Raw genomic sequence first — 47,273 nt, 5'->3', positions numbered from 1 at the left:
GAAGACCGCGCCAACCAGTAATCCAGTCATTCTCTGCATGACGTCATTGAAGTCCTCGCCGCACCCCGCCTGCATGGGGGCTGGGGCGAGGACGATGTCGGGCAGCAGACCGTAACCCGTGATGTCGCCGGCGAACGCGCGCAGGTCACGCGCCTTGCTCACCGCCGCGAACCCCAGCACCGCCACCAGCGCCACGTACGCCGACGCCGTCACCACCACAGGACCTCCTCCCGGCCGGCCGGCGTCGGCAGGGGCACAGGGCCGTCTTCCGGAAGGAGCGCGGTCACGTGACCGCCTCCCGGTAGGCCGACGCCTGGAGGCTGTAGAGGTCGGCGTAGAGGCCGTCGCGCTCCATGAGCTCGGCGTGCGTGCCCTGCTCGGCGACCCGGCCGTGGTCCAGGACGTAGATGCGGTCGGCGAGCCGGACACTGGCCAGCCGGTGCGTGATGAGGACGATCGACCGGCCGTCGGCGTGCCGGCGGATGCGCTCGAACAGCGCGTGCTCGGCCCGCGCGTCCAGGGCCGAGGTGGGCTCGTCGAAGATGACCAGCGCCGCGTCGCGGTAGAACCCGCGCGCCACGGCGATGCGCTGCCACTGCCCGCCCGACAGGTCGTGCCCGCCGCGGAAGCGCCGGTCGAGCAGCGAGTCGTACCCCTGGGAAAGCTCGGCGACCACCTCGACGGCTCCGGCGGCGGCCGCCGCGTCGGCCAGCCGCTCCTCGTCGAGGGGGCGTCCCATGAGGATGTTCTCGCGGACGGTGAGCGGCCACCGGGTGTGGTCCTGCGCGATCACTGAGACGAGCCTGCGCAGGTCCAGGTCGGCGAGGTCGGCGCCGTCCCAGCGGATCGTCCCCGACTGCGGCCGGTACAGGCCGGCGAGCAGCTTGGCGAGCGTGGTCTTGCCCGACCCGTTCTCGCCGACCAGCGCGATCACCTCCCCCCGGTTCACGGTGACGCTGACGCCGTTCAGCGCCGGACGGCTCGCCCCCGGGTAGGTGAAGGTCACCTCGTCGGCGGACAGGCGGGCGAAGGCGGTCACGGCCTTGCCGGCGGTCGGCTGGACCCGCGTCGCGGCCAGCTCCTGGAAGGCCAGGTAGTCGCCGAAGTAGAGTCCGGCCTCGTACAGCCGGTTCATGGTCTGCACCAGCGCGGTGAGCGACGTCTGCCCGGCTCTGATGGCCAGCACGGCGGCTCCCGCCACCGCGAGCGGGACGACGCCGACCGCGAGCAGCGCGCCGAGCGCGACGTAGACGGCGACGGTGGCCACGCCGGTCAGCAGGTCGCCGGTCGCCTTGGTGACGGTCTTGCGGCGCGCGACGTCGAGCTGGACGTCCTGCTCCAGGTCGGCGACCTTGCCGTACTGGCCGAGCAGGAAGTCGCGCAGCGCGAACGCCCGCACCTCGGCGGCGGGCAGCCGCTCCGCCATCAGGTCCGACAGCATGAACTTGCGCCGCCGCGCGGCCGACAGCCGGTAGAAGGCCTGGTAGCCGAGCCGCGCGGTACGCACCGCGGCCCAGCCCGCGGGCACCGCCGTGACCAGCAGCAACGGCATGAGCACCGGGTGCAGGACGCCGAGCGCCACCGCGGAGGCGAGCACGCCGACGGTCCCGGTGAGCACGGCGATGGTGGACTCGACCACGGTGGCGGTGTCGGGCACGCCGTTGTCGCGGGCCCGCCGCATCGCGTTGTGGAACTCGTCGTCGTCGAACGCCGCCAGCTCCACCCGGGTGGTCAGCTCGAACAGCCGCGTTTCGGCCAGCCGTTCGACCTGCGGCTTCAGCCGTGCCTGAGCCCAGCCGGCGGCGGTCAGCAGCGCGCCGCGCAGCCCGGCGGCTCCCGCGACGAGCGCCAGGGACGGCAGCGCGGCCCGTACGCGTTCCGGGGTGGGGCCGGCGTCGAACAGCGAGGCGAGCACGTCGGAGGTGGCCACCAGTCCGTAGACGGTGAAGACGCCGGCGGCGAGGTTGCCAGCCAGGGCGATCACGGTGTCGCGCGGCCCGGCCTGCCACGCCATCCGCAGCGCGGACGCCACCAGGTACGGCAGCCGACGGGCGATCCTGCCAAGGCTCGCCGTCAGGAGTTCCTCGTCGTGACTCTGCCAGTACGCGACGGCCAGCCCTGAACTGTCCGCCGGAACGCTCGGGGGCCGCTTCGGCCAAAGCCTCATGTGGGGGGCGGGATGGGCCGGATCACCCAGCCAATCTAAGCGACCGATGTTTTCCTGTAAAGGACGATGTAAACGGATTTGTCAGCGTTCCTGGCGGCTACTTCGGTGGGCGCCGACAGGTCACAGATCGCCTATGGACACGGTGAAGGCGATATGCACATAATGCGACCGTTTGAACCACGACAAGGCATTCTCGTCGTGGTCAGGGCGCGGGTAACGGCGCTTATCAGCGCTGTCCCAGGCTCAAGTCCCCCCGTGCGGCCGTCCACAGACGGTCCAGGAAGGAGCCCTCATGTCCGTGCTTGCGCTGGAGCCCCGTGACGCCGGTGTGCTCGAGTTCGAGGACCTCGTCGTCGACTTCGAAGGTGAACTGTCCGCGCTGCTCCACGGCCCGCAGGCCTGCGTCAACACCTGCAAGCGCACTGTCTGCAGCAGCTTCCCCTGCTGCCCCTCCATCGTCTGACTCTCGCTGACGCGCGCGTGATGCGCGCGGCGGAAAGGCCATCGGTGCGCGTTCCGGTGGCCTTTTCTTGAAACGCCTGTTCGTCCGGGTCAGAGGGGTCGTTTTCGTTGGACGTGAATGTGCTCGACAGTCTTACCCGATTTGCCGAGTCGAATAGTAGGGAAATCTACGAGGACGACACCTGGATCAGCGTTCACGATCCGCGTTTCGAAATCCCCAACCAAGGCTGGAAACTGCACGTCTCCGCCCGTCCGGGAACGCTGGCGGACACCCTCGACCGCGTCCTGCCGTTGCTGGCCGCCGCCACCTGCGACTTCAAGGTGGCCAGTTCGCCCAAGATGCTCGCCGAGCTCAACTCGGGCGACCTCGACGCGGGAGCCGTGGGCAAGGCCATCACCGTCTACCCGCCGCAGGACGCCATCGTCCAGCTCGGCCACGCGCTGGCCGACGCGCTGAAGGGGCTGGCCGCGCCGCGGATCGTCAGCGACCGCCGAGTGCGCCATGACGCGCCCGTCTACTACAGGTACGCCCCCTTCGCCCCCCAGTACCGCGTCGACGACAACGGCGACTTCGAACTCGTCCTGATCGGCCCCGACGGGGAGCACCTGCCCGGCGCGGCGGGCCCCGAGTACACCTGCCCGCCCTGGGCCGAGGACCCCTTCCGCCCCGCCGCCCCGACGCCCGTCCAGACGGAGACGGGGACGGCGTCGGGGGAGGAGCCGCCCGCACGGCTGATCGGCAACCGCTATCGGGTGACGTCCGGTGTCGTGCGCGGCCCGCGCGGCAACGTCTACCGGGGCACCGACGCCACCGGCAGGCAGGTGGTGGTCAAGGAGGCCCGCGCGTACGTGGGCGAGCAGGCCGAGGGCTGGGACCTGCGCATGTATCTCCGCAACGAGCTGCGCATCCTGCGCGCGCTCGACGGCGTCGAGGGCGTCCCCGTCCCGGTCGACCACTTCAGGCACGGCGAGGACGAGTTCCTCGTCATGACCGACGCCGGAAGCCTCGACCTCAACAGGTACGTCGGCGAGCAGGGCCTGTTCACCGACGGGGGAGCCGAGCGGAACCTCGCCACCCTCGCGAACGGCGTCCTGGACGTGCTGGACGCCGTGCACGCGCGCGGCGTCGTCGTGCGGGACCTGTCGCCCAAGAACGTCGTGCTCGGCGAGGACGGCCGCTGTACCCTCATCGACTTCGGCAACAGCAGGTACGACGGCCTGCAACTGCCCGGCTGGACCCGCGGTTACAGTGTCCCCGACCAGCAGACGGGACGGCCCTCGGAGCCCGCCGACGACTACTTCTCGCTGGGCGCCACCCTGTTCTTCGCGGTCGCCGGGATGAACCCGATCATGATCGACCCGGACCCCTTCCGCAACCTCGAGCTCACGCTGCTCTGCCTGGCACGGAGGTTTCCCGGCGTCACCACGGGCATCCGGGGCCTGCTGCCGCGCCTGCTCAGCCTGGACCCCGAGGAACGCGCCGACGCCGTCGCCGACATCCGAACCGGGCGGCAGGGCCGTCCGTCGCCGGCCCCGTCCGGCGTGCGGTTCACCGGTGACCTGCTCTCCCGCGTCCTCGACCACACCACCCGCCAGTGCGTCCGCTTCGCCGAGGGCCTGATGGACGGCCCCGCCGACGCCCGCCGATCGAGCCCGCCCGTGACCAACGTCTACGGCGGCTCGGCCGGGGTGGGCATGGAGTTGCTGCACCACCCCGAGGCCAAGGCGGTCGCCGCCGACCTCGCGCGCTGGACCGCCCGGGTCATGCCGCCCACCAAACTGCCCCCCGCGCTCTACTTCGGCCGCACGGGCACGGCGCTCTTCCTCGCCGCCGCCAGGCTGACCGCCGTCCCGGAACTGGAGGCCCAGCAGCCGATCACCCTGGACGGCCGGCAGCGCGCCGACCAGGCGCACGGAGTCGCCGGGATCGGCTCGGGGCACCTGGCGCTGGCGGCCCTGGAACAGGACCCGCGCCATCTCCAGATGGCCGCCGAGTGCGCCAGACTGCTCGTCGCCGGGGACGTCACCGACTCCGAGGACGCGGTGGCGCCCGCCCAGCCCGGCTCCGGCGTGTCCGTCGAGGCGGGCTACGCCCACGGCGCGTCGGGCTGCGCGGACTTCCTGCTCTCCTACCACGAGGTCACCGGCGACCAGGAGGCGGGACAGGCGGCCAGGGAGCGCTTCGAGTCGCTCGCCACCGAAGCCGAAACCATGATCAGTGACCTGGCGGGGCCCGACGCCCGGCCGATGGGCGCGTCCTGGTGCCAGGGACTGTCCGGCATGGTGAGCGCGTTCGCCCATGCCGCGCGGGCTTACGGCGACGAGCGCTACCTGAACCTGGCGGAGCGCGGCGCCCGCGCCGGCCTGGCCATCGCCCCGCAGGCGTGGGTGGTCTCGCAGTGCTGCGGGCTGGCGGGCATCGGCGAGGCGTTGATAGACCTGGGCATGATGACGGGGGACGACGTCCACTGGCGCGGCGCCGAGGAGGTCGCCGAACTCATGCTGATACGCAGCGGCGGAACGCCCTCCGCGCCCCTCTTCCCCGGGAACGACCTCACTGAGGCCGGTTTCACGTGGAGCACGGGCGCGTCGGGGGTGCTGTCGTTCCTGCGGCGGCTCGACCGCCGCTCCGGCGCCCGAATGTGGACGGCGGGCTGGCGGCTGCCCGGATAGCGCCCGATCTACCTGGCCTGAGCCGCTCAGCGGCCGGACTGCTCGTCACAGCGGGGAAAGCGGCCGTCAACCGCAACCGGTTCGGCCACGCCTTCCTTCTGATGGCGGCCGAACTCGCTTTCAACAGGCGTTATCGAATCCAGCCACCAGCGGTTCAAAAGGTGATATAGGCGATAAAACTGGTCAGGCTTGCGTGCGGCCTCAACGGCCTCTTCGTACTCGGCGAGAAAAAGCGGTCGCCGTTCTTTCGGGAGTGCTTGGAGGATGGCCTGCGGGTCGAAGCGGGGGTAATCGACAGGCTTGTTCGTCACGCCGCCACTGTACTCGCGCGACATCGCCCCGCCACCCGGATCCGGGCTACCCGCTGGCACTTTTCCCGTCACCCGAGGTGAAGCGCCGCTTCTGTGGGGATTTCGGCATATTGCCGACTGCGAGGAGGTCGTTTCGCGATTTTTCAGGCTTGATGCAGGGATGGCGCGATTTGTCGTGTCGTTTCGGTATTGATCGGCGTCCTGTCGGACCGGTGGTCGCCATGCGGCTGATTCCCCGTCCTCGCGCCGTCTAATCCCCATGCGGACGTGTGCGATATTCCCAGACCTCCGCGTTCCCGCTTTCAGCGGTTTGCCGCGGGAGTAATCTCCCCCTTGCGATCAGTCGCTGCCGGGCGGGCGTGCACGGCACGGCGCTCGGCAAAGTCCCCAGACCAGAGTTCAGTCGAGGAGACGGCGCAATGGCGACAGACAACTCCACCGCTGCCCGGCAGCCGCTGACCGGCGATCACCTCGACCGGTTCCTGCGCGCGCTGGCCGACACCGCGGAGCAGGCCCTGGCCGCGCAGGCCGACGCCGCGCAGAACTACCGCGAGCTGGCGGCGGCCGAGCAGCGCAACCGCGCGACGCAGGGCGGCACGCCCGAGGGGCTGCGGCTCGACCCGCTGGCCTCGCTCACCACCCAGCGGGTCCTGCTCGCCGAACGGCTCGTCGACCAGCACGAGACGACGGCCAGGGCGTTCGTCGCGTGGTGGGCCGACGTGGCGGTCTGCGCGGTGGAGGCCGTCCTCACCGGAACGCCGCTGAGCCGGGGCCGGGCCGCGGCGGCCGACCCGTCCTCGTGCATGGAACCCGACGTCCTCGCCTGCCTTCCGCCCGTCCCCGACCACGATCGCCGCCTCGCCGAACTGGCGCTGCGCATGGAGGAGGACCGGATGCGCCAGGACGGCCTGCCTCCCACGGGGGCGCGGGAGCACGCCGCCGACATCGGCCTGACCACCCGCCCCGCCCCCGGAGGCGGCTACGCCCTGGTCGAGGACGGAACCCCGGAGGCCCGCCGCCGACGCCTGTGGGGCCCGATGTGGCGGGAGCACAGCATGCCGGCACTCCCGCAGACCGACGACCTGCTCCGCGCCCTGACCGCCGTCGGCGCGCCCCCGTCGGTCGTCGCCGCCGTCAGGGAGGCGTCCGAGGCGGTCGACACCGCCCTGGCCGCGAAGGCCCGCGCCATCATGCTCAACGACCAGCTGGAGGACGAGCCGCCGGACGACACCGTGCGCTACGACGACCTCATCGAAGCCCTGTGGAAGCAGGCGGACGAGCTCCCCACCCTCCTCACCGCCTACGCCCGCGTCCTGACCACCCACCTCCACACGTTGCGTCCCCCGCGCTGACGGGCTCGGCCGGCGCGCCGGCCGTCGGCGCGAACAGGTTCGTCGCGGTCGGCAGCACGCGCGGGCGTGGGGCGTGATAGCGCGGGCACCCGCTCCTGGTGGGCGCCGGTACCGGCGCGAAGCTCACCCTCGTCTTCGGCAGGCTCGCGGACCCGGGGCGGCAGCTCGAAGACGATCACCGTACGGCTCGCCTAGCAAAGGCGGCGATGGTTCGATGAAGCACGAAATATCAACGCGATACCGTCAGCTCCATGCAACAGGTCGTGGAGTCGCGGATGGACAGGCGGGCGCTCGCCGCCGCCGGCGTGACGGTCGTGCTGTGGGCGTCGGCCTTCGTGGCCATCCGCAGCGCCGTGGAGTTCTACTCTCCCGGCGCGCTGGCTCTGGGGCGGCTGCTGGTCGGCGCGCTGACGCTCGGTGTCATCCTCGTCGCGCGAGGCGAGGGCTGGCCCGCGCGTAAGGCGTGGCCCGGGATCGTCGTGTCGGGAGTGTTGTGGTTCGGCGTCTACATGGTCGCTCTCAACTGGGGCGAGCAGGAGGTCGAAGCGGGCACCGCCGCGATGATCGTCAACATCGGGCCGCTGTTGATCGCGTTGCTGGCCGGCTGGTTCCTGCACGAGGGATTCCCGCGCAAGCTGCTGGCCGGCATGGCCGTCTCGTTCGCCGGCGCGGTGGTCGTGGGGATCTCCAAGTCCGGGGGCGGCGCCTCCTCGATCCTGGGCGTGGCCCTCTGCGTGCTGGCGGCCCTGTCCTGGGCGGTGGCGATCCTGGCCCAGAAGCCCGCGCTGCGGCACGCTTCCGCGTTGCAGGTGACGACCTTCGGCTGCGCGATCGGGGCGATCGCCTGCCTGCCGTTCGCCGGGCAACTGGTGAGCCAGGTGGCCCAGGCGCCGCCGGCGGCGACGCTGAACGTCGTCTTCCTCGGGGTCTTCCCCACCGCGCTGGCCTTCACCACCTGGGCCTACGCCCTGGCCAGGACGACGGCGGGCAACATGGGCGCCACCACGTACCTCGTCCCCGTGCTGGTGGTGCTGATGTCGTGGGCGCTGCTCGGCGAGATTCCCGGCTGGCTCACCTTCGCCGGAGGCGCCCTCTGCCTGGTCGGAGTCGCCATTTCCAGGCGCAAGTGACACCGGACGGGCCCGTGACAGCACCAGGCACGGGCCCGGCCCCTGACGCGCCGAGCCCATGGACCGAGTTATACGGTGAGTCACCTCTCTTTACTCAACGTGATGTAACGTGAATATGTGATCGTGGGCTCGCAGGTCGGCAGCCTGGCACTTCATCGCCGGGTTCCGGGGGCGTTGCTGGCCCTGTTCGCACTGATCACGATTCACTTCGGGCTGTGGGCTCCCGACTGGCGTGGCGGAAGCCCCTCGGCGGGCGGCGCGGTCGCCGTCCATGTGGCGTCGCAGCCGAACGTCCTGCCCCTCGCCCTTGTGCCGGAGGCGGCCGCGAGCAGGTGCTCGGCGCTGCCGGCGGGGCACAGTCACCCGCTCGCACCCGGCACCAGTCACGCCTGCCGGAACCTCGGCGCCCGTCCCTCCAAGCCGCTGGCCGGGAGGAGCGGGCTGGTCGGGTGCCTGCTCGTGCTGCTCTGGCTGGTGGCGGCCTGCCCGCTTCCCGCGCGTCGGCGCGCGGGTGTTCTGGCCGCCGTCCCCGCCGGAACGCCGCTGCTCAGCCGTCTCTGCGTCTGCCGCATCTAGGACGACCCGGCGTCGAGCCGGTGCCTGGCCGAGTGCGTCAACTCGCTCGGCCATCCTGGTCACTTGGGCGTAACCGCCCGTGAACGGAGCTGTCCGGCCACGCCTTCTGCGATCTGTTGATCACGTCATGGATCCAGGAGCGAAGTCCCATGCGCGAGATGCACATCTTCACCGAGACGTGGGTGTTCCGGTGCCTCTGCTGCCGCGAGACCTGGCAGGACGCCTACGAGGCGCACGACGGCGGCAACGTCGTCGTCTGGCTCCGCGGCGGCGTCCCCGCCATGCCGCCGTGGAGCGAGCCGTCCTGCCACCAGTGCCGCAGCCTGTCCGTCCAGGCGATGCTGGGTGTCACCCGCCCGGCTGACGGCCCGCCGAGCCCGCGTCCCGCCTGCGAAGCGGCCGAGGACTGACGCCGTGCGCATCCCCTCCTGCTTGACGGTGACCGTATTGATCCACTTATGCTCCAAATGTGAAGAGTTCTTCAGATAGCCAGGTGGCGTCGATCGACGGATGCGCGGTCCGAGTGGTGAACGCCGAGCGGGTCGCGGCAGTGCGCACGCGCATGCCCGCCGAAACCGATGTGGTCGACACCGCGGACGTGTTCGGGCTGCTGTCCGACCCGGGCCGGCTCCGCGTGCTGATGGCGCTGCTCGAGGGCGAGCTGTGCGTGTGCGACCTGGCGGTGGTCAGCGGGCTGAGCGAGTCGGCGACCTCGCACGCGCTGCGGCTGCTGCGCGCGCATCGGGTGGTCTCGGTCCGTCGCGACGGGCGGATGGCTTACTACCGGCTCAACGACGCGCACGTACGGATGCTCCTCGACCTGGCTATCGCGCACACCGAGCACACCGACGCCATCCACCCGGAAAGAGGCCAGGAGCCAACCCCGTAGGGGCGCCGCCGGCCGGGACGCGTGTCGCGAACCTCCTGCCCACGCCGGATGTCGAGCAAGATTATGTACATTTGTACATGTACATCAGTACTACCGAAGGGGTCGACTCATGCCGTACGTGTTACTCGGCCTCGCCATCGTGGCCGAGGTGCTGGGCACCAGCCTGCTCAAGAGCACCGACGGGTTCACCCGGCTGTGGCCGACGATGGCCTGCCTGGCGGCCTACGCCGGCGCCTTCTTCGCGCTGGCGCTGGCGATCCAGCAGGGGCTGAAGGTCGGCGTCGGGTACGCCGTGTGGTCCGGCCTCGGCACCACCCTGATCGTCGTGATCGGAGCCCTGTTCCTCGGCGAGTCGATCACCGTGACGAAGGCCGTCGGCGTGGCCCTGGTCATCGCGGGTGTGGTGGTGCTCAACCTCGGCGGTGCCCATTGAGCGGCCGGCGCGACCCAGAAGGACGACGCCGCAGCATCGTCGACGCCGCCTGCCGCCTGATAGCCGAGGTGGGCGTCGGCGGCCTGACCCATCGCCTGGTCGCCGCCCGTGCCGGGGTCCCCCTGGGGGCGACCACGTACTACTTCAAGACCCTCGACGACCTGGGCGAGGCAGCTCTCGAGTACGCGGCCCAGGCGTCGGCCGAGGAGCTGGACGCCTGGGAACAGGCCCTGCGCGCCGGCACGGACGTCCCGAAGACCCTGGCCTCGCTGACCGTCGACTACCTCGCCGACCGCCCCCGGGCCCTGGTCGAGACCGAGCTCTACATCGCCGCAGCCCACCGGCCGGAACTGCGCCCCCTGGCGCACGTCTGGTTCGACGGCCTGGTCGAGATCCTCAGCGCCCACGCCTCCCCGGACGCCGCCCGGGCCGCCACGATCTTCATCGACGGCGCGCTGCTGTTCGCCCTCACCCACGACCAGCCTCTCGACGCGGCCGCGCTCGCCACCTCGCTGGCCGCCCTCCTCAACCCGCCCGGCTGAAGACCCGAAAGGGTTTATTCATCTCCGCTGCGAGTATGGGGTCGGCAGGGGGTGATGGCGAGATGCACTTCGACGTCGTCGTGGAGACACCGCGGGGGTCACGGAACAAGTACGAGATGGACGTCGCCCGGCAGCGGATCCATCTGGACCGGCTGCTGTTCACCGCCACCGCCTACCCCTACGACTACGGCTTCGTGCCCGACACCCTGGCCGAGGACGGCGACCCGCTGGACGCGCTGGTGATGGGCGAGGTGCCGACGTTCCCCGGCTGCCTGATCAGGTCTCGTCCGGTCGCGGTGTTCTGGATGCGCGACGAGCAGGGCCCGGACGCCAAAGTCCTCTGCGTGCCTGCGGACGATCCCCGCTTCGACCAGTATCAGGACATCGAAGACGTGCCGTTCTACATCCTGGGAGAGATCGGGCACTTCTTCGACGTCTACAAGGACCTGGAGCCGGGAAAGACCGCCGACGCACGCGAGTGGGAGACCCGCGAGTGCGCCGAGCGCCTGGTCGAAGAGGCCGTCCTGCGGTATCGCTCGGCAGGCTGACAGCTTCACCGCGCCGCCGACATACCCCGGATCGTCGGGGTATGTCGGCAGCCTCGTTGGTCAGTCGGTGCCGGACTCCATCGCGGCGTGATCGAGCAGCTCGTCGTCCTCGGGGACCTCGCCGCGGGAGGCGATCGCCTCGGCGCCGCCCTCGGGCATCGCGCCGATCAGCCCGGTCGAGGCCGCCTGTGCGGCGCCGATCAACGCCGGGTGCGAGCTGCCGACCATGCCGAGCCGGGCGTACTGCTCGAGCTTGGCGCGAGAGTCGGCGATGTCGAGGTTGCGCATGGTCAGCTGGCCGATGCGGTCGACCGGCCCGAAGGCGGAGTCCTCGGTCCGTTCCATGGAGAGCTTGTCGGGGTGGTAGCTGAACGCCGGCCCGGACGTGTCGAGGATGGAGTAGTCGTCGCCGCGACGCAGCCGCAGGGTCACCTGGCCGGTGACCGCCATCCCGACCCAGCGCTGGAGCGACTCGCGCAGCATCAGCGCCTGCGGGTCCAGCCAGCGGCCCTCGTACATCAGCCGGCCCAGTCGCCGCCCCTCGTTGTGGTAGCTGGCGAGGGTGTCCTCGTTGTGGATCGCGTTGACCAGCCGCTCGTACGCCGCGTGCAGCAACGCCATTCCTGGCGCCTCGTAGACGCCGCGGCTCTTGGCCTCGATGACCCGGTTCTCGATCTGGTCGGACATGCCCATGCCGTGCCGGCCGCCGATGGCGTTGGCCTCCAGCACCAGGTCGACGGCGGAGGCGAACTCCTTGCCGTTGATCGTCACCGGACGCCCCTGCTCGAAGCCGATCGTGACGTCCTCGGTGGCGATCTCGACGGCAGGGTCCCAGAACCGCACGCCCATGATCGGGTCGACGATCTCGATGCCCGCGTCGAGGTGCTCAAGCGCCTTGGCCTCGTGGGTCGCGCCCCAGATGTTGGCGTCGGTGGAGTAGGCCTTCTCGGTGCTGTCGCGGTAGGGCAGGCCGTGGGCGAGCAGCCACTCGGACATCTCCTTGCGGCCGCCGAGCTCGCTGACGAAGTCGGCGTCGAGCCACGGCTTGTAGATCCGCAGGGAGGGGTTGGCGAGCAGGCCGTAACGGTAGAACCGCTCGATGTCGTTGCCCTTGAAGGTGGAGCCGTCGCCCCAGATCTGGACGTCGTCCTCGAGCATCGCGCGCACCAGCAGGGTGCCCGTGACAGCCCGACCGAGCGGGGTGGTGTTGAAGTAGACGCGGCCACCGGACCGGATGTGGAACGCCCCGCAGGCCAGGGCTGCGAGCCCCTCCTCCACGAGGGCCGCCCGACAGTCGACGAGCCGGGCGATCTCCGCGCCGTAGAGCGTGGCGCGCCCGGGGACCGAGGCGATGTCGGGCTCGTCGTACTGACCGATGTCGGCGGTGTAGGTGCACGGCACTGCACCCTTCTCGCGCATCCACGCGACCGCTACCGAGGTGTCGAGGCCGCCGGAGAAGGCGATCCCGACACGTTCGCTGACAGGCAGGGAGGTGAGTACCTTGGACACGAGTAGAAGTATATACATAGCAATGCATGGCCATGCAAGACGCCGGGCCCGCAAGGTTCTGTGTCGGTCGGCTCGCCCGGCTGCTCCTCCCCGCCACCCGGCCGCTCAGATCGCCGACCGTGATCGCGCGGCATTGCGCCGGATTTGCGCACGCGGCAATCCGGTTGACCGATGGGGTGGTTTTGCGCACGTCCCGCTCATGGGGAGGGGTGACAATTCGCGGTCGTGATGTTTACGTTTACTCAGCTCAACGTACGGCGGGTGACCGCCTGGTCGGCCCGCCGATATGGGCCGATGCCGGCGGTCGCGAGTTCCTACGGTTTGTCCGCGACGTGTCCTTTCACTGTGAGGAGAACATCATGACCGACCCGCGCGTGGTGTCCCGTGAAGAATGGCTGGCGGCCCGGCTGAAGCTGCTCGCACAGGAGAAGGAAGTCACGCGAATGCAGGACGCGGTCACCGCGCAGCGCCGCGAACTGCCGATGGTCCGGATCGACAAGGAGTACATGTTCGAAGGACCGGCGGGCAGCGCGCGTCTGGTCGATCTGTTCGAGGGCCGTCGCCAGCTCATCGTCTACCACTTCATGTTCGATCCGAGCTGGGAGGAGGGCTGCCCGAGCTGCTCGTTCGCGGTCGACAACATCGGTCGTCTGGGTCACCTGCACGCCAGTGACACCGCGTTCGTGATCGTATCCCGCGCGCCGTCGCCGAAGATCGAGAAGTTCCGGGCGCGGATGGGGTGGACGATCCCGTGGTACTCCTCGGCCGGAACCGACTTCAACTACGACTTCCACGTCACCAATGACGAGTCCGTCGCACCCGTCGAGTACAACTACAAGGACAAGGCGACGCTGGAACGCGAGGGAATCGCTTACTTGGGGGCGGGCGAAGCGCACGGCCTGAGCGTCTTCTTCCGGGAGGACGACGCCGTCTTTCACACCTATTCGACGTACGGACGCGGCCCCGAATTCTTGTTGAGCACGTACCACTATCTGGACCTGACACCGCTCGGCCGGCAGCGCTATGTCAACGAGTTCCCCTACTACGACACGTACAGCGATGAAGCTGGCCATTCGCACCATGAGCCCGGCTGTCACTGAGTGATCGAGCCGATCCCGTCACGGCGCACCGACCCGAGCCCCGTGACCGGATCCCATCGACCAGCCGCCGGTCGCCCCCGTCAACGGGCGACCGGCTTCTCACCCACAGGCGGCAGGAACCGCCCCTCACCGTCAGGACGGCCGCCGATCTCGGCGAACGGCGAGACGGGCACGGCCTCGCTCATAGTGCCCAGGATCCGGTAGGCGATCGCGAACAGCAGCGGCTCGGGGAACCACGGCCCGGGTCACGCCAACTCTTCCTTGAAGCCCTGCCGCCACGAGGGGTAGCGCAGCTCCCAGCCGAACTCCCGCTTGGCCTTGGCGTTGGAGAAGCCGCGCCCCTCGGTCATCATCGTCACCGCCACCTCCCCGGCCAGCGGCCGGGCCAGCCAGGTGGGGAACCGCATCGGCCGCTTCGCTCCCGCGCACGCGGCCAGGTAGGGCAGCCACTCGCTGGCCGGGGCCGGCTCGTCGTCGACGATGTTGAACACCCCCCTCGCCCTCTGCTCCACAGCCAGGACCGTAGCGCTCGCCGCGTCGTCCAGATGCACCCACGAGCAGTAGCCGGCGCCGCCCCCGACCACCGGGAACTGCCGCTTGCGCACGGGCTCGACCAGGTCGTCGGTGGCGCCCGGCCCATAGAACCAGCCGTATCGCAGGACCGCGCCGCCGGCCTTGACGACCACGTCCTCGACGTGGCCGATCGCCGTCATCCCAGGCTGCGCCGGCGTCCCCGTCATCGGGTCCACCGGGTCCTGCTCGGTCTTCACCCAGCCGCCCTTACGGATGCCGTTCCAGGCGGCGTAGCCCTGCGCGATGAAGTTGGTCACGCCGGTCGCCTCCGCGGCGGCCAGCAGGTGATCCGTCCCCTCGGTACGCAGCCGGTTGGTGCCGGCGAACCACTGATCCATGTGCTTCATATCGGGCTTGCCGGCGTGCGCCACGGAGATCGCGGTCATCTGGTGCACGATCACCTCCGGCTGGGCCTTGGCCACCGCCTCACCTACCGACACCGCGTCCAGCCCGTCCATCACGACCGCCTCGGCGCCCAACTGCTCCAGCAAACGCACCTTGGCCGCGCTCGTCGTCGTAGCCGTCACCTGGTGACCCCGGGCCACCAACTGCGGCACCAGCCGGCGCCCCAGAACCCCGCTCCCACCAGCCACGAACACCCGCATGACCATCACCTTTCCGATCCCGGAAACTGTCTTCGAAACCCGAGACGAGACAGCCCGCCCATCTGTGACATGCGGCCGGAAAGCAGCTGGGAGAGGATCGTCGGCAGCGCCACCTGGGACGAACCCGCGACAAGTCCGGCTACTGGGTCGCCGGGCTCAGCGGCTCACAGTGATCTCCCGCTCCATGTGTGACAGCTTCTCGGGATTGCGCACGGCGTAGAGCCCGGCGATGAGGCCGTCCTCGATGCGCACCGCCACGACGGTGTCGACCTCGCCGTTGAGCTGGAGGATCAGCGCCGGGTAGCCATTGACCTGCGCTGGCCGCAGCGACGTCGGGTCGGTGATGTTGCCCAGCAGGTCGGCCACCCTGTCAGCTCCCACGATGGGCACCAGCGCGGCCTGCTTGATTCCGCCACCGTCAGTCAGCAGGACGACATCGGGCGCGAGAATGTCGAGCAGGCGTTGCAGGTCGCCCGTCTCGATCGCTCGTTGGAAAGCCTGGAGCGCGGCCCGGGTCTCGGCCGGGGAGACGGTGCCGCGTGGCCGGCGCGCCGCGACGTGCGCCCGCGCCCGGTGGGCGATCTGGCGGACCGCGGCCGGGCTCTTGTCGACGGCTTCGGCGATCTCGTCGTAGTCCAGATCGAACACCTCGCGCAGCACGAACACCGCCCGCTCGGTCGGCGCGAGCGTCTCCAGCACCAGCAGCATCGCCATCGAGACGCTGTCGGCCAGCTCGACGTCCTCGGCCACGTCGGGCGTGGTCAGTAGCGGCTCGGGCAACCAGGGGCCGACGTAGGACTCCTTGCGCCGGCCGAGAGTCCGCAGCCGGGCGAGCGCCTGACGGGTGGTGATCCGGACCAGGTAGGCACGCTGATCCCGCACGGTGTCGAGGTCGACGCCCACCCACCGTAGCCAGGTCTCCTGCAGGACGTCCTCGGCGTCGGCGGCCGAGCCGAGCATCTCGTAGGCGACGGTGAAAAGCAGGTTGCGGTGGACGAGGAACGCCTCGGTGGCGGGGTTCGGGCGGTCACTCTGTCTCATGTCGTCGCCGCGATCTTCGGGCGCTGTCTGCGGCGTGCCGGCCATGGGTGGCTCCTGTTCGCTCTCAACTGTCACACCCACCAGACGACGGGACCCGGCGTTTTGTGACACCGAGACGGTAGCCGTCCTTGTTGTCCGCTGCCGAATGACGTGACGCCGAGGCAGCGTCGCGAGTCACCTGTATGTGGCGCACGTCACGTCACGGCGCTGTCACAAGGATCGGGTCGTCGGCATCTTGTGTTCATTCAGCGCAACACGCAACGACACGAGGGACCGCATCATGGAACCCCGCTTGAACCTCTCCGGCAGCCCGCTCGCAGCCAAGTCCCTGAAGTACCTGGCCTCGGCCGGCAGGGTGATCGCCGAGGAGTCGACGCTGCCGACCGCGACCCAGGGCCTGGTGACGCTCCGGGCCAGTCAGATCAACGGCTGCGGCTTCTGCATCGACATGCACACCAAGGACCTCGCGCACGCCGGGGAGACCTCGGTGCGCATCAACCTGGTCGCGGCCTGGCGGGAGGCCACGGTGTTCACCGACGCCGAGCGCGCCGCCCTGGAGCTGACGGAGCAGGGCACCCGCATCGCCGACGCGGCCGGTGGTGTCACGGACGAGGCCTGGGCGAACGCCGCCAAGCACTACGACGAAGAGCAGTTCGCTGCCCTGGTGTCGCTCATCGCTCTCATCAACGCCTTCAACCGCCTGAACGTCATCGTCCGGCAGCCCGCCGGCGACTACCAGCCCGGCCAGTTCGGATAACCCAGGACTCTCCCACGTGGAAGGAACGTCATGAACTCAGCGCTTGAAACCCTTCGCCGTGACTTCGGCGGCGACATCATCGAACCGGGCGGAGCGGAGTACGAATCGGCCAGCCGCTCGGTGTTGGCTGCGGGTAGTCCGGCCTATGTGCTGCGGCCCAAGAGCGTCGCGGACGTGCAAGCAGGTGTCAGATTCGCTGCCGACGCAGGGCTTCTGCTGTCCGTGCGAGGCGGCGGCCATGGCTTCGCGGGCTTCGGCACCAACGACGACGGCGTCGTGATCGACCTCAGCAACCTCGCGAACGTGCAGATCGTCGACGACGAACGTCACCTTGTGCGGATCGGCGGCGGCGCCAACTGGGGTCAGGTCGCGGCCGTCCTGGCCCCGCGTGGCCTGGCGATCTCCTCCGGCGACACCAAGAGCGTCGGTGTCGGTGGGCTGACGTTGACCGGTGGCATCGGCTGGAAGGTCAGGAAGTACGGCCTGGCCCTGGACAGCGTGGTCGCGGCCGAGGTGGTCACGGCCGACGGAGAGGTCGTGCCTGCGAGCGCGGAGGAGAACCCGGAGCTGTTCTGGGCGATTCGCGGTGGCGGCGGCAACTTCGGGATCGTGACCGCCTTCGAGTTCGAGGCACACCCGACGACAGACATCTTCTACGGCAAGATCGCCTTCCCGGCGTCGGAGACGGCCAGCGTGCTCCAGGGCTGGGCGGACTACCTCCGCACCGCCCCCGAAGAGCTCACCTCCATCGCGAACTTCGCCAATCCCTTCGCCGGCGGGCCCGAGGCGCCGGTGGAGATCCAGGTCGCCTTTGACGGCGACGACCCGGAGCTCGCCGCGGCGGCGATCGACCCGATCCGCCGGCTCGGCACGGTGATCGACGACGATGTCGCGCTGAAGCCCTATGCGGACACGCTCGTGGACGGCGTGACCCCGCCGCCTGGCATCCAACTTGTCACCCGAAGCGCATTTGTCGACAAGGAATCGGTGTCCGAGGTCCTTCAGATCCTTGCTGAGGTCGGGGCATCGGAGCGGTCGCCGTTCATCGCCGTTCGCAGCGTCGGCGGTGCGGTATCCCGAGTCCCCGACGACGCCACCGCCTACGCGCATCGCCCAGCGGAGTTGATGTTCGTGACCACCACCGCGGGTCCAGGGCCGGTCGTCGAGGCCGCTCGTCCAGCTCTGGACGCGATCTGGCAGAGACTCGCACCTCACGTCGACGGCGCCTACGCCAACTTCCTCGCTTCCGCCACCGAGGAGGACGTCGCCGCGATCTATCCAAGGCAGACCTACAAGCGGCTCGCGGCGGTCAAGCGTCAGTACGACCCCGGCAATCTGTTCGCCCACAACCACAACGTCCGGCCTCAGTAGGCCACGCGGACGAGCAAAGCCGTCCGAGGCGCCCCGGCCAGTTCGGCCCTCTATCCCTCACCACAGGAAGAACGGAAAGACATCATGAGCAAGGTCTGGTTCGTCACTGGCTCGTCCCGCGGCTTGGGCCGCAGCTTCGTCGAGGCCGCCCTGTCGCGCGGCGACAAGGTGGCCGCGACCGCCCGGAACACCGAAAGCCTTGACGAGCTGGTCGCCGCATACGGCGACGCGGTGCTTCCGCTCGCGCTGGACGTGACCGACAGGGCCGCCGTCTTCGAGAGCGTGACGCGGGCCAAGGAGCACTTCGGCCGTCTCGACGTCATCGTGAACAACGCGGGCTACGGCCTGCTCGGCGCTGTCGAGGAGCTGTCCGAGCGGGAACTGCGCGACCAGCTGGAGACCAACCTGTTCGGCGTGGTGTGGGTCGTCCAGGCCGCGCTGCCCCACCTGCGCGAGCAGGGCGGAGGGCACATCATCCAGATCTCCTCAGCCGGTGGCCTCTTCGCGATGCCGCTCGGCGGCGGATACCACGCCTCCAAGTGGGCCCTCGAAGGCCTGAGCGAATCCCTCGCCCAGGAGGTCGCCGCCTTCGGTATCAAGGTGACCCTGGTCGAGCCCGGCTCCTACGCCACCGACGGGGCCGCCGGCGCCGTCCATGCCCAGGCCGACCCGCTCTACGACGGTTTCCGCGAGAGCTTCGCAGCGTTCGCGACGACGCTCGACTCCGGCGACCCGGCCGCCGCGGGCCGGGCGCTCCTCAAGATCGTTGACGTCGACAACCCGCCCCTGCGGGTGTTCTTCGGCACCCAGGGCCACCAGATGATCCCGCAGATCTACGCCGACCGGCTCAAGACCTGGGCCGACTGGCAGGACCTTTCGATGGAGGCCCACGGACACACCCCCGCAGCTCCGGCGGTCTGACCCGGCGACCCGGCCTGCGGGAAAGCGCAGAACACCCGCGGAAACCCCGTCCAGCAGGGCGACGGCCCCGCCCCACCCCCGAGCGCGCGTACGCCTCGGCGGGCGCAGCCACGTCCTCGGCGGCTGCGCCAGGGGCGGCCACACGCAGGAACGCCAAGTGACCAGAAGAACCAGCTCGTACAGGACAGAAAGGGAGTCGTCATGCAAGACACAACCGGTGGCCGCCGTGCACTGGTGGTCGGGCTCGGGATCGCGGGAATCGCCACCGCGCTACGGCTACGGCAGGTCGGCTGGGAGCCGGTGCTGGTCGAGCGGGCGCCCGCGCGCCGCTCGGGAGGGTACTTCGTCATGCTGTTCGGCACCGGCGTCGCCTCCGCTCGGCGCATGGGCGTGCTGGACGCCATCGGAGACCGCGGCAGCCCCCGGCTCACCTCCTATGAGGTGAACCGGGCCGGACGCCGTACCCCGGGGATGAACCCGGCGAGCCTGCCCGGCAGACCCCGGCAACTGCTGCGCGGCGACGTGGAACGGGGGTTGTTCTCCGCGCTGCCGGACGATGTCGAGATCCGGTACTCCACCGTGCCCACTCGCATCACCCAGGACGACTCCGCCGCCGAGGTCACCCTGCACGACACCGCCTCGGGCACCGTCGTCACCGAGCGCTTCGATCTGGTGGTGGGCGCCGACGGTCTACGCTCCACCGTACGCAAGCTGGTCTTCGGCCCGCAGGACTACCTGCACCCGCTGAACTACATGATCGCCGTCACTCTGCTCGACGAGCCGATCGAGGGCTTCGGCCTGCACAAGGGCCTGATCCTGGCCGAACCGGGACGCTCGGCATGGACCTTCCCCTTCCACAACCACCCGCCGAGCCTGCTGTTCTCCTACCGCACCGGCGACATCGACGCCGAGTTCGCCCGCCCGCCGATCGAGTCGATCCGCGCCGCCTTCGGCCCGCAGCCCGCGGGCCCCCTGCTGGAGAGCTTGTTCACGCGGTTCGAGCAGGCCCCGGAGTTTCTGTTCGACTCCGTACAGCAGGTCAAGATGCCGCGCTGGCACCGGGGCAGGGTCGTCCTGGTCGGCGACGCCGCCTGGTGCGTGACCCTGTACGCGGGCATGGGCGCCTCCAGCGGCATCGCCGGAGGCGAACTGCTGGGCACCATGCTGCAACGCCACCCCGACGACCTGCCCGGCGCGCTGCGGGCGTGGGAGGCCCGGATGCGGCCGTTCATCCACACCGAGCAAGGCTCCGCGCTGACCATGCGCAGGCTCTTCACGCCCCACGACCGCAAGGAACAGATCATGCGCACCGCGATGCTGCGTCTCATGCGCGCGCCGGTCATCGGCCAGACGGTGGGCAAGATGATGAACGGCGCCGACATGGAGCACAAACAGCTCGACATCGCCGCCGTGTGACTCGACTCCAGCGCGAAAGAACAGGACAGCCCAGGTGAGCCAGCTGATCGAACACCACTCGCGGCACCTGCGTCCGAGGGGGGATTTGAACTCTCGGCACCCGGGGGACCTTGAAGGACATCCGGATACCTAGAAACTTGCCGTGAGCTTGGCAGCCGGGGCGATACAGTCCACACGTGCGTTGATCTTCAGGGCGGCGGCTGAGTGCCGCCGCAGGCGGTGCGGGCGACCCTGACAGATGGAGCCGCCTCGAACAGGCATAGCCGTCACATCCCACCGGAGATCACACGATGCCCGCTCAGCAGCCCCTCACTTACCACGCGTTCGTTGAACTCGCCGCCGCCGACCCCGCCGTCGTCGGACTCGTCCTCAAGGGCTCTCACGCCCACGACATGATCACCGAGCACTCGGACCACGACCTGTACGTCGTCCTCGCCGACGGCGTGACAACGGATCTCACTCGGTTCATGGGCCACCGCACTCCCGAACTCGACCTCGTCATCATCTCTCTCGCCGAGTTCCGCGCGGCCGGAATGCCCGGCTTCGAGCGCTACGCCCTTGCCCGCGCCAGGATCATGCTCGACCGGCTCGACGGAGGCATCGCCCAGATCCTGGCCGCCAAGGCACGGCTCGACGCCGATGAAGCATTCAGGGACTGCGGTGAATGGCTCGACGCCTATGCCAACTCCCTCTACCGCTCCGTCAAGAACGACCGTGACGGACATTCGCTCGCCGCCCGCCTCGACGCCGCCGACAGCATCCGGTTCCTGCTGGAGTTGCTCTTCGCTCTCGACCGTCGCCCCCGCCCCTACAACAAGTACCTGGAGTGGGAACTCGCCCGATACCCGCTGCCCGGCTGGGACACCGGCATGCTGCTGGACGCCGTGGATCGCATCTCACGAATGGGAGACGTGCTCATGCAACGGCGCCTCTTCGCCCTTGTCGAGGCAGCCGCCCGGCACGCCGGCCACGGCGCAGTGCTGGACGCGTGGGGCGAGGACCTCGACCTGATGCGACCGCAATAGGGGATATCGCGAAGGCCCCGCGCAAATGCGGCACCGCCAGAGATTTTCGTGACAGGTCCTTCGTCGTCAGCCATCCACGGCTTGGATCGCCTTGGTGATCAAAGCGCGGGCGGCTTTGCCGTACACCGCCAGGGCGGCCAGTTCGGCGAACGCCCCGGCGTACAGGGCGATCTCGTGGGGCTGTGTGACCGTCAGATGGCCGGAGACGAGCGGTAGGCGGAGACTCCTCAATGACCGCCCTGCAACGATCAGCGGACATCGCTGCCGCGAGCCTCGCGCTGGTGCGGGTCCGTACGTCATCGCGTGGTCTGGCGAAGCCATCGAACACCATCAGTATCACGGCTCGTTCTGGTGGCGAAAAAGCAAAAGCCCCGAGCCTGTGACCTGCACAAACTCGGGGTCTCCTGGGTGTCCGAGGGGGGACTTGAACCCCCATGCCCCGCAAAGGGCACTAGCACCTCAAGCTAGCGCGTCTGCCTATTCCGCCACCCGGACTTGGTGCCTGCACGCGGGACCGTCATCCCGCGTCGGCTCCGTAAGGTTAGCAAACTCTGAGGGGTGCGTCATACCTGTAATCCGGGAGGGGAGGATGAGGGCAGGCCGTACCCGAGCTAAGGAGCCGTCATGGACGAGGTTGTCGACCTGTGCCGCGATCTGATCCGCATCGATTCGACCAACGCGGGCGACAACGCGGGCCCGGGTGAGAGGGCGGCGGCCGAGTACGTGGCGGAGAAGCTGGCCGAGGTCGGGCTGGAGGCGACGATCCTCGAGAGCGATGACCGCCGGGCGAACGTGATCGCCCGGATCGAGGGCGCCGACCCGGGGCGTGACGCGCTGCTGCTGCACGGGCACCTCGACGTGGTCCCGTTCGACGCCTCCGACTGGAAGCACCACCCGCTGGAGGGCGAGGTCTCCGAGGGGTGCGTGTGGGGGCGCGGCGCGGTCGACATGAAGGACATGGACGCGATGATCCTGGCCGTCGCCCGCCAGAGGTTGCGGGAGGGCCGCCGTCCGAGCAGGGACGTCGTCCTGATGTTCACCGCCGACGAGGAGGCCGGCGGGGTGTACGGGGCGAACTTCCTGGTTGACGAGCACCGGGGGCTGTTCGAGGGCGTCACCGAGGCGATCGGGGAGGTCGGCGGGTTCAGCGTGTCGGTGGGCGAGGACCGCAGGCTGTACCTGATCGAGGCGGCCGAGAAGGGCATGGCGTGGATGCGGCTGACCGCCACGGGCCGCGCCGGACACGGGTCGATGCTCAACTCGGACAACGCCGTGACCGAGCTGGCCGAGGCCGTCGGGCGGTTGGGGCGCTACGAGTGGCCGGTGCGGCTGACGCCCACCATGCGGATGTTCCTGGAGGAGGTGGGCGGTGAGGAGGCGGTGTCGGGGCTGGGCCCGCTGTCGCGGATGATCGGCGCCGCCCTGCGCAACACCGTCAACCCCACCATGCTGGACGCGGGCTACAAGTCGAACGTCATCCCGCAGACCGCGTCGGCGGTGATCGACGGGCGGTTCCTGCCGGGCTTCGAGGACGAGTTCTTCGCCACGGTCGACGAACTGCTCGGGCCGAACGTCACTAGGGAGTTCGTGCAGCACCAGGTGGCGTTGGAGTTCGGCTTCGAGGGGCCGCTGGTGCGGGCCATGACCGAGGCGCTGCAGGCGGAGGACCCCGACGGGCGGGCGGTCCCGTACACGATGTCGGGCGGCACGGACCTGAAGGCGTTCAGCAGGCTGGGCATCAAGGGCTACGGCTTCGCGCCGCTCAAGCTGCCCGCCGAGCTGGACTTCTCAGGGATGTTCCATGGGGTGGACGAGCGTGTCCCGGTCGATTCGCTCCAGTTTGGGGTACGAGTGCTTGACCGATTCCTGGATCTCTGCTGAAAACCCCTTGCGGCCACCTTGAGTGCTGCTACGGTTACGGACCGTTGAGGGGTGGTCCGCAGACCGGCCTCACACTCTGAGGCCGGTTCTGGAGGAGGTCACGTGGCACGATCGACGCGGCGACAGAGGGATACGTCCCTCGCCGCGTGGTGCGTGCCCGTGACCGACTCGACAGAGCACACGATCATCGAACGGCCACGCCGGATGGCGCGGTTCGCGGCCGGTGCCCGCCAGGCACTGGCGCGAGCGGCCGCGCTGGGAGCCCTGGTGGCCGCCGGGTGGTTGCTCGCCGTTCTCTTCGGGATGATCTCCTCCTCTCCGGCCGCCGCGGAGTCCACCGCGGCGACAGAAACGCCCCATGCCGTCACCGGGCCCATCACGGGCGATTTCCCCACGGCAGGCGGCAAGGTTTCGGCGTCCGACAACGCCGAGGCGATGGCGGGGCTGACGGTCGACGGGCTGACCAGCCAGTCCGACCCCGGCCTGCCACAACCTTCCACCGCGAGCAAGATGTTGGGCACCAACGGTTTGGCACCCAACGGCGGTGGCAGCGGCCCCTTCGGGCCGGGTATGGGGGACATTGCGAGGTCCTTCGTTAATCCGCGTCTCGCTGCCACGCCCGCCCCTCTGGCGTGCGTGCTTCCCCCCGTCGTCCGCACAGCGGCTGACGACCCTTCTTTCTCACCTGACTGATCCCCGCCAGGACATTCCGGCTGTTCACCAGCCGACGGTGGAGCGTGGCCATATCCCCTCCGCCAGCGGGTGACACATCAGTCACCGATTCACGACCCCGAGGTCTCCGCTGTGCGCGGCGCATCCTGCGCCCCCGCATGTCCTCGGGCTGCCCGTGAACCGTCAGGTAATCCCCCCAAGAGCATCAAGGAGCGTTCATTATGCGTACGTGGGCGAAGGCTTCTGCCCCGGTGGCCCTGCTGGCCGTGGCGGCCATGTCTTTCGGCGGTGGCACCGCCATGGCCGACACCTCCGGTGACTCCTCTGTCGGCGGCGGCAACCAGATCAACCTGCCCATCTCCCTGCCGATCGACATCAGCGGCAACGCCGTCGGTGTCGCCGGCGAGTCCCACGCCTCCTCCCAGGGGGGCGCGAGCGTCACCAACACCGGTAGGGGCGGCATCCCCAACAGGACGTCCGGCGACCACAGCGTGCTCGGCGGCAACCAGGTCAACGCCCCGATCAGCGCGCCGATCAACGCCTGCGGCAACGCGGTCTCGCTCTTCGGCAGCTCCGACGCGGGCTGCAAGGGCGGCGCCGCGGTCCACAACTCGGGCAAGGGCGGCGCGGGCGGCAACCGCACGTCCGGCGACCACAGCGTGCTCGGCGGCAACCAGGTCATCGCGCCGATCACCGCCCCGATCAACGCCTGCGGCAACGCCGTGGCGATCTTCGGTGAGGCGACCGCGGGCTGCAAGGGCGGCGCCGAGGTCAAGAACTCCGGGGTCGGCTCTGGCGGCAACCGCACGTCCGGCCGTGACTCGGTTCTCGGCGGCAACCAGGTCATCGCGCCTATCAGCGCCCCGATCAACATCTGCGGCAACTCCGTCGCGGTCCTCGGCGAGGCGTTCTCGGGCTGCAAGGGCGGCTCGTCCGTGCACAACGGCGGCAGGCCGCCGCACGGCTACCAGGGCGGCCACGGGTGGGGCCGCTCGACGGGCAACGACACCGACGGACGCTTCGGCGTGGGCAGCGGCAACCAGGTCATCGCCCCGATCAGCCTGCCGATCACGGCCTGCGGCAACGCGGTCGGCAACGGGCAGGCCGGGTGCCAGGGCGGCGTGAGCGTCGAGCGCGGCGCCGGAGGGCCGGGCGCGGGCGGCAACCGCACGTCCGGCCGTGACTCGGTTCTCGGCGGCAACCAGGTGGTCGCGCCGATCACGGCGCCGATCAACGTCTGCGGCAACTCCGTCGCGCTGATCGGCGAGGCCTTCTCCGGGTGCCGGGGCGGCGCGTCCGTGCGCGACGGCGGCCGGGGCGCGGGCGGCAACCGCACGTCCGGCCGTGACTCGGTGCTCGGCGGCAACCAGGTGGTCGCGCCGATCACCGCCCCGATCAACGCCTGCGGCAACGCGGTGGCCGCGCTCGGCCTGGCCGAGGCCCACTGCAAGGGCGGGGCCAGTGTCTCGCAGAACGGCGGCGTCGGCGCGGGCGGCAACCGCACGTCCGGCGAGCACAGCGTGCTCGGCGGCAACCAGGTGGTCGCGCCGATCACCGCGCCGATCAACGTCTGCGGCAACGCGGTGGCCGTCCTGGGCGACGCCGCCGCCGGGTGCCTCGGCGGCGCCCACGTCGGCAGGCCGGGTCACGACGGTCACGACGGCTACACACAGTGGATGCGTGAGAGCGGCAAGCTCGCGGCGTCCAAGACCAGTGGGCTGCTGCCCGCCGTCCCGGGGCTGCCGGGCAACGTCGCCCAGCAGAAGGGCGGCTCGGGCCTGCCGGCCCTGCCCGTCGTCGGCGACGTCCAGGACTCCTTCGGCCTGCCCGAACTGCCAGGGCTCCCCGGCCTGCCCGGCCTGCCCGGCCAGCCCGGCCAGCCCGCCGCTCCTGCCAAGCCTGCCAAGCACGGCAAGGCTCCGGTCACCAATGTCGCGGGCGTCAACGGCCCGGCGTCGGCCCTCGCCCCGGCGACCTCGCTGGTCAAGTCCACCCCCGTGGGCGGCGCGGTGACGTCCGCCGCCGGTGGGCTGCCCGTCGGCGACCTGGGCCTGATGAGCGCCGCTCAGCCCGCGGGCGTGACCGGCATGAACTCGAGCTCCCTGTTCGCGCTGGTGATCGGCGGCATGCTCGCCGCCTCCGCGACGCTGTTCGCGACCACCCGCCGGTTCCGGCTCGGCCGGAAGTAGCCAGGACTGCGGGCGCTCACAGCCTGTGAGCCGCCTGCGCCAGACGCTTTGCCCGTTCCGGGGGCGCGGCCCGGGGCGGGCAAAGCCATGCCAGGGGTCACAGCGTGCTGCGCACCCGTATGATCTTGCGGCGCAGCCGTACGTACCGGCTACCGTCGGGGTGCAGCCGCACGCGTGAAAGCTCCCACTGGCCGTACTCTGCGTGTTCGGTCAGCAGCTGACGTGCTGCTTCACGCGTCGTGTCGCGCGGTATGAAGATATCCATGTAGGAGTAGTCGTGCACAACGATTAGTCTCCAGGGTGAGTCAGGGCGCCATGCCGCTCGTTGGGGCTTATTCTGCGTGCTTGTGGGTGGACCCGAAAGGCAGTGGGTAGCCCCGGGGGAAGGAAATTTGCGCGAGTCGGGTTACCTTTCAGATCGGTGCCGGCTCCCGGCAGGGGGAATAGCAAGCGAACAGCGAGGTAGGAAGCAGCGTGCCAGCCAAGAACGGCAGCGCCGGCGGAACACGCCTGGTCATCGTCGAGTCGCCCGCCAAGGCGAAGACGATCGCCGGGTACCTCGGCCGCGGCTACATCGTCGAATCGAGCATCGGCCACATCCGTGACCTGCCGGAGAAGGCCGACGACATCCCCGAGAAGTTCAAGGGGGAGGCGTGGGCACGCCTCGGGGTGAACGTCGAGCACGAGTTCGAGCCGCTGTACGTCGTCAACCCCGACAAGAGGTCGCAGGTCAGCAAGCTGAAGCAGCTGCTCAAGGACGCCGACGAACTCTACCTGGCCACTGACGAGGACCGCGAGGGCGAGGCCATCGCGTGGCACCTGCGCGAGGTGCTCAAGCCGAAGGTGCCCGTCCACCGGATGGTGTTCCACGAGATCACTCCGCAGGCCATCCGCGACGCCGTGTCCAACCCGCGTGACCTGAATCTGCGTCTGGTCGACGCCCAGGAGACCCGGCGCATCCTCGACCGGCTCTACGGCTACGAGGTCAGCCCGGTCCTGTGGAAGAAGGTCAAGCCGCGGCTGTCGGCGGGGCGCGTGCAGTCGGTGGCGACCAGGCTGGTCGTGGAGCGCGAGCGGGAGCGCCTGGCGTTCACGACCGCCCATTACTGGGACCTTCAGGCGCTCTTCGACACCAACAAGCCCGAGGAGCGCCCGAGTGACTTCACCGCGACGCTGACCTCGGTCGCCGGCAAGCGGGTCGCGCAGGGCCGCGACTTCGCCAGCACCGGCCGGCTCAAGACGAGCGACGTGCTCCACCTGTCGGAGGCCGCCGCAGGCGAGCTGGCGGGCAGGCTGGAGGGCGCGTCGTTCGCGGTCAAGTCCGTCGAGCGTAAGCCGTACACCCGCAAGCCGTACGCGCCGTTCCGGACGACCACCTTGCAGCAGGAGGCCAGCCGCAAGCTCGGCTTCTCCGCGAAGTACACGATGCAGGTGGCGCAGCGCCTCTACGAGAACGGTTTCATCACCTACATGCGTACCGACAGCATCACGCTGTCGGAGACCGCGGTGGCCGCCGCCCGCTCGCAGGCGATCAAGCTGTACGGCTCCGCGTACGTGCCCGACAAGCCGCGCGTCTACAGCAGCAAGGTCAAGAGCGCTCAGGAGGCGCACGAGGCGATCCGGCCGTCCGGGGAGGAGTTCCGCACTCCTGGCGAGACCGGGCTGTCCGGCGACATGTTCCGGCTGTACGAGCTGATCTGGCAGCGCACGGTCTCGTCCCAGATGAAGGACGCGGTCGGCGAGTCGATCTCGGTGAAGGTGGCGGGCAGGTCGTCCGCCGGCGAGGACGTCGAGTTCAGCGCCTCCGGCCGGACGATCACGTTCTACGGGTTCCTCAAGGCGTACGTCGAGGGGGCCGACGACCCGTCCACCGACCGCGACGACTCCGAGAAGCGGCTGCCGAGCCTGGCCGAGGGCGACGCGCTGGCCCTGTCGCGGCTGGACGTGGCCGCGCACTCGACCAAGCCGCCCGCCCGTTACACCGAGGCGTCGCTGGTCAAGGAGCTGGAGGACCGCGAGATCGGGCGTCCTTCGACGTACGCGTCGATCATCGGCACGATCCTCGACCGCGGGTACGTCTTCAAGAAGGGCACGGCGCTGGTGCCGTCGTTCCTGGCGTTCGCCGTGGTGAACCTGCTGGAGCAGCATTTCGGCAACCTGGTCGACTACGACTTCACGGCCGAGATGGAGAAGGTCCTCGACGACATCGCCAACGACCGGGCCGAGCGGGTTCCCGAGCTGCAGCGTTTCTACTACGGCGGCGACGGCGACGAGGGCCTGAAGGAGATGGTCACCGACCTCGGCGACATCGACGCCAAGGAGATCAGCTCGTTCCCGATCAAGGGCACGGACATCGTCATCCGGGTCGGGCGGTACGGCCCGTACCTCGACAGGGATGGCGCGCGGGTGAACGTCCCGGAGGACATGACGCCCGACGAGCTGACCGCCGACAAGGCCGAGGAGCTGTTCGCGCGCCCGACGGGCGATCGCGAGCTGGGGCGCGACCCGGAGACCGGGCACGTGATCGTGGCGAAGGACGGGCGGTTCGGGCCGTACGTCACCGAGATCCTGCCCACGCCGGAGGAGGAGACCCCGAAGAAGCGGACCCGCAAGGCCGACGCCCCCAAGCCGCGGACGAGCTCGCTGTTCAAGTCGATGTCGCTCGACACCGTGACGCTGGACGACGCGCTCAGGCTGCTGTCGATCCCGCGGGTGGTCGGTGACCTCGAGGGCGAGCAGGTCGTGGCGCACAACGGGAAGTTCGGGCCGTACCTGAAGAAGGGCACCGACTCGCGGTCGCTGACCTCGGAGGAGGACCTGTTCACCGTCTCCATCGAGCAGGCCAAGGAGCTGTTCGCGCAGCCCAAGCCGCGTGGCAGGGGCCGGGCCGCGGCCGCCGCGCCGCTGCGTGAGCTGGGCGAGGACCCCAACTCCAAGAAGCCTGTCGTGGTGAAGGAGGGGCGTTTCGGCCCTTATGTCACCGATGGGGAGACGAACGCGTCGCTGCGCAAGGGCGACACCGTCGAGGACATCACGATCGAGCGGGCGGCCGAGCTGCTGGCCGAGCGTCGCGAACGGGCTCCCGCGCCGAAGAAGACGACCACCAGGAAGGCTCCTGCGAAGAAGACGCCTGCGAAGAAGGCGTCGGCCAAGTCGTAAGTAGCATGGTCCACGTGGTCTGGGTCTTCGTGGTCTCGGTCGTCGTCCTGGTCTTCGCGGTACACCTGTACCTGTGGCAGCGGCTGGTGCGGTCCACCACCCGGCCAGGGCGCCTGCGCACGGCGCTGACCTGGGGGCTCGTCGGCCTGGTCCTGCTCGTCGTCGCGACGTTCGCAGGGCAGCGCCTGGAGATGGGGCGGTGGCTGGCCTGGCCGGGGTACCTCTGGGTGGCGATCATGTTCTACCTGGTGGTGTTCCTGCTGGTGCTGGAGGTGCCGAGGGCGGTCGCGTGGCTGGTGCTGCGCAGAGCGGCGCGCCCGAAGGCCGTCGTGGAGTCGCAGGCCGTGGCGGTTGCGGCGGGTGGGCCGCCCGCCCCGGTCGCCGAGGCTCCGGTCGAGCCGGTCCCGCCGTCCATGGTGAGCCGGCGGCTGTTCCTCGGGCGCGCCACCGCCGCCGTCGCGGGTGTGGGCGCGCTGTCCACGGTCGGGTACGGCGTGCGCACGGCGCTGGGCGACCCCGTGATCGAGCCGGTGCGGATCACGCTGCCCAAGCTGGACTCCCGGCTCAGCGGGCTGCGGTTGGCCGTGGTCAGCGACATCCATCTGGGGCCGATCACCGGTATCGGGCACACCGAGCGGATCGTCCGGATGATCAACCAGCTGCGTCCGGACGTGGTGACGATCGTCGGCGACCTCGTCGACGGGAGCGTCGCCGAGCTCGGCGCGCTGGCCAGGCCGCTGCGGAGCCTGGAGTCGCGGTACGGCGCGTACTTCGTGACGGGGAACCACGAGTACTACACGGCGAACGGGCCGGGGGAGTGGGTGGAGGAGCTCGACCGGCTCGGGGTGCGGTCACTGCGGAACGAGCGGGTGGAGATCCGTCACCAGGGCGCGGTGCTCGACCTGGCGGGTGTGAACGACCTCGGCGGGGCCGCCATGAACGAGCCACCGGACTTCGAGAAGGCGCTCGGCGGGCGCGACACCTCGCGCTCCACGGTCCTGCTGGCCCACCAGCCGGTGCAGGTCGAGCAGGCCGCGCGCTACGGCGTGGACCTCCAGCTGTCAGGCCACACGCACGGCGGGCAGATCGCGCCGTTCAACCTGATCGTGCCGTTGCAGCAGCCCGTGGTGTCGGGGCTGGCCACCGTCGACGGGGTGCAGGTGTACGTCACGCGAGGGGCCGGGTTCTGGGGGCCGCCGGTGCGGGTGGGCGCGCCTCCCGAGATCACGCTGGTGGAGCTGCGTTCCTGACGTTCCGTGCGCTGATGTTTCCTCTCTGTAGTATCCTTTGGGATACCTGGAGGTGTCATGGTCTCTCTACCCGACGTTCGGTGGGCCGAGCGGGGCGGGCTGCTGCTGAAGCAGGCACGGCATGCGGCGAGCATGAAGCAGTCGGTGCTGGCCAGCGTCAGTGGCACGTCACGTACCACGCTGTCGGCGTACGAACACGGCAGGAAGTCGCCCACGCTCGAGACGGCCGGGCGCATCCTCGACGCGGCCGGGTTCCGCCTGGTGCTGGAGCCGAAGGTGGAGTTCGCCCGGGTCGGCGCGGTCTTCGTCCCCAACCGATTGCCCCGGCTGGGCGCCGACAAGGCCCTGTCCACGGTGCGCTTCCGTGACAGGGTCTACGACCTGGCCGACCGGGGCGCCCGGCGCGACGCCTACGCCGCCCTGCTCCGGGAGGGCACGCCACAGGAGATCCTCGATCACGTCGACGGCGTGCTGCTGGTCGAGCTCTGGCCCGAGCTGGCGCTGCCTCCCGCCGTCCGGGCGGCCTGGCGGCCGCTGGTGCAGGAGGCCGGGCCGTGCTGAAGGCGGGAGGAAAGTGTTTTCGGGGGCCCATTCGTCGCATGGGCCCTACGCACGGGCGTGCCGACGTAATACCCTCAGCGACGAGCAGGCCGGTGGTTCAGGCTTCGCTTGTCTTCCCACTCCCAGCGAGCACCTGGATACGCTGACATCATGACCGTCCTAGGCCGACGCCGTTCGACTCACGTGCTGGCAAACGCACCGTTCCGCCGGCTCTGGACGGCCATGTCGGTGTGCAGCATGGGCGACTGGCTCAACATCCTCGCGCTGACCGCCCTCGCGGGGAACCTGAACGCGGGCGACTACCGTACGCAGTCGCTGGCGATCGGCGGTGTGTTCATCGCCAAGATGCTGCCCGCGGTGCTGCTCGGGCCGCTCGCGGGCGCGTTCGCCGACCGGTTCGACCGGCGGCTGACCATGTTCTGCTCCGACCTCGCCAGGTTCGCCGTGGTGCTGTCGATCCCGCTGGTCGGCAGCTACCAGTGGGTGATCGTGGCGACCGTCCTGGTCGAGTGCGTGAACCTGTTCTGGGTTCCGGCCAAGGAGGCCACGGTGCCGAACCTGGTGCCGAAGGAGCAGCTCGAAGCGGCCAACCGGCTCAACCTGCTGGTCACGTACGGCAGCGCGCCGGTCGCGGCCATGTTGTTCGCGGCGCTGTCCGTGATGGCCGACCTGGTCAAGCGGCTCGTGCCGCCGCTGTCCGGCATGGACGCCACGGCGCTGCCGCTGTTCGTCAACGCGTGCGCGTACCTCGCGTCGGCGATCCTCATCTTCACGCTCCGCGGCATCCCCAAGCGCGACGGCGCGATCTCCACGCCGTCCGTGCTCAAGCAGATCGTCGACGGCTGGCGGTTCGTGGGCGGCAACCGCCTGGTGCGCGGCCTGATCATCGGCATGCTCGGCGCGTTCGCCGCGGGCGGTGCCGTGGTGGGTGTCGCGAAGATCTACGTGGAAGCGCTCGGCGGCGGCGACGCGGCCTACGGCGTCGTGTTCGGCGCGGTCTTCGTCGGCATGGCGCTGGGCATGTTCTTCGGGCTCAGGCTGCTGAGCGGGCTGTCACGGCGGCGGCTGTTCGGGCTGGCGCTCATCGTGGCCGGGATGGTGCTGGCCGCGATCGCGCTGGTACACAACCTGGTGATCGTGGTCATGCTGACCGTGCTGCTCGGCGCGTGCGCGGGCATCGCGTGGATCATCGGCTACACGCTGATCGGGCTGGAGGTCGAAGACTCCCTGCGGGGCCGCACCTTCTCGTTCCTGCAGTCCACCGCCCGGGTGACCCTGCTGCTCGTGGTCGCCGTCGCCAACCCGCTCGCCGCGCTGTTCGGTGCGCACGTGCTCGGGCTGGGCGACATCACCTACCAGTTCGACGGCTCCAACCTGGTGCTGCTCATCGGCGGCGCGCTCGCGACGGTCGTCGGCGTCCTGGCGCTGCGCCACATGGACGACAGGAAGGGCGTCCCGCTCTCCGCCGACCTGATCGCGGCGGTGCGCGGCGAGCAGTACGAGCCCGAAGGTGGCGAGCAGGTGCCGGGGCTGTTCGTCGCGTTCGAGGGCGGCGAGGGGTCGGGCAAGACCACCCAGTCGCGGCTGCTCGCCATCTGGCTGCGCGACCAGGGGTACGACGTCGTCCAGACCCGCGAGCCCGGCTCGACCAAGGTCGGCATGAGGCTGCGCGCGATCCTCCTCGACGCCGCCGAGCGCGGCCTGTCGCCCCGCTCCGAGGCGCTGCTGTACGCCGCCGACCGCGCCGAGCACGTGGAGAAGGTCATCCGCCCGGCGCTGTACCGGGGCGCGATCGTGGTCTCCGATCGTTACGTCGACTCGTCCCTGGCCTACCAGGGGGCGGGGCGGTCGCTCGACCCCACCGACGTCTCCAAGATGAACGCCTGGGCCACCGGCGGGCTGGTGCCGCACCTCACCGTGCTCATCGACACGCCGCCGCAGGTGGGGCTGACCCGGCTGGGCGGCGCCGCCGACCGGATCGAGGCCGAGCCGCTGGAGTTCCACGAGCGGGTGCGCAAGGAGTTCCGCAAGCTGGCCGCCGCCGCCCCCGACCGCTACCTGGTGGCCGACGGCATGCTGCCGTCCGAGGAGATCACCCGGCTCATCCAGGATCGGGTGCGCGAGATCCTCCCTGACCCGGTGCCGCGCGAGTCCGAAGACATCACGGGCACGATGCCCGCCATCCGCGACTAGCCTTGGTCCGTGACCGTCTTCGATGAGCTCGTCGGGCAGCACCAGGCGATAGCCGTGCTGTCGCGCGCGGCGAGGGCCGCCGGCGAGGTCGTCGACGGCGGGCGCGGCGCGGGCATGACGCACGCCTGGCTGTTCACCGGTCCGCCCGGCTCCGGCAGGGCCGAGGCGGCGCGGGCCTTCGCGGCCGCGCTGCTCTGCCCCGACGGCGGCTGCGGCCACTGCGACCAGTGCCACCAGGTGCTGATCGGCTCTCACCCCGACCTCGAGTCGGTGCGCCCCGACGGCCTGTCCTACAGCGTCAAGCAGACCCGTGAGCTCATCCTCAGGGCCGCCGGCGCGCCGACTCAGGGCCGCTGGCGGGTGATCCTGTTCGAGGACGCCGACCGCGCCACGGAGTCGGCGGCGAACGCGCTGCTCAAGGCGATCGAGGAGCCGCCGCCGCGCACGGTGTGGCTGCTGTGCGCGCCCGCCCCCGACGATCTGATGATCACCATCCGGTCCCGCTGCCGGGTGATCACCCTGGCGACGCCCGCCACCGAGGCGGTCGCGCACGTCCTGGCCACCAGGCACAGCGTCCCCTGGGAGACCGCCAGGTTCGCCGCGCGGGCCGCCCAGGGGCACGTGAGCCGCGCCCGGGCGCTGGCCCTCGACGAGGGCGTACGGCAGCGCCGCGAGGCCGTCCTGGCCATTCCACGCGCGCTGACCGGGGTCGGGGAGTGCGTCTCCGCGGCCGAGCGGCTCGTCAAGACCGCCGAGGAGGAGGCGGCCGCCGCCACGGCGACGCTCAACGAGGCCGAGACCAGCGAGCTGCGCAAGGTCTACGGCGAGGGGTCCACGGGCAAGGGCCTGAACCGGGGGCTGGTCCGCGGTGGCGCCGGGGCGTTGAAGGAGCTCGAAGACCGTCAGAAGTCCCGCGCGACCCGGATCAAACGCGACTCGCTCGACGCGGCGCTGCTGGAACTGGTGTCGTTCTACCGTGACGTGCTGGCCATGCAGTTCGGCGCCGGAGTGGAGCTGGCCAACGACGACCTGCGGTTCGACCTTGACCAGCTGGCGAAGGCGTCCACCTCGGAGGAGACGGTGCGGCGGATCGACGCCATCATGCGGTGCCGCGAACGCCTCGACGCCAACGTCAACCCGCAGATCGCCGTCGAAGCCCTGATGCTCTCGCTGCGCAGCCCCATGTAGTCGTCTTCGCGCCCCGGCGGGCTCGCCGGCTCGCTGCGTGCCCACCGGGCTGCCCTTCGCGTGGTCACCGGCTCCGCGTGTCTCCTGGGCCGGGTTCGGGGCGCGTCGGCGGGTCTGTGGTGAGCCGGAAAATAGCCGGGTGACGGAGGCAGCAGACGAGGCTCCAAGGCGTCTCTGTGGTGTGGAAGTCGAACAGCTCTCCCATGGAGAGGTCCTGATACGCGAGCGCGTCGACGTCGCGTCGATCTTCGCGGAGCATCACGTGGGGCTGGTGCGCCTGGCCTTGGTGATGGTCGGCGACCAGGCGACCGCGGAGGACGTCGTACAGGAGGCGTTCGCCCGCACGCACGCAGGCCGGGGGAGGCTCCGCGATCCCGACAGGGCGCTGGCCTACGTGCGCTCCGCGGTGTTCAACGGGTGCCGGTCGGTGATGCGGAGGCGGGCGCTGGCCTTCCGCCGCGTCGTGCCGTACGAGCCGCCTGTCTGGTCTGCGGAGAGCGCAGTGCTGATGAGCGAGGAGCGCCGCCAGGTGCTGCTCGCCCTGCGCGAGCTGCCGCGCAGGCAGCGCGAGGCGCTGACGTTGCGCTACTACCTCGACCTCTCCGACCAGGAGATCGCCGAGACCATGGGGATCGGCGCGAGCACCGCCAGGTCCACGATCGCGCGAGGGCTCGCCGCCCTCGGCCGAGTACTTGGGGAGGGTTCATGAACAGCCCATTGGAAGACCGCCTGCGCGAGGCGCTCACCGAGGCGGGCGCGACGGTCGACGCCAGCACGCTGAGGCCACTCCAGGCTTCGGGGCGGCGGCGGAGCCGCGTCGATCTGCGGATGGTGGCGGTGGCCGGGGTGGTTCTGGCGGGGGTGGCGGCCGCCGTACTTGTCGCGCCTGGTGACCAGCAGCGTGTCACGACGGCGAATCCGCCTGCCAAGCAGGAGGGGCCGATCGACGTCACCCTCTTCATGTGCGAGAGATCGAGCATGCAGAGCCCTGACTGCGAGGGGCATGCCGCCACCCCTACACAGATGATGACGATGCACAAGACCCTGAAGGCCATGCCCGACGTGGAGAGAGTGGCCTTTGAAGATCAGGCTGCCGCCTACGAGCGCTTCCGCCGGGAGGTCGCCGGAAACGAGGCGCTGCTGGATATGGTCAAGATAACCGACATGCTCGCGTCGTTCCAGCTGGTCCTGAAGCCCGGAGCCGACGTGGACGCCGTGCTCCGGAAGGCGAAGTCCGTGACGAGGGTGGCCTTCGCCAGATATCCGAAACTGCGGGACGAGCTTTTGCCGGATGGCGACGGGGCCAAGGCGGATGTCACCGCTCTCCTCTGTGGTGACAACTCGGTGGAGACGGCGTGCGGAGCCGTTGTCTCGTCGTCGCCGACGAAAAAGGTTCCCAAGATCCTCAAAACAGAGGGCAAGGGCATCACGCCTGCCCAGCAGAAGGCCGTCGCGGCGGCGATCGACACGATGCCGGGCGTCCAGTCAGCGCACTTCGAAGATCAGCAAGAGGCGTACGAGAACTTCAAGCGCGCCTACGCGAGCAGCAAGAACATCTTGCGGGTGGTCAAGGTATCCGACATGCCCACCTCGTTCAGGCTGTTGATGAGCCCTGGCGCCGACTGGTCCGCGGTGATCGACCAGCTGCGCCGTTTGCCCGGCGTCGCTCGCGTCATCAACAACAGGTGCAAGGAGCAGCAGGCGAAGATCCTTTGGGGTTACGGCATCTCCGTCCCCGAGAAGAAGCTGTGCGGTGCGATAACGCCGTAGAGCCCTCACGTTTCGCGCGCCGACCGACGTACTGTGGCAAGCGCAAGGCCGTAAGAACCCCCGACGCGGTCAGGAGGCGAGCTCGAGCCCATGGGAATGATCATGGCCGTGAGCTTCACGCGCTACGGACGGCTCTACTACCTCGATCCCGGCGGGCACAGCCCGAAGGTCGGCGACAAGGTCCTCGTCCCCACGGACGCCGGCCCCGAGGTGGCGGAGTGCGTGTGGGCGCCGCAGTACACGAGCGAAGAGATCGACGGGCTGCCCGTATGCCAGGGGATCGCGGGTGAGGAGCACCTCACCCGCGACGAGGCCAACAAGCGCCGCAGGGCCGAGGCCCGGAGCGTGTCCAAGCGCCTGATCAAACGGCACACCCTGCCGATGAAGGTGGTGGGCGTCGACTTCCTGGACCAGGACAACGTCTACACGGTTTACTTCTCGGCCCCGCACCGGGTGGACTTCCGCGCACTGGTCCGCGATCTGGCCCGCAACCTCCGGGCCCGGGTGGAGCTCCGCCAGATCGGCCCACGCGACGAGGCCCGCCTACAGGGCGGCATCGGCCCCTGCGGCCGAGACCTGTGCTGCGCCACCTTCCTGAAGGACTTCGAACCGGTCTCCGTCCGCATGGCCAAGGATCAGGACCTCCCGGTCAACCCGCTCCGCATCGCGGGGGCCTGCGGTCGGCTGATGTGCTGCCTGAAGTACGAACACCCGCTGTACATGGAGTTCCGTGCGGCGGCCCCGAGGGCCGGGGCGAGGGTCGAGACCCCTCAGGGGGCGGGAACGGTGGTGGGGCACAACGTCCCGGCCGACTCGGTCACGGTTCGCCTGGACGATGGAGGGCGGCGCTGCGCGTGCCCGTCGGCCTCCGTCTGCTCGCCACGGCAGCAGCACGAGAAGATGTACGGCACAGAAGACACCGCCCGACCCGAAGTCGAGGAGTAGTCAAGACCTGTGTCGCTCACCAGGCGGTCGTGAGCTGTGCGGGATTTCGTTGCTCAAGCCGTGCAGGAGTCGGTGACGACGGCACCCATCGTGTTCGCCGTTGGGGCCGGCCATGTAGCCGTCAACTGAGACCTGGACCTGGAGCTTGAGCTTGAGCTTGCGCATGGGTGCTTCCTTTCCGTGCCGTTGTCTCGTGGCTCCACAGTGTCGGAAAGGTCTTACGGTCTCCTTTCGCCGGGCCTAAGGTCAATGTTGACGTGCCGGGTCACCGCGGCGATGAGGGTCGCGCTGCTGTCGAGTGCGGCGCGCAGGCCGACAGCGGGCGGGCTGCCCGCCCGCTGGTGGAGGACGACGCCGAGGACGAGTCGCCCCTGGGTGCGCGCCGCCCACATGAGGTTGCCGCCGGCCGCGGTGCTCGACCCCGTCTTGAGGCCGATCACGCCCTGCTTGCCCAGCAGGGTGTTGGTGTTGGTGATCGTGCGGGAGATGCCGGGAACGGTGAGTTCCCTGGTGGCGACGATGTCCCGCAGGACCTGGCTCTTCATGGCCGCGCGCGTCAGCGCGAGCTGGTCGGCGGCCGTGCTCGTGGTGGAGTCCTCGTACCCGCTGGCACCGGTGTAGGTGGTGTCGTCCATACCGAGTTGGTCGGCGGCCCTGTTCATCTTGGCGGCGAAGGCCTGCTGGGTGCCGGCGTCCCAGCGGGCCAGCATCCTGGCGATGTTGTTGCCCGACGGGATCAGCATGAGCTGCAGCATCTGCCGCTCGGTGAATCGCTGACCCTCGCTGACCTGCACGGTCGACTCGTCGCTCGACGAGCTCTCCGCGGCGGCGGTGGCGTCGATCGTGATGACCGGGCCGTCCTGGCCCGCCTTCAGCGGGTGCCGCTCGAGGATCACGTAGGCGGTCATGACCTTGGTCAGGCTGGCGATCGGCACCGGTGTCCGCTCGCCCTTGACCTGGGTGCCCGCCCCGTCGACCGCTACGGCTGCCTGGCCCTCCGCGGGCCAGCCGGAGGAGTCTCTGGTCACGACCCACCCGAGGGAGGCGATCAGGACGGCGACGATCAGGAAACGTGTCATACGCACACCATCGGAGCGGGAGATGTCCGCTCAGCGGTGGCCGTGTATCAGCGACCGCTCAACCAGGTATCAGGTCGAGCAGGGCGACTGCGCCGCCGTCCGGCGCGTCGGCGAGCTCCAACCGGGCGACCGCGCCGCCGTCCGGCGCGTTGGCGAGCTCCAGCCGGGCGCCGATCACTCGCGCCTGCCCCAGGGCGATCGTCAGCCCGAGCCCCTGCCCCTGCCCGCGGAAGCGCTGCGGCCCCTCAGCCAGCAGATCGGCGGGAAAACCCGGCCCGTGATCGCGTACGGCTATCGCCCCGTCACCGATCAGCACCTCCACCGGCTCCTTGCCGTGCCGGTGGGCGTTGGTCACCAGGTTGGTCAGGATGCGGTCCAGCCGCCGGGGATCGGTGACCGCCGTCGGCTCTCCGATCACCTCAAGCCGCACGGGCAGCCCGGTACGCCGGACTGACTCGGCGACCATGGGACCGAGCGGCACCGTGGACAGCTGGGGCTGCTCGGCTCCCGCGTCCAGGCGGGAGATCTCCAGCAGGTCCTCGATGAGGTGGCGCAGGACGCGGACCCTGTCGCGGACGTAGTCGGTGGCCTGCCCCTCCGGCAGCAGCTCGGCCGAGGTGACCAGGCCCATGAGCGGGGTGCGCAGCTCGTGCGCGACGTCGGCGGTGAACCGCTGCTCGCTGTGGAGCCGCTGTTGCAGGGCGGCGGCCATGGAGTCGACGGCGGTGGAGATCTCGGCGATCTCGTCCCTGCCGTTGCTCGGTCCGATCCTGGCGTCGAGGTCGCCGTCGGCGATACGGCGTGCCGTACCGGCCACCAGGCGGAGCCTGCGGCTGAGCCGCGCGACCACCAGCGCCGTGGCGGGCACCACGACGGCGAGGGCGACCAGCCCCGCCTTGGCCATGCTCCGGTCGAACGCCTCCAGGTTGCGCTGGTCGCCGCCCATGTCGATCCAGACGGCCCTGACGTGGTCGCCCTCGCGCTTGGCGGCCCACATCACCGGGCCGTGCCGTCCTGAGTCGTCGTACCAGGTCACCCGCTGTCCTGGCGCTACGTCGCGCAGGGGAGCCGGGGGATCGTCCACCGGCGTGCCGGTGTCGACTGCTTCCAGGGCCCGCTCCCGGGCGATGCCGTAGGCGCGGTCGAAGGTGGACTTGTGCACCAGCAGCCCGACCGCGATGGCGACCGTACACGCGGCGGCGACGACGAGGGCGCCGATCTTCCAGATCATCGGCGCAGCTTGTAGCCGAAGCCGCGCACCGTCTCGATGCGGTCGGCGCCGACCTTGGCCCGCAGCCGCTGCACGCACAGGTCGACGACGCGGCTGTCGCCGTCCCACGCGTAGTCCCAGACGTTGGCCAGCAGGGTCTGCCTGTCCAGCACGACGCCGGGGTTGGCGGCGAACTCCAGCAGGAGCTTCAGCTCGGTGGGTGACAGCGCCAGGCGGGAGCCGCCCCTGTGCACCTCCATGCCCTCGGGGTCGATGACCAGGTCGCCGAAGACGAGCTGGGCGCTCCCCTGGCGCTGCCCGCCCCTGCGCAGCAGCGACCGGATCCTGGCCACCAGCACCGCGGTGTCGACCGGCTTGACCACGTAGTCGTCCGCGCCCGCCTCCAGCCCCGACACCACGTCCAGGCTGTCGCCGCGCGCCGACATCATCAGGATCGGCACCTGGCTGACCTCCCTGACCCTGCGGGTCAGCCCGATGCCGTCCAGTGCGGGCAGCATCACGTCGAGCAGCAGCACGTCGTGGCCGCCCGACCGGAAGAGCTCGAGCCCGGCCAGGCCGTCGCCCGCCGTGGACACCTGGTAGCCGTAGCGCTCGAGCGCCAGGCCCACGGTGTTCCTGATCACCTCGTCGTCCTCGACGAGCAGCAGGTGGGTCATCGCAGCGCGTCCACAGGTTCCATGCGGGCCGCGCGCATCGAGGGATAGAGCCCCGCCAGCAGTCCGACCAGCGCGCCCATCACCGGGGCCGCGACGGCCAGTCGTACGTCGAGGACGGGTGTCCACTGCTTGGCCGCCGAGATGGCGACGATGGCCGCCACGCCGATGGCGGCGCCCACCACGCCCCCGGTCAGGCCGGTCAGCGTGGACTCCAGCAGGAACTGCGCGGCGATGTGCCGGCGCGCGGCGCCCAGCGAGCGTCGCAGCCCGATCTCCGTGGTTCGTTCCATAATGGTCACCAATGTCACGTTAGCGATGCCGACGGCGCCCACGACCAGGGAGACCAGCCCGAGGACCAGGAACAGCCCGTTGACATCGTTCCGCACCGCGTCGCGCGCCCTGGTCGGGCTGGGCGGGTTGACCACCTGCAGGACCCCCTCGCCGCCCGGCTTGAGCGCGGTCGCCACCTGCCCGGCGATCAGGTCGGCGGCGCCGAGACTCGTGGTGACCAGCACCCTGGTCACGCCGCCGAGCCCCAGCAGCCTACCCGCCGCCGGCGGGACCAGGACCGAACCGCTGAGGCCCCTGTCCCGCTGGAAGCCGCCCAGGATGCCGATGACGGTGAAGGCCCGCCCGTCGATGAACACCGCCGGCGCGCGCTCCAGCCGGGAGACGCCGAGCAGCCTGGCCGCCTGCTCGCCCAGCACGACCACCCTGTCGCCACGCCTCATGTGCCCCTGGTCGAAGTAGCGGCCCTGGAGCATGCGCCCCCTCACGGTGGCGGGCAACCCGGAGGTGGTGGCGACCACGCTCAGCGTCTGGCTGCCCGCCCGGGTGGGATCGAGGAGGTTGTTGGAGCGGACGACCAGGTTGGCGCTCTGCCCGCCCTCGGCCAGCGCGGCGGCGGCCGTCACGCCACGCAACCTGGTCACCTGGTCGACGGCCGCCCAGCCCACCTCGCCGGTGGGCACCTCGACGGTGATCGCGGTGGCGGTGAGCGCGTCGAACCGGCCGACGATCTGGTTGCCCGCCGTCGCCGCCGTGCCCAGCGTGATCACCAACGTCGCGATGCCCAGGACGGTCCCCAGCGCCGTCAGCGCCGCGCGCACCGGGCGGGCGAGCAGCCCGGCCAGCGCCTCGTTCAGCAGGTCGCTCGGGTGCACGGCTACTCCTCCACCAGGACGCCGTCGGTGATCCGAACCCTGCGCGCGGCCCGGTCGCTGACCTCGTTCTCGTGCGTGATGACCACGATGGTCATGCCCTGTTCGCGCAACTCGTCGAAGAGGTCGAGCACGGCTTCGGTGTTCCTGCTGTCGAGGTTGCCCGTCGGCTCGTCGCACAGCAGCAGACAGGGCGCGCCCATCAGCGCGCGGGCGATGGCGGCCCGCTGCCGTTCCCCGCCGGACAGGCGATCGGGCAGGTAACCGACCCGGTGGGACAGGCTCACCCGGTCCAGCGCGGCCAGCGCTCTGGCCCTGCGGTCCCTGCGCGGATGCCCGCCGTACACCTCTGCCAGCATCACGTTCTCCACGACGCTGCGCTGAGGAAGCAGGTGGAAGGACTGGAAGACGAAGCCGATACGGCTGCCGCGCACTCTGGTCCGCTCCCCCTCGCCGAGCGAGGTCGTCTCGACGCCGTCGAGCCGGTAACTGCCGGAGGTGGGCCGGTCGAGCAGGCCGAGCACGTTGAGCAGCGTCGACTTGCCCGATCCCGACGGCCCGACGACGGCCACGTAGTCGCAGGCGCCCACCACGAGCGAGACGTCCGACAGGGCGCGCACCGTGGCGAACTCCTTGGTCAGCGCCTCAAGGGCGATCACCGGCTCAGCCACGGTTGACCACCACCCGGTCGCCGGGCCGCAGGTCTCCGGTGACCTCGACGGCGCCGTCGGCGGTGAGCCCGGTACGCACCTCGACCTCCCTGGTCCTGTCGGTGGCCGTCTCCACCAGCACCCTGGCCCTCCCGTCCGCCGCAGTGATCACCGCGGCCACCGGGACGATCAGCACCTCCCGGTCGGTGGCGCCCACCGTGATCCGCGCTGTCACGGTGTCGCCGCTCTTGAGCCCCTTCGAGCCGCTCGGGGTGATCCGTACGGACTCGCCGGGTACGCGCACCACGCCGCTCACGCTCTTGCCCGACTGCGTCTCGATCGCCACCTCCATGCCCTTCTTGACCAGCTCCGCCTCCTTCGGATCCGCCGCACCGGTGATCATGAACGTCGAACTCGTCACCGTGGCGACGACCTCGTCGACCGGCCGGCCCGCCTTGGCCGTCGCCTTGCGGAGGTGGGCGGGCAGCTTGGGCAGGAAGACCACCTCGCCGGAGGGCACTGTCGTGCCGTAGGTGCGCTCGAACTCCGCCAGGATGGACGAGGCCGAGGCCAGGTCCCGCCGGGCGTCGGCCAGCCTGAGCTTGACCGGGGAGAGCTGCCTGGCCTGACGCAGCTCCTGCTCGGCCGCGACCACCGCCCCACGCGCGTCCCGGACGGTCTTGCGCAGCTCGTCCATCCGTTTCTCCCAGGCCCTGCGAGCCTCCTCGCCCACCCTGGACAGCGCGGAGCGCGCGGCCTCCAGTTCCGCGCGGGCGTTGGCCAGGCGCAGTTCGAGCAGCTGGGTATCCGGCGGCGAAGGTGCCGGCGTGGGCGTCGCCGCCGGTGGTGTTGTGGGAGTCGCTCTTGCCGCCGCCAGCTCCTGCTCAGCCGCCAGCACCTTCTCCTGCGCCGCCCGGACCGCCGCCTCCGCCGTCTCGCGCGCGGCGTCGGAGCTCTCGGCCGCCGCCCCGTCCAACGCCCTCTTCGCCGCCCGCAGGTCCTGCCGGGCGTTGTTCAGCTTGATCTTGAGCGGCAGCACGTCCCGCCCCTGGTCGAGCGCCTTCTGCTCGGTGAGCAGCGTCTCTCTCGCGGTCTGTACGGTGCGGCGTAGCGTGTCACGCTGCTGCCTGGCCGCGATCGTCGGCCGCTGGGCCTCGTACCCCTTTCTGGCGTAGAACCTGGTCACCGCCGCGATCGTGGCCCGGTCGAACACCCCGCTCGCCGGAGCCCGCAGCGCCTTCTGCAACTGCCTGACGTCGTCGCCCCTGGCGCCGGGAGTGAGCGTGCGGTGCATCGGCACGCGGCCGGTGAAGGCGAAGACGGGCCGGCCGTTGACCTCCATCAGCACGGCGCCCTCCGTCACCCTGCCCGGACGAGGGGCGCGGGTCACCCGCTGCAGGTCCTCGTCGCCGCCGACCACCCCGGCCAGCGTGATCGGCAGCGGCGAGCCGTACGCCACCGTGCCGGCGACCACGACGGTGCTGACCAGCTTGCGGCGCTCGACCGGAACGGTGATCAGCGACGGCCTGGGCGGGGTGCGCGCGGCTGCCTCGTCCGCCGGGGAGCGCAGCTGCGTGCCCACTCCCCAGCCCGCACCCGCGATGGCCAGCACCCCGCCCAGGACGATCAGTAGCTTTCTCATGGCGTGGGAGAGAACCCGAACTTCGTCCTGGCCTCGATGGTGAGCCGCGCGAACTTGGGGTTGTAGACGGCGTAGAAGTCCTTGCCGCACTCGAGGTCGTCCAGCGCCGCCTTGACCTCCTTCGCCAGGTACGGCCTGGCCTTGCCGGCCGAGACGTTCCCGCCGAGCTTGCGCAGCTGGTCCATCCAGATGCCCGGGCCGTTGCTGTTCACCCCGTTCGGGGCGGACGAGGACACCACCTGTCCCTTGGACCTCAGGCACTCGGCGAACGGCCCGGCCAGCTCCACCAGCTTCGGATCAGCGTCCATCTCCTTGTCGATGTCCTCGATCGCCTTGGCCGTCATGTCCGACAGCTGCCTGATCGACGTGAGCTCCAGCCCGAGGACCTGCTTGGCGGAGGAGAGGTAGCAGGCTTCGCCGGCGGCCTGGTAAGCCTTGCGCTGGGAGGCGGGCAGCGCCTTCTTGGTCTTCTCGTTCGGATCCTCGACCGGCTGCTTCTGCGCGGGGTAGACGACGGTGGAGAAGATCCCGAAGCCGTACTTCGAGCGCGTCTCCTTCAGCGCCGCGTACTCGCCACCCGCCACCCGCTTCTCGAGATCGCTCTGGGTGGACGGGCTGATGAAGGGGGTGTAGGAGAAGCCCTTCTGCTTCATGCAGTCCGCCGTGACGGACTCCCTGACCCTGCGCTTGTCCGCCGGTGGGGCGTCGGCGCTCTCCTTCGCTGCGGAACACCCGGACGCCAGGGCCAGCCCCAGCAGGCCACAGACGATCAGTCGATTAGGCATGCCGAGCACTCTGGGCGGCCCGGTTGTCGACACCGTAGCGGTCGTGTATCAGCGGGCACTCAGGGCTGTATCAGTTCAGGCGTCTCGCGGACGCGATGGGACGCCGGCAGACGTACGTGCGCGCGCGGGGGCTCGGGCCGTGGTGTGCTGGAAGGTTGATTGCAGGCTGGTCAGGGCGCGTAGGATCCCGGAGCGTGTGGGTTCGAGTGCTGGCCGTCATCGCCGGAATGATCCTTCTCGCCTGCGGGTGTGGTGCGGCGAAGAGACCGGCCGCCGACGGGCTCGCGTGGGCCGACTGCGACGACGGGTTCGAGTGCGCGAAGCTCCGGGTGCCGCTCGATCACGGCAAGCCCGACGGCGAGAAGATCGATATCGGGGTGATCCGGCTACCCGCCACCGGCGACCGAATAGGCTCGCTGGTGATCAACCCGGGCGGGCCGGGCAGTTCCGGCATCCAGTACGCCAGAGCTGCTCAGGTGACTCTGAGCCGAAAAATCCGGGAGCGCTTCGACATCGTGGGGTTCGACCCGCGTGGCGTCGGGGAGTCCGAGCCGGTCAGGTGTCTGAGCGACGACCGTCTCGACGCGTTCCTCGCACTGGACACGACCCCCGACTCCCCGCAGGAGCAGGCCGCGCTGGAGCAGGGCTCGCGCGAGTTCGCGGACGGCTGCCAGGCCAGGTCGGGACGTCTGCTCCCACACCTCGGAACCGCCGACGCCGCCCGCGACATGGACCTCCTGCGCCAGGCGTTGGGCGAGGAGAAGCTGACCTACCTCGGCAAGTCCTACGGCACCTTCCTGGGCGCCGTGTATGCCGACCTCTTCCCCGCCAAGGTTCGCGCGCTGGTGCTCGACGGCGCCCTGGACCCGTCCATCCCCCGCCTCAAACTCAACTCCGACCAGGCCATGGGCTTCGAGCGCGCCTTCCGCGCGTACGTCGAGGACTGCCTGGCTGAGGCCAGCTGCCCGTTCCGCAGCCACGACGTGGACGGCGCCCTGAACGAACTCGCCGACCTGCTACGCCGCACGGACGCGCAAGCCCTGCCGTCCAACGGACGTCAGGTCACCGAGGCCCTGGCCACGCTGGGCGCGCTGACCCCGCTCTACGACCGCGACTCCTGGCCCGAACTGACGAAGACACTCCGCCAGGCGCTGGCCGGCGACGGCACCTCGCTCCTCGCCAACGCGGACCGGCTCATCGGCAGACGCGACAACGGCACCTACTCCAACCAGACCGAGGCCAACATGGCCGTCAACTGCGTCGACAGCGCTTACCCGCGCGAAACCTCCGCCTACGCCACCGCGGCGGCCGAGGCGGCTGAACGATCGCCGAGATTCGGTCCGTACATCATGTGGAGCTCCCTCCCCTGCGCGACCTGGCCCGCCAAGCCGACGTTCAGCAACCATCCGCTCAAGGCCAGAGGATCGGCCCCCATCCTCGTCATAGGCACCAAACGCGACCCGGCGACCCCGTACGAGTGGGCGCAGTCCCTCGCGTCCCAGCTGGACTCGGGCGTCTTCCTCGGCTTCGACGGCGACGGCCACACGGCCTACTTCAACGGCTCGTCCTGTGTGGACGACGCTGTGGACACCTACCTCCTGACGGGTGTGGCACCTGCGGACGGGACGATCTGTCCGGGGATCAGCTAGTCAGCGGGAGCAAGAACCCCTCTGGCTCCTGTAGACTCATCACGCTGCACGGCACGCCGCCTTAGCTCAGTCGGCCAGAGCACTTCACTCGTAATGAAGGGGTCTGGGGTTCGAATCCCCAAGGCGGCTCCCAGGTCAAAGGCCCTTCCGGATGATCCGGGAGGGCCTTCTGCGTGGGCGTACAGCAACCGCCTCTACCGGGGATAGGTCAGACCAGTCTGGCGGGATCAGCTGGAGGCGCCCGATGCCGACGGGAAGACGAGGGAGGGCATTCATGCTGCCCAGGAAACCGGCTGGCATGGACCGATCGTGACACTCCCCGCCCGGCGCGTGGTCCGATGGGCCGCGAAGACTGTCGTGCCTCACAGGGACAATGTCCGGCATGGATCTACGACCGGAATTGCTTCCCCCACCGGTGCCCAGGGAATTCATGAAGCAACTGGGCGCTGAGATCGACCGGATCGCCCAACTCATAGAAGAAGGCAGAATGCCGGAGGCGCGCCAGGCCATAGCAGCGCTCAATGAGCAGACCGGCCACAGCTACAAGCCCCGACATTTCGCCGCGTACTGGGAGTCGGAAGATCTGGAGGACGTTGTCAAGAACGCCGCCCGCCCGGCCCCGGCGAAAGTACCGGACATCACCCCGGCAGAACTGGCAGAAATCGTTCGCCGGATCATGGAGGCCGACCCGGAGAGCGATTACTACTTGGCGCTGCTCGAAGCCAACGTGCCGCATCCAGAAGTCAGCGACCTGATCTTCTGGCCTCCGGATGAGCTGCGAGACGCCATCCCGGAGGAGATAGTCGAAGCCGCTCTTCGGTACCGCCCTATCCCCTTGTGAAACCGACCGGCGAAGACGGACGCGGCAGGCCAGGTCGTGCCAGTTAGCGCTGCGAGTCGACATCGGCGATGCCGCGCTGATCGGCGACTCCGACTTCGACGTGGAAGCCGCGGTTCGAGCCGGAGCCCGCAGTATCGCGTACGCCGTGGAACCGGTTAAGGCCGAGAGCCTGACGCGCGCCGGAGCCGATGCGGTGATCGGGAGCATGGTCGAGTTGGCGGCCAGTCTGTAGCCAGACGAGATGGGGCAGAAGGCCCGTGATTCATACCTTCCCTACGTCATCAAGCCGCCGCCCGATGGGCGGCGGGCGGCCGGGCGGTCCGGGCGGGGCGGGGGGCACACCCGGCCCGGCCCCCCCCGCCCGATCAGGC

At 69.9% G+C, this 47,273-nt stretch carries 45 protein-coding genes and 2 tRNA genes; 31 read left to right on the top strand and 16 right to left on the bottom strand.

Features of this window, described 5'->3' with window-relative positions; translation table 11 throughout:
• Together ABZ297_RS25675 and ABZ297_RS25670 are read right to left on the bottom strand one after the other, a co-directional pair.
• Window positions 1–219, bottom strand: a 219-nt coding sequence (locus ABZ297_RS25675; protein ID WP_355350808.1) for a hypothetical protein, incomplete at its 3' end; no start/stop codon positions are given.
• Between the two features lie 64 nt (window positions 220–283).
• Entirely contained in the window at window positions 284–2,167 is a 1,884-nt protein-coding gene (locus ABZ297_RS25670; protein WP_355350806.1) for an ABC transporter ATP-binding protein, read from the bottom strand.
• A 292-nt stretch (window positions 2,168–2,459) separates the two neighbouring features.
• Between ABZ297_RS25670 and ABZ297_RS25665 the strand changes: the two genes are divergently transcribed.
• Window positions 2,460–2,630, top strand: coding sequence for an SflA family class IV lanthipeptide (locus ABZ297_RS25665; protein ID WP_350805042.1), 171 nt, complete (start codon window positions 2,460–2,462; stop codon window positions 2,628–2,630).
• A gap of 119 nt (window positions 2,631–2,749) precedes the next feature.
• Window positions 2,750–5,302: a class IV lanthionine synthetase LanL gene (gene lanL, locus ABZ297_RS25660; protein ID WP_355350803.1), complete on the top strand. Its 2,553-nt coding sequence runs from the start codon at window positions 2,750–2,752 to the stop codon at window positions 5,300–5,302.
• Between the two features lie 26 nt (window positions 5,303–5,328).
• Here lanL and ABZ297_RS25655 read toward each other — a convergent pair whose 3' ends face one another.
• On the bottom strand, window positions 5,329–5,613 hold the full coding sequence (locus tag ABZ297_RS25655) for a DUF6247 family protein (protein WP_355350801.1): 285 nt from the start codon (window positions 5,611–5,613) through the stop codon (window positions 5,329–5,331).
• Window positions 5,614–6,032: 419 nt separating this feature from the next.
• On the opposite strand from ABZ297_RS25655, the gene ABZ297_RS25650 reads away from it, so the two are divergent.
• The 8 genes from ABZ297_RS25650 (at window position 6,033) to ABZ297_RS25615 (ending at window position 11,083) form a co-directional block, all read left to right on the top strand.
• Window positions 6,033–6,965, top strand: coding sequence for a hypothetical protein (locus ABZ297_RS25650; RefSeq protein ID WP_355350799.1), 933 nt, complete (start codon window positions 6,033–6,035; stop codon window positions 6,963–6,965).
• A 251-nt stretch (window positions 6,966–7,216) separates the two neighbouring features.
• Window positions 7,217–8,095 carry a DMT family transporter gene (locus ABZ297_RS25645; protein ID WP_355350797.1) on the top strand — a complete coding sequence of 293 codons (879 nt, stop codon included), beginning with the start codon at window positions 7,217–7,219 and terminating at the stop codon, window positions 8,093–8,095.
• 117 nt (window positions 8,096–8,212) lie between these two features.
• Window positions 8,213–8,671: a hypothetical protein gene (locus ABZ297_RS25640; RefSeq protein WP_355350795.1), complete on the top strand. Its 459-nt coding sequence runs from the start codon at window positions 8,213–8,215 to the stop codon at window positions 8,669–8,671.
• Window positions 8,672–8,820: 149 nt separating this feature from the next.
• Window positions 8,821–9,081, top strand: a complete 261-nt coding sequence (locus ABZ297_RS25635) for a hypothetical protein (protein ID WP_355350793.1) — start codon at window positions 8,821–8,823, stop codon at window positions 9,079–9,081.
• 59 nt (window positions 9,082–9,140) lie between these two features.
• Window positions 9,141–9,560 carry a metalloregulator ArsR/SmtB family transcription factor gene (locus tag ABZ297_RS25630; protein WP_355350791.1) on the top strand — a complete coding sequence of 140 codons (420 nt, stop codon included), beginning with the start codon at window positions 9,141–9,143 and terminating at the stop codon, window positions 9,558–9,560.
• A 109-nt stretch (window positions 9,561–9,669) separates the two neighbouring features.
• Window positions 9,670–9,993: a multidrug efflux SMR transporter gene (locus tag ABZ297_RS25625; RefSeq protein WP_355350789.1), complete on the top strand. Its 324-nt coding sequence runs from the start codon at window positions 9,670–9,672 to the stop codon at window positions 9,991–9,993.
• Window positions 9,990–10,535, top strand: coding sequence for a TetR family transcriptional regulator (locus tag ABZ297_RS25620; RefSeq protein ID WP_355350787.1), 546 nt, complete (start codon window positions 9,990–9,992; stop codon window positions 10,533–10,535). Before ABZ297_RS25625 ends, ABZ297_RS25620 begins: the two co-directional genes overlap by 4 nt.
• A 62-nt stretch (window positions 10,536–10,597) precedes the next feature.
• Window positions 10,598–11,083, top strand: coding sequence for an inorganic diphosphatase (locus ABZ297_RS25615; RefSeq protein WP_355350785.1), 486 nt, complete (start codon window positions 10,598–10,600; stop codon window positions 11,081–11,083).
• A gap of 60 nt (window positions 11,084–11,143) precedes the next feature.
• Here the strand turns inward: ABZ297_RS25615 and argG are convergent, their stop codons facing one another.
• Window positions 11,144–12,592: an argininosuccinate synthase gene (gene argG, locus ABZ297_RS25610; protein ID WP_355350783.1), complete on the bottom strand. Its 1,449-nt coding sequence runs from the start codon at window positions 12,590–12,592 to the stop codon at window positions 11,144–11,146.
• Between the two features lie 359 nt (window positions 12,593–12,951).
• Here argG and ABZ297_RS25605 point away from each other — a divergent pair, with 359 nt between their 5' ends.
• Entirely contained in the window at window positions 12,952–13,692 is a 741-nt protein-coding gene (locus tag ABZ297_RS25605) for a DUF899 domain-containing protein (protein ID WP_355350781.1), read from the top strand.
• Window positions 13,693–13,937: 245 nt separating this feature from the next.
• On the opposite strand, the gene ABZ297_RS25600 is transcribed toward ABZ297_RS25605, so the two are convergent.
• On the bottom strand, window positions 13,938–14,870 hold the full coding sequence (locus ABZ297_RS25600) for an NAD(P)-dependent oxidoreductase (RefSeq protein ID WP_355350779.1): 933 nt from the start codon (window positions 14,868–14,870) through the stop codon (window positions 13,938–13,940).
• A 156-nt stretch (window positions 14,871–15,026) separates the two neighbouring features.
• Window positions 15,027–15,911, bottom strand: coding sequence for an RNA polymerase sigma-70 factor (locus tag ABZ297_RS25595; protein WP_355350777.1), 885 nt, complete (start codon window positions 15,909–15,911; stop codon window positions 15,027–15,029).
• A gap of 280 nt (window positions 15,912–16,191) precedes the next feature.
• Here ABZ297_RS25595 and ABZ297_RS25590 point away from each other — a divergent pair, with 280 nt between their 5' ends.
• The 5 genes from ABZ297_RS25590 to ABZ297_RS25570 all read left to right on the top strand — a co-directional run bounded on the left by ABZ297_RS25590 (window position 16,192) and on the right by ABZ297_RS25570 (window position 21,401).
• Window positions 16,192–16,668: a carboxymuconolactone decarboxylase family protein gene (locus ABZ297_RS25590; protein ID WP_355350775.1), complete on the top strand. Its 477-nt coding sequence runs from the start codon at window positions 16,192–16,194 to the stop codon at window positions 16,666–16,668.
• Between the two features lie 30 nt (window positions 16,669–16,698).
• On the top strand, window positions 16,699–18,039 hold the full coding sequence (locus tag ABZ297_RS25585; RefSeq protein WP_355350773.1) for an FAD-binding oxidoreductase: 1,341 nt from the start codon (window positions 16,699–16,701) through the stop codon (window positions 18,037–18,039).
• An 84-nt stretch (window positions 18,040–18,123) separates the two neighbouring features.
• Window positions 18,124–18,960 carry an SDR family NAD(P)-dependent oxidoreductase gene (locus ABZ297_RS25580; RefSeq protein WP_355350771.1) on the top strand — a complete coding sequence of 279 codons (837 nt, stop codon included), beginning with the start codon at window positions 18,124–18,126 and terminating at the stop codon, window positions 18,958–18,960.
• 201 nt (window positions 18,961–19,161) lie between these two features.
• Window positions 19,162–20,376, top strand: a complete 1,215-nt coding sequence (locus ABZ297_RS25575) for an FAD-dependent monooxygenase (RefSeq protein WP_355350769.1) — start codon at window positions 19,162–19,164, stop codon at window positions 20,374–20,376.
• A 290-nt stretch (window positions 20,377–20,666) separates the two neighbouring features.
• Entirely contained in the window at window positions 20,667–21,401 is a 735-nt protein-coding gene (locus tag ABZ297_RS25570; protein WP_355350767.1) for a hypothetical protein, read from the top strand.
• 66 nt (window positions 21,402–21,467) lie between these two features.
• On the opposite strand, the gene ABZ297_RS25565 is transcribed toward ABZ297_RS25570, so the two are convergent.
• The gene (locus tag ABZ297_RS25565) at window positions 21,468–21,632 is read right to left on the bottom strand and encodes a hypothetical protein (protein WP_355350765.1); all 165 of its coding nucleotides are present in this window, start codon (window positions 21,630–21,632) and stop codon (window positions 21,468–21,470) included.
• Window positions 21,633–21,810: 178 nt separating this feature from the next.
• A tRNA-Leu gene (locus tag ABZ297_RS25560) sits at window positions 21,811–21,896 on the bottom strand.
• A gap of 129 nt (window positions 21,897–22,025) precedes the next feature.
• On the opposite strand from ABZ297_RS25560, the gene ABZ297_RS25555 reads away from it, so the two are divergent.
• From ABZ297_RS25555 to ABZ297_RS25545, 3 genes are all read left to right on the top strand, one after another.
• The gene (locus tag ABZ297_RS25555) at window positions 22,026–23,282 is read left to right on the top strand and encodes a M20/M25/M40 family metallo-hydrolase (protein WP_355350763.1); all 1,257 of its coding nucleotides are present in this window, start codon (window positions 22,026–22,028) and stop codon (window positions 23,280–23,282) included.
• Between the two features lie 159 nt (window positions 23,283–23,441).
• Window positions 23,442–23,975 carry a hypothetical protein gene (locus ABZ297_RS25550; RefSeq protein WP_355350761.1) on the top strand — a complete coding sequence of 178 codons (534 nt, stop codon included), beginning with the start codon at window positions 23,442–23,444 and terminating at the stop codon, window positions 23,973–23,975.
• Between the two features lie 200 nt (window positions 23,976–24,175).
• Entirely contained in the window at window positions 24,176–26,143 is a 1,968-nt protein-coding gene (locus tag ABZ297_RS25545) for a chaplin family protein (protein ID WP_355350759.1), read from the top strand.
• A 97-nt stretch (window positions 26,144–26,240) separates the two neighbouring features.
• Here ABZ297_RS25545 and ABZ297_RS25540 read toward each other — a convergent pair whose 3' ends face one another.
• Window positions 26,241–26,426 carry a DUF5703 family protein gene (locus ABZ297_RS25540; protein ID WP_350804996.1) on the bottom strand — a complete coding sequence of 62 codons (186 nt, stop codon included), beginning with the start codon at window positions 26,424–26,426 and terminating at the stop codon, window positions 26,241–26,243.
• A 191-nt stretch (window positions 26,427–26,617) separates the two neighbouring features.
• Here ABZ297_RS25540 and topA point away from each other — a divergent pair, with 191 nt between their 5' ends.
• From topA to ricT, 8 genes are all read left to right on the top strand, one after another.
• Entirely contained in the window at window positions 26,618–29,302 is a 2,685-nt protein-coding gene (gene topA, locus ABZ297_RS25535; protein WP_355350756.1) for a type I DNA topoisomerase, read from the top strand.
• Between the two features lie 14 nt (window positions 29,303–29,316).
• Window positions 29,317–30,552, top strand: a complete 1,236-nt coding sequence (locus tag ABZ297_RS25530) for a metallophosphoesterase (RefSeq protein WP_355350754.1) — start codon at window positions 29,317–29,319, stop codon at window positions 30,550–30,552.
• A gap of 57 nt (window positions 30,553–30,609) precedes the next feature.
• On the top strand, window positions 30,610–31,113 hold the full coding sequence (locus ABZ297_RS25525; protein ID WP_355350752.1) for a helix-turn-helix transcriptional regulator: 504 nt from the start codon (window positions 30,610–30,612) through the stop codon (window positions 31,111–31,113).
• Between the two features lie 150 nt (window positions 31,114–31,263).
• Complete coding sequence (gene tmk / locus ABZ297_RS25520) at window positions 31,264–33,306, top strand: dTMP kinase (RefSeq protein WP_355350750.1); 2,043 nt, start codon at window positions 31,264–31,266, stop codon at window positions 33,304–33,306.
• A gap of 9 nt (window positions 33,307–33,315) precedes the next feature.
• The gene (locus ABZ297_RS25515) at window positions 33,316–34,494 is read left to right on the top strand and encodes a DNA polymerase III subunit delta' (protein ID WP_355350748.1); all 1,179 of its coding nucleotides are present in this window, start codon (window positions 33,316–33,318) and stop codon (window positions 34,492–34,494) included.
• 181 nt (window positions 34,495–34,675) lie between these two features.
• Window positions 34,676–35,203: a SigE family RNA polymerase sigma factor gene (locus ABZ297_RS25510; protein ID WP_355350746.1), complete on the top strand. Its 528-nt coding sequence runs from the start codon at window positions 34,676–34,678 to the stop codon at window positions 35,201–35,203.
• Window positions 35,200–36,264 carry a permease-like cell division protein FtsX gene (locus ABZ297_RS25505; RefSeq protein ID WP_355350744.1) on the top strand — a complete coding sequence of 355 codons (1,065 nt, stop codon included), beginning with the start codon at window positions 35,200–35,202 and terminating at the stop codon, window positions 36,262–36,264. The genes ABZ297_RS25510 and ABZ297_RS25505 overlap by 4 nt, the downstream gene beginning before the upstream one ends.
• A gap of 96 nt (window positions 36,265–36,360) precedes the next feature.
• Window positions 36,361–37,209 (top strand): regulatory iron-sulfur-containing complex subunit RicT, encoded by an 849-nt coding sequence (ricT, locus tag ABZ297_RS25500; RefSeq protein ID WP_355350812.1) that lies wholly within the window; start codon window positions 36,361–36,363, stop codon window positions 37,207–37,209.
• A gap of 218 nt (window positions 37,210–37,427) precedes the next feature.
• Here ricT and ABZ297_RS25495 read toward each other — a convergent pair whose 3' ends face one another.
• From ABZ297_RS25495 to ABZ297_RS25465, 7 genes are read right to left on the bottom strand one after another with little or no spacing between them, the layout of a single operon-like run.
• Window positions 37,428–38,288, bottom strand: coding sequence for a hypothetical protein (locus tag ABZ297_RS25495; protein ID WP_355350742.1), 861 nt, complete (start codon window positions 38,286–38,288; stop codon window positions 37,428–37,430).
• A 58-nt stretch (window positions 38,289–38,346) separates the two neighbouring features.
• Window positions 38,347–39,519 carry a HAMP domain-containing sensor histidine kinase gene (locus tag ABZ297_RS25490; protein ID WP_355350740.1) on the bottom strand — a complete coding sequence of 391 codons (1,173 nt, stop codon included), beginning with the start codon at window positions 39,517–39,519 and terminating at the stop codon, window positions 38,347–38,349.
• Complete coding sequence (cseB, locus tag ABZ297_RS25485; protein ID WP_355350738.1) at window positions 39,516–40,175, bottom strand: two-component system response regulator CseB; 660 nt, start codon at window positions 40,173–40,175, stop codon at window positions 39,516–39,518. The genes ABZ297_RS25490 and cseB overlap by 4 nt, the downstream gene beginning before the upstream one ends.
• Window positions 40,172–41,338, bottom strand: coding sequence for an ABC transporter permease (locus tag ABZ297_RS25480; RefSeq protein ID WP_355350736.1), 1,167 nt, complete (start codon window positions 41,336–41,338; stop codon window positions 40,172–40,174). The genes cseB and ABZ297_RS25480 overlap by 4 nt, the downstream gene beginning before the upstream one ends.
• A 2-nt stretch (window positions 41,339–41,340) precedes the next feature.
• Complete coding sequence (locus ABZ297_RS25475; protein WP_355350734.1) at window positions 41,341–42,006, bottom strand: ABC transporter ATP-binding protein; 666 nt, start codon at window positions 42,004–42,006, stop codon at window positions 41,341–41,343.
• On the bottom strand, window positions 41,999–43,627 hold the full coding sequence (locus ABZ297_RS25470; RefSeq protein WP_355350732.1) for a peptidoglycan-binding protein: 1,629 nt from the start codon (window positions 43,625–43,627) through the stop codon (window positions 41,999–42,001). Before ABZ297_RS25470 ends, ABZ297_RS25475 begins: the two co-directional genes overlap by 8 nt.
• A complete protein-coding gene (locus ABZ297_RS25465; RefSeq protein WP_355350730.1) occupies window positions 43,624–44,412 on the bottom strand; it encodes a hypothetical protein in 789 nt (262 codons plus the stop codon). Before ABZ297_RS25465 ends, ABZ297_RS25470 begins: the two co-directional genes overlap by 4 nt.
• A gap of 194 nt (window positions 44,413–44,606) precedes the next feature.
• Here ABZ297_RS25465 and ABZ297_RS25460 point away from each other — a divergent pair, with 194 nt between their 5' ends.
• The 4 genes from ABZ297_RS25460 to ABZ297_RS25445 all read left to right on the top strand — a co-directional run bounded on the left by ABZ297_RS25460 (window position 44,607) and on the right by ABZ297_RS25445 (window position 47,134).
• A complete protein-coding gene (locus tag ABZ297_RS25460) occupies window positions 44,607–46,061 on the top strand; it encodes an alpha/beta hydrolase (protein ID WP_355350728.1) in 1,455 nt (484 codons plus the stop codon).
• A 55-nt stretch (window positions 46,062–46,116) separates the two neighbouring features.
• Window positions 46,117–46,190 (top strand) — tRNA-Thr (locus tag ABZ297_RS25455).
• Between the two features lie 253 nt (window positions 46,191–46,443).
• Window positions 46,444–46,902 (top strand): bacteriocin immunity protein, encoded by a 459-nt coding sequence (locus ABZ297_RS25450; protein WP_355350726.1) that lies wholly within the window; start codon window positions 46,444–46,446, stop codon window positions 46,900–46,902.
• Window positions 46,903–46,951: 49 nt separating this feature from the next.
• Entirely contained in the window at window positions 46,952–47,134 is a 183-nt protein-coding gene (locus tag ABZ297_RS25445; protein WP_355350810.1) for an HAD hydrolase-like protein, read from the top strand.
• Window positions 47,135–47,273 lie beyond the last annotated feature (139 nt).

Origin of the sequence: Nonomuraea sp. NPDC005983 (genome assembly GCF_040614375.1) — a bacterium.
Classification (GTDB): domain Bacteria; phylum Actinomycetota; class Actinomycetes; order Streptosporangiales; family Streptosporangiaceae; genus Nonomuraea.
Note: the sequence above shows the minus strand (reverse complement) of the source record. Positions and strands in the feature narration are given on the sequence as shown.

Excerpts from the sequence above, each read along its gene's own strand:
- ABZ297_RS25670 (WP_355350806.1), bottom strand. The coding sequence starts at position 2,167 with ATGAGGCTTTGGCCGAAGCGGCCCCCGAGCGTTCCGGCGGACAGTTCA.
- ABZ297_RS25665 (WP_350805042.1), top strand. The coding sequence starts at position 2,460 with ATGTCCGTGCTTGCGCTGGAGCCCCGTGACGCCGGTGTGCTCGAGTTC.
- ABZ297_RS25650 (WP_355350799.1), top strand. The coding sequence starts at position 6,033 with ATGGCGACAGACAACTCCACCGCTGCCCGGCAGCCGCTGACCGGCGAT.
- ABZ297_RS25645 (WP_355350797.1), top strand. The coding sequence starts at position 7,217 with ATGCAACAGGTCGTGGAGTCGCGGATGGACAGGCGGGCGCTCGCCGCC.
- ABZ297_RS25635 (WP_355350793.1), top strand. The coding sequence starts at position 8,821 with ATGCGCGAGATGCACATCTTCACCGAGACGTGGGTGTTCCGGTGCCTC.
- ABZ297_RS25625 (WP_355350789.1), top strand. The coding sequence starts at position 9,670 with ATGCCGTACGTGTTACTCGGCCTCGCCATCGTGGCCGAGGTGCTGGGC.
- ABZ297_RS25615 (WP_355350785.1), top strand. The coding sequence starts at position 10,598 with ATGCACTTCGACGTCGTCGTGGAGACACCGCGGGGGTCACGGAACAAG.
- ABZ297_RS25605 (WP_355350781.1), top strand. The coding sequence starts at position 12,952 with ATGACCGACCCGCGCGTGGTGTCCCGTGAAGAATGGCTGGCGGCCCGG.
- ABZ297_RS25600 (WP_355350779.1), bottom strand. The coding sequence starts at position 14,870 with ATGCGGGTGTTCGTGGCTGGTGGGAGCGGGGTTCTGGGGCGCCGGCTG.
- ABZ297_RS25595 (WP_355350777.1), bottom strand. The coding sequence starts at position 15,911 with ATGAGACAGAGTGACCGCCCGAACCCCGCCACCGAGGCGTTCCTCGTC.
- ABZ297_RS25590 (WP_355350775.1), top strand. The coding sequence starts at position 16,192 with ATGGAACCCCGCTTGAACCTCTCCGGCAGCCCGCTCGCAGCCAAGTCC.
- ABZ297_RS25585 (WP_355350773.1), top strand. The coding sequence starts at position 16,699 with ATGAACTCAGCGCTTGAAACCCTTCGCCGTGACTTCGGCGGCGACATC.
- ABZ297_RS25580 (WP_355350771.1), top strand. The coding sequence starts at position 18,124 with ATGAGCAAGGTCTGGTTCGTCACTGGCTCGTCCCGCGGCTTGGGCCGC.
- ABZ297_RS25575 (WP_355350769.1), top strand. The coding sequence starts at position 19,162 with ATGCAAGACACAACCGGTGGCCGCCGTGCACTGGTGGTCGGGCTCGGG.
- ABZ297_RS25570 (WP_355350767.1), top strand. The coding sequence starts at position 20,667 with ATGCCCGCTCAGCAGCCCCTCACTTACCACGCGTTCGTTGAACTCGCC.
- ABZ297_RS25555 (WP_355350763.1), top strand. The coding sequence starts at position 22,026 with ATGGACGAGGTTGTCGACCTGTGCCGCGATCTGATCCGCATCGATTCG.
- ABZ297_RS25545 (WP_355350759.1), top strand. The coding sequence starts at position 24,176 with ATGCGTACGTGGGCGAAGGCTTCTGCCCCGGTGGCCCTGCTGGCCGTG.
- ABZ297_RS25525 (WP_355350752.1), top strand. The coding sequence starts at position 30,610 with ATGGTCTCTCTACCCGACGTTCGGTGGGCCGAGCGGGGCGGGCTGCTG.
- tmk (WP_355350750.1), top strand. The coding sequence starts at position 31,264 with ATGACCGTCCTAGGCCGACGCCGTTCGACTCACGTGCTGGCAAACGCA.
- ABZ297_RS25505 (WP_355350744.1), top strand. The coding sequence starts at position 35,200 with ATGAACAGCCCATTGGAAGACCGCCTGCGCGAGGCGCTCACCGAGGCG.
- ricT (WP_355350812.1), top strand. The coding sequence starts at position 36,361 with ATGATCATGGCCGTGAGCTTCACGCGCTACGGACGGCTCTACTACCTC.
- ABZ297_RS25495 (WP_355350742.1), bottom strand. The coding sequence starts at position 38,288 with ATGACACGTTTCCTGATCGTCGCCGTCCTGATCGCCTCCCTCGGGTGG.
- ABZ297_RS25490 (WP_355350740.1), bottom strand. The coding sequence starts at position 39,519 with ATGATCTGGAAGATCGGCGCCCTCGTCGTCGCCGCCGCGTGTACGGTC.
- cseB (WP_355350738.1), bottom strand. The coding sequence starts at position 40,175 with ATGACCCACCTGCTGCTCGTCGAGGACGACGAGGTGATCAGGAACACC.
- ABZ297_RS25470 (WP_355350732.1), bottom strand. The coding sequence starts at position 43,627 with ATGAGAAAGCTACTGATCGTCCTGGGCGGGGTGCTGGCCATCGCGGGT.
- ABZ297_RS25465 (WP_355350730.1), bottom strand. The coding sequence starts at position 44,412 with ATGCCTAATCGACTGATCGTCTGTGGCCTGCTGGGGCTGGCCCTGGCG.
- ABZ297_RS25450 (WP_355350726.1), top strand. The coding sequence starts at position 46,444 with ATGGATCTACGACCGGAATTGCTTCCCCCACCGGTGCCCAGGGAATTC.